The following is a 50,439-nucleotide window of genomic DNA, read 5'->3' as shown; positions in this document are numbered from 1 at the left end:
ACGCCAGCAGCGCGTCGTCCTCGATACCGGAGCCGCGCGCGTGGATGTTCGGGCCGCCGACGAGCTTGCCGGTGGCGCTGTCGACCACGATGAAGACCGAGACGATGCCCTCCTCGCCCAGGATGCGGCGGTCCTTCAGCGACGACTCGGTGATGTCGCCGACCGAGAGACCGTCGACGTAGACATAGCCGGCCTGCACCTTGCCGGCGATTTTGGCGACGCCGTCCACGAGGTCGACGGCCACGCCGTCCTCGGCGATGACGCAGCGGTTCTTCGGGATGCCGGTGAGTTGGCCGAGGTCGGCGTTGGCCCGCAGGTGGCGCCATTCACCGTGGATCGGCATCAGGTTGCGCGGCTTGCAGATGTTGTAGAAGTACAGCAGCTCGCCGGCGGACGCGTGGCCGGAGACGTGCACCTTGGCGTTGCCCTTATGGACGACCTTGGCGCCCCAGCGGGTGAGGCCGTTGATGACCCGGTAGACCGCGTTCTCGTTCCCCGGGATGAGGGAGGAGGCGAGGACGACGGTGTCGCCCTCGACGATGCGGATCTGGTGGTCGCGGTTGGCCATCCGGGAGAGGGCCGCCATGGGTTCGCCCTGCGACCCGGTGCAGACCAGGACGACCTTCTCGTCGGGGAGGTCGTCCAGCACCTTGACGTCCACGACGAGGTTGCCGGGCACCTTGAGGTAGCCGAGTTCGCGGGCGATGCCCATGTTCCTGACCATGGAACGGCCGACGAACGCGACCTTGCGGCCGCGCTGGTGGGCCGCGTCGAGCACCTGCTGGATGCGGTGCACATGGCTGGCGAAGCTGGCGACGATGATGCGCTTCTCGGCTTTGGCGAAGGTCTGCGCCAGGACCTCGGCGATGTCGCGCTCGGGCGGGACGAAGCCGGGGACCTCCGCGTTGGTGGAGTCCGCGAGCAGCAGGTCGATGCCCTCTTCGCCGAGCCGCGCGAAGGCGCGCAGGTCGGTGAGGCGTCCGTCGAGCGGCAGTTGGTCCATCTTGAAGTCGCCGGTGACGACGACCATGCCGGCCGGGGTGCGGATGGCGACGGCCAGCGCGTCCGGGATCGAGTGGTTGACGGCGACGAACTCGCAGTCGAAGGGGCCGATGCGTTCCCGGTCGCCTTCCTTGACTTCGAGGGCGTACGGGCGGATGCGGTGCTCCTGGAGCTTCGCCTCGATCAGCGCGAGGGTCAGCTTGGAGCCGATCAGCGGGATGTCCTCCTTCTCGCGGAGCAGGAAGGGAACGGCGCCGATGTGGTCTTCGTGGCCGTGGGTGAGGATGATGCCGACGACGTCGTCCAGGCGGTCCCGGATGGAGGTGAAGTCCGGCAGGATCAGGTCGATGCCGGGCTGTTCCTCCTCGGGGAAGAGGACGCCGCAGTCCACGATCAGCAGTTTCCCGCCGAATTCGAAGACGGTCATATTGCGGCCGATTTCTCCGAGGCCGCCGAGTGGCGTGATGCGCAGGCCGCCCTCGGGCAGATTCCGCGGGGGGCCGAGTTCAGGGTGCGGATGGCTCAAAAGGTTCTCCCTACCGCGCACACCTCATGGCCCGCTCGGGGCCCGGGAGGTGTGCGAGACGATATTGGCTTGTGTTTCTCTTCGCTTATGCGTTCGGTTCTACGGTCTGTATTCAGTTGTGAAGTCGTTGTCAGAGATGTACCCCGCCTGCGGCGAGATCCTTCCTGAGCTGCTCGGTCTCGGCGGCGCCGAGGGCGAGCAGGGGGAGCCGGAGCGGGCCGGCGGGCAGTCCGCGCAGCGTCAGGGCGGTCTTGGTGGTGATGACCCCCTGGGCGCGGAACATGCCGGTGAAGACGGGAAGCAGCCGCTGGTGGATTTCGGCCGCCTTGGTGACGTCCCCACCGGTGTACGCCTCCAGCATGGCGCTCAGCTCGGGGGTGACGAGGTGGCCGACCACGGAGACGAAGCCGGCCGCGCCGATGGACAGCAGCGGCAGGTTGAGCATGTCGTCGCCGGAGTACCAGGCCAGGCCGCTGCGGCCGAGTGCCCAGCTGGCGGCGGCGAGGTCGCCCTTGGCGTCCTTGTTGGCGACGATGCGGGGGTGCTCGGCGAGCCGGACGATGGTCTCGGTCTCGATGGCGACACCGCTGCGGCCGGGAATGTCGTAGAGCATCACGGGCAGGCCGGTGGCGTCGGCGATGGTGCTGAAGTGCAGGTACAGGCCCTCTTGCGGGGGCTTGCTGTAGTACGGGGTGACGGTGAGCAGACCGTGGGCGCCGCTGCGTTCGGCCTGGCGGGCCAGTTCGACGCTGTGCGCGGTGTCGTTGGTGCCGACACCGGCGATCACGTGGGCGCGGTCACCGACGGCTTCCAGGACGGCGCGGACCAGCTGGTCCTTCTCCGTGTCGCTGGTGGTGGGCGACTCTCCGGTGGTGCCGTTGACGACGAGACCGTCGTTGCCCGCGTCCACGAGGTGGGTGGCGAGCCGCTGGGCGCCGTCGAGATCGAGGGCGCCGTCGGCGGTGAACGGTGTGACCATTGCGGTCAGAACCCGGCCGAAAGGGGCCTTGGGGGTGGAGGTCGCAACCATGGATCCCACGCTACTCGGTGTGTGTACGGGGGCGCAGCCCTGGGACCTGCGAGAAAGGACTCCGGCGCTGTCTGCTCGGGGGTTCAGGCACCGCCGGAGTCCGTTTCTGCAGCCTAGATGAACTTCACGAATGCCTGCAATCCGAACACTTCGGACATTTTTCAGGGGGCGACTCGGCCGTTCGCGTTGAAGGCGGCGTGCGTGAGCGGCATCAGCTCCGCCCAGGCGGCTTCCATCTTCTCGCCGACCATCTCGATCTCCCGCTGCGGGAAGGACGGCACCCGGGCCAGCTCGTGCTGCGTGCGCAGTCCCAGGAAGTGCATCAGCGACCGCGCATTGCAAGTCGCGTACATCGAGGAGAACAACCCGACCGGGAGAGTGGCCCGCGCCACTTCCCGCGCCACCCCGGCCGCCAGCATCTCCTGGTAGGCGGCGTAGGACTGCGCGTAGGACTCCTCCATCGCCCGCACCACCCGCTTGTGCTGCTCGGCTGTCCCGTGCACGAACTCGTACTTCCCCGGCCGCCCCTGCTGGACCAGCTTCCGGTCCTCCCCCGGCACGTAGAACACCGGCTGCAACTCCCGGTAGCGGCCTGACTCCTCGTTGTACGACCAGCCGACGCGGTGGCGCATGAACTCGCGGAAGACGAAGATCGGGGCGCTGATGAAGAAGGTCATCGAGTTGTGCTCGAAAGGGCTGCCGTGGCGGTCGCGCATCAGGTAGTTGAGCAGGCCCTTGGAGCGCTCGGGGTCCTTGGTCAGTTCTTCCAGTGACTGCTCACCCGCGGTGGAGACGCGGGCCGCCCACAGCACGTCGGAGTCCGAGGCGCTGTGCTTGATGAGGTCGACGGTCACGTCGTCACGGAACTTCACGGGAGTCTCGGCCTCTGGTGATAGGTCGTTGGGCACCCTCGTTCCTTCCGTTTGGTACTTGGTCAGCCACCCTTTCACGCTCGAATCGTCGGGTCGACAGCGACCTGCCGAGCCGGGGTTGGTTGTTGCCGCTGGGACGGATAACCTCACCGATCAGAGCCCGTCCGCCCCCTCCGGAAGCCGGAAGAGGATTGTCCGCGTGTCCCTGCCCTACCGCCCCGCCACTGCCGTGAACGACGAGTTCGCCACCGGGCGTGCCCTGCCGCACGCCGTTCTGGACCACTGGACGCGGCCGTACCGGCCGGGACCGTGGCGGGTGGCCGCCGCGGCGCTGGCATTGATGCTGGCCGCGTACCTGCTGCTCGCGGCGCTGATCATGGCACTGGCCGGCGGGGCGTCGGGGGCCGCGACGGTGCTGGTCATCGCGCTGCTGATGATCGCGTGCACGCTGCGGCTGCTGCGGGTCGGGGTGTGGCTGAGCGGCAAGGGCGTGCGTCAGGTGGGGTACTTCGGCACGGTCACGGTGCCGTGGGGCCGGGTGGCGTCGGTGCGGACCGCGCAGCAGCCGGTGAAGGTGATGGGGCTGCCGCGTACGGTGCAGGGGCAGGCGCTGCTGATCACCCGGCGGGGCGGGCAGTCGCTGCGGCCGCTGCTGACCGACCACAACGCGGACTTCCTGGGCCGGATCGAGGCGTTCGACATCGCGGCCGACGCGATCGAGAGCTGGGCCGCCGAGCTCCGCTGAAGCCGCTGCCCGCCGGGCACCGTACGGCCACCCGGAATCACCCGGGTGGCCGGTGGCGTTCCGTGGCACCGTACGGACCGGGCGGCGCCGGCTACTTGCCGTCGTGCAGGGCGATGGCCCGCTGCATCGCCTTGCGGGCCCGCGGGGTGTCCCGGGCGTCGAAGTAGGCGATGGCGAGCCGGAACCAGTTGCGCCAGTCGTCGGGCGCGGCCTCGGTCTCGGCCTGGCGCTTGGCGAACACCTCGTCTGCGGACGCCCGGTCGATCCGGCCGCTGGGGGTACGGGCCAGCTCGTCGACCGGCAGCCCGCCCTCGGCCTCCAGTTCGCGGCCGAGCCGGCCGGCGTGCCGGGCGAACTGGGTGGTGTGCCAGAGGAACCAGGCACCGATCAGCGGCAGCACCAGGACCGCGAGGCCGAAGGCGATGGTGACCGGACGGCCGTCGGCGATCAGCAGCACTCCGCGGTCGCCGGCCAGGACGAAGTAGAAGACCAGGGCGAGCGCGGAGACGGCGTAGCTGAGTTTGGCGCGCATCGCTTGGTTCAGTCCCCTTCGGACCCGGCGGGCTCTTCCGCCAGGAAGTGTTCCAGGCCGAAGGTGAGGCCGGGGACACCGGGTACCGTCCTGGCCGCGAGCAGGACGCCCGGCATGAAGCTGCTGTGGTGCAGGGAGTCGTGCCGGATGGTGAGGGTCTCGCCGGTGCCGCCGAAGAGCACCTCCTGGTGGGCGAGCAGGCCGCGCAGCCGTACCGAGTGCACCGGTACGCCGTCCACGCCGGCGCCGCGGGCGCCCGGCAGGCCGTGGGTGGTGGGGTCCTGCTGGGGAGCCCGGCCCGCCTCGGCCCGGGCGGCGGCGATCAGCTGGGCGGTGCGGGTGGCGGTGCCGCTGGGGGCGTCGGCCTTGTTGTCGTGGTGGAGTTCGATGACCTCGACGGTCTCGAACCACCGGGCGGCCTGCTGGGCGAAGCGCATGGTGAGCACGGCGCCGATGGAGAAGTTCGGGGCGACGAGTGCCCCGGTGCCCGGGGACGCGGCCAGCCAGCTCTCCAGGGTGGCCAGCCGTTCCGGGGTCCAGCCGGTGGTGCCGACCACGGCGTGGATGCCGTGGCCGACGGCGTACTCCAGATTGCCCATCACGGCATCCGGGTGCGTCAGGTCGACGGCGACCTGGGCGCCGGCGTCGGTCAGTGTCTCCAGCCGGTCGCCGCGGCCGATCGCGGCGACCAGCTCCAGGTCGTCGGCGGCTTCGACGGTGCGGGCCGCCTCGGAGCCGATCCGGCCCTTGGCGCCGATGACGGCCACACGGAGCTTGCTCATCGTTCTGCGGTCCTTTGCGTGGTGGGACGTGAGTCGTTACGCGATGGCTTCGTGCAGGCGGGCCGCCTGCTTGTCCTTGACCGGGCCTATGACGGCCAGCGAAGGACGCTGCCCCAGTACGTCGCGGGCGACCGCGCGTACCTCGTCCGGGGTGACCGAGGAGATCTTCGCCAGCAGGTCGTCCACGGAGAGCTGGTCGCCCCAGCACAGCTCGCTCTTGCCGAGCCGGTTCATCAGGGCGCCGGTGTCTTCCAGGCCCAGCACGGTGGAGCCGGACAGCTGTCCGATGGCCCGCTGCAACTCCTCGTCGTTCAGGCCGTGTTCGGCGACCTGGTTGAGCTCGTCCCGGCAGATCTTGAGGACTTCCGGCAGCCGGCGCGGCTGGCAGCCCGCGTACACCCCGAACATGCCGCAGTCGGCGAAGGAGGAGGTGTAGGAGTACACCGAGTAGGCCAGGCCGCGCTTCTCGCGGATCTCCTGGAAGAGCCGGGAGCTCATGCCGCCGCCGAGGGCGGTGGTGAGCACGCCGAGCGCCCAGCGGCGGTCGTCGGTGCGGGACAGGCCGGGCATGCCGAGGACGACATGGGCCTGTTCGGTGCGGCGGTCCAGGATCTCCACCCGGCCGGCCGCGCGGATGGTGCGGGCGCCGTCGCGCGGTGCCCGCGGTACGGCGTCGGGGTCGCGCAGCGCGCCGGCCGCTTCGAAGGCGTCGCGGACCTGGCGTACGACGGTGTCGTGGTCGAGGTTGCCGGCCGCGGCCACCACCAGGTGCGTGGGGTCGTAGTGCTTGCGGTAGAACCGGGCCACCTGGTCGCGGGTGAGCGCGTTGATGGTATCCACGGTGCCCAGCACCGGGCGGCCGAGCGGGGAGTCGCCGAGCAGCGCGGTGGTGAACAGGTCGTGCACCTGGTCGCCGGGGTCGTCCTCGGTCATGGCGATCTCTTCGAGCACCACCCCGCGTTCGGCGTCGAGGTCCTCCTGCCGGATGAGGGAGGAGGTGAGCATGTCGCTGACCACGTCGATGGCCAGCGGCAGGTCGGTGTCGAGCACCCGCGCGTAGTAGCAGGTGTACTCCTTGGCGGTGAAGGCGTTCATCTCGCCGCCGACCATGTCGATGGCCGAGGAGATGGCGAGCGCGCTGCGCCGCGGAGTGCCCTTGAAGAGCAGGTGTTCCAGGTAGTGGGTGGCGCCGTTGAGCGCCGGGGTCTCGTCGCGGGAGCCGACGCCGGCCCAGATGCCGAAGGTCGCCGAGCGCACCGTCGGCAGGGTCTCGGTGACGACCCGCAGGCCGCCGGGGAGCACGCTGCGGCGGACCGTGCCGATGCCGTCGGTGCCGGGCAGGAGGGTCCGCGTGCGGACGGCCCGCCCCTTGGTGGAGGGGCGGGCCGTCACTGCGGTGGAGCGGGTCGTCACTGGGCCGACTCGTCCTTGACGTCGCCGTCTGCGTCGTCCTCGCCGTCGATGACCGGGATCAGCGAGAGCTTGCCGCGCTGGTCGATCTCGGCGATCTCGACCTGCACCTTGGCGCCGACCCCGAGGACGTCCTCGACGTTCTCGACGCGCTTGCCGCCGGCCAGCTTGCGGATCTGCGAGATGTGCAGGAGTCCGTCCTTGCCCGGCATCAGCGACACGAAGGCGCCGAAGGTGGTGGTCTTCACGACCGTGCCCAGGTACCGCTCGCCGACCTCGGGCATGGTCGGGTTGGCGATCTGGTTGATCATCGTGCGCGCGGCTTCGGCCTGGGAGCCCTCGGTCGCGCCGATCAGCACCGTGCCGTCGTCCTCGATGGAGATGTCGGCGCCGGTGTCCTCCTGGATCTGGTTGATCATCTTGCCCTTGGGGCCGATGACCTCACCGATCTTGTCCACCGGGATCTTGATGCTGATGATCCGCGGCGCGTTGGGGGACATCTCGTCCGGGACGTCGATGGCCTCGTTCATGACGTCGAGGATGTGCAGCCGTGCGTCGCGGGCCTGCTTGAGGGCCGCGGCCAGGACCGACGCCGGGATGCCGTCCAGCTTGGTGTCGAGCTGGAGGGCGGTGACGAAGGTCTTGGTGCCGGCGACCTTGAAGTCCATGTCGCCGAACGCGTCCTCGGCGCCGAGGATGTCGGTGAGCGCCACGTAGTGCGTCTCGCCCTCGATCTCCTGGGAGATCAGGCCCATGGCGATACCGGCGACGGGGGCCTTGAGCGGCACACCGGCGTTCAGCAGCGACATGGTGGAGGCGCAGACCGAGCCCATCGAGGTGGAGCCGTTGGAGCCCAGCGCCTCGGAGACCTGCCGGATCGCGTAGGGGAACTCCTCGCGGGTCGGCAGCACCGGGATCAGGGCGCGCTCGGCCAGGGCGCCGTGGCCGATCTCGCGGCGCTTGGGGGAGCCGACGCGGCCGGTCTCGCCGACGGAGTACGGCGGGAAGTTGTAGTTGTGCATGTACCGCTTGCGCGTCTCGGGCGCGAGGGTGTCCAGCTGCTGCTCCATGCGGAGCATGTTGAGCGTGGTGACGCCCAGGATCTGGGTCTCACCGCGCTCGAAGAGCGCCGAGCCGTGCACCCGCGGGATGGCCTCGACCTCGGCGGCCAGGGTGCGGATGTCGGTGACACCGCGGCCGTCGATACGGACCTTGTCGCGGATGACGCGCTGGCGGACCAGCTTCTTGGTCAGCGAGCGGTAGGCCGCGGAGATCTCCTTCTCTCGGCCCTCGAACTGCGGGAGCAGCTTCTCGGCGGCCAGCCCCTTCACCCGGTCGAGCTCGGCCTCGCGGGCCTGCTTGCCGGGGATGGTGAGCGCCTGGGCCAGTTCGTCGGTGACCGCGGACTCGAGCGCCTCGAAGACGTCCTCCTGGTAGTCCAGGAAGATCGGGAACTCGCCGGTGGGCTTGGCGGCCTTGACGGCCAGCTCCGACTGCGCCTTGCAGAGCACCTTGATGAACGGCTTGGCGGCCTCCAGGCCGTTCGCCACGACCTCCTCGGTCGGCGCCTCGGCGCCGCCCGCGACCAGCTGGATGGTCTTGGCGGTGGCCTCGGCCTCCACCATCATGATCGCGACGTCGCCGTCGTCGAGCACGCGGCCGGCGACCACCATGTCGAAGACCGCGTCCTCGAGTTCGGTGTGCGTCGGGAACGCCACCCACTGGCCCTTGACCAGGGCGACGCGGACGCCGCCGATGGGGCCGGAGAACGGCAGGCCGGCCAGCTGCGTGGAGCAGGAGGCGGCGTTGATGGCGACCACGTCGTAGAGGTGGTCGGGGTTGAGCGCCATGACCGTGCAGACGACCTGGATCTCGTTGCGCAGGCCCTTGACGAAGGACGGGCGCAGCGGGCGGTCGATCAGCCGGCAGGTGAGGATGGCGTCCTCGGACGGGCGGCCCTCGCGGCGGAAGAAGGAGCCGGGGATTCGGCCGGCCGCGTACATGCGCTCCTCGACGTCCACCGTGAGGGGGAAGAAGTCGAAGTGCTCCTTGGGCTGCTTCGAGGCGCTGGTGGCCGAGAGCACCATGGTGTCGTCGTCCAGGTAGGCCACGGCGGAACCGGCGGCCTGACGGGCCAGGCGGCCCGTCTCGAAGCGGATGGTACGGGTGCCGAAGGTGCCATTGTCGATGACGGCTTCGGCGTAGTGGGTCTCGTTCTCCACTATGGGGATTCTCCTCGTCTTTGCCCGCGGGGCGTGTCCTCGCGGGCCATCGGTGGAGGGGCGTCCTGCCGGGGGCCGGTCTTCGATCGAAGCCTCCGGGGGTGCGACCACCCGGGGGCCACTACCGAGGACCGGCGTATGCGGCGGATAGGAGGACGCTCCTCCTCATTCGTTGTGAGCCCGTTGCCGGCTCGGTGTCGCTGTTGTTGCTGTTGTCGCTGTCGTGCTGTTTTCACTTGTTCACTGCTGCCAACGGCACCATTGCACCAGACGACGCCGGGATCGTGCACGTCATGTGCGCGTTCCGTGGCCGCGTGCGCACGGCTCCGTGGCATTTCCGGCGCCGCACTTCCGTGGCGTCGTGGACGCGGTGTGTGCCGTCTGTGCCGTCCACGCCGCCTGTGCCGTCTATACGGCAAGGGGGAGCGGCCCCGTACGACGGGAACCGCTCCCCCCTCCGCGACGTCCTAGCGAACGCCCGCCGCGCCGGCACGGATGCCGAGGCGCTCACGGAGCTCACGGAAGCGCGTGATGTCCTTCTTGGCCAGGTACTGCAGCAGACGGCGGCGCTGGCCGACCAGGATCAGCAGACCACGACGCGAGTGGTGGTCGTGCTTGTGGGTCTTGAGGTGCTCGGTCAGGTCCGAGATCCGGCGGCTCAGGAGAGCGACCTGGACCTCGGGGGAGCCGGTGTCGCCCTCCTTGGTGCCGAACTCGGCGATGATCTGCTTCTTCGTCTCGACGTCGAGCGACATACGGACTCCTTGGGTGTCATTGGCCTCCGAGCGCCCCCGGTCTTCATCGCGGGGTGTCTCAGATGACTCGCGAGGCACGGCCACGCGGCGATACCACACGCGTGACCGTCACCCAGAGTACCAGCCCGTACCGAGGTCCCTACCCGCGGGTCATCGGGGCAGGAGGCGGGCGGCAGTCCTGACATCAGGCGGGCGGCGACGATTAGTCTTGCCCTGAACGGGGAGGGGGAATCGGGCCATGGGGTACGTGGGTAAGTGCGCCGCGGGACGGTTGAGAACTGCGGACCAGGAGGCATTGTGAGCAGCGATCGGGACGAGAACCGCGTGGGCGGGCCCGGCCCTGTCGAGGACACGCCGCAGGTGGAGGGGGCGGACAGAACCGGGGATTTCGCCGGTGAGTTCAGCCTCGGGCCGAGGCTGCCCGCCTGGTACATGCAGGACTCCGCGGTGAGCAGCGCGTTCGCGGGTGACGACGAGGACGACTCCGTCGCGGAGACGGAGGAGGCCGGGGCGGCCCGGGGGTCCGGGAGTACGACACGGGAGGCCGGTGCTCCGGCCGCGTCTTCACCGGACGCGCCGGACGCGCCGTCCGCGCCGCCCGAGGGCCCCGTGTCCCCGGTGTCCGAGGCCGGACCCGAGCCTGAACCAGAGCCCGAGCCCGAGAAGCCGTCCTGGTCGGCGACGTCCGTACCGCTGCTGCCGCAGCCCCGGGCCGCTGCTTCCGCCGGCGCACCTGACGCGAGCCGGGAGGCCGGGAGCGAGACCGGTGCGCGTGCCGGGGAGTCATGGAGCGCCGCGCGGCCGGACCGGACGATGCGGTTCTCCGCGGCCGCGCTGGAGCGCGAGACAGCGGAGCGTACCGGCGAGGAACCGGGTGACAAGGTGGAAGACGCCAAGGAAGCCCCGAAGTCCGCGGAGCCGGAGCCGACGGAGCCCGAGCCCGCGTCCGAGCCTGCGTCCGCGTCCGAGCCCGCGGCGGAGGAAGAGAAGCCCGCCAAGCGGGAGTTGGTGTGGACGCCGCTGCCCGCGCCGCCGGCGCCTCCCGAGGCCCAGCCGTGGGCGCCCGCCGCGCCGCACAGCCCGGTGCCGCCGCTGCCGCCTCAGTTCGAGCGGGCGGAGGCGCCGCACCCGGCGCCGGACGCCCCCGACATCCCCACCCCGTACGGCCCGCCGGCCGCGGCGGCTGCGGGGGCTGCGGGGGCTGCGGGGGGCCACCCCTATCCGCCGGTCCCTCCGGCGGACGCACCGCAGCCGCCCCTGCACCCCGGCGGGCACAACCCGCCGGCGCCGGACGCCGGCAGCAGCGCCTTCCCGCCCGTGCCGGACGCACCGCAGCCGCCCCTGCACCCGGGTGGGCACAACCCGCCGGCGCCCCAACGCGGCCTCGACTTCCCGCCGCCGACCGGCCGGCCCCTCGCGGCCCTGCACCCGGGCGGCCCCAATCCGCCCGCGCCGGGCGGCGGCACCGGCTTCCCGCCGCCCACCGGCGAACCGCTCGCTCCCCCGCCGGCGCAGCCCGGGCAGCGGGGCGTGGACTTCCCGCCGCCCACCGGCAGCCCGGGGCCCGCGGGCGGTTACGGCTTCCCGCAGCAGCAGCCCGCGCCCGCGGTCCCGGCCGCCGAGGCCGCACCGCAGCCGCCGCAGCCCGCCCAGCCCGCGCAGCCCCAGCAGCCCGCGCCCGGCCCGTACGGACCGCCGCGGCCCGCCGACCGTCTGCCCGCGCCCAGCAGTTACGGGTTCCCGCCGGCCATACCGGAGCAGCCCGCACCCGAGCCGCCGCCGGCCGGCCACGGCATTTCGCCGGGCGCCCCGGGACCGTACGGAGCGAGCCCGAGCCCGGTGCCCACCGGACTGCCGCACGAACAGCCGCCGCAGGCAGCCGCGTTCGCGGAGCAGCCGCCCGCGCCCGCGGGCCCCGGGCCCGTACCGGCCGCGCAGCAGCCCCCGTCCGGCGAGCACCTTCCGGCGACCACCGGCCCCCAGGCAGCGCCCGCGGCCCCCGCGCCCGGGCAGCCCCAGGGGCCGCAGGACGGCGGTTACGGCTTCCCGCCGAGCGGGCAGCCGCAGCCCGCGCCGCACGCCGAGCCGGGGCCGCTGCCGCCGCTGCCCGCGCAGGGCGGTTACGGCTTCCCGCAGCAGCCCCACGCACCGCAGGCCCCACAAGCACCCCAGGCCGCCGCGCAGGCTCCCCAGGGGCCGGTCGACCCGCGGGCCGGTGGCTGGCCCACCGTGACCCCGGACCAGCGGCAGCGCACCACGCAGGGGGGCGCGCCGCTCGGCTACACCGCGGCGGTGGAGCTCTCCTCCGACCGGCTGCTGCGCAACCAGCCGAAGCCGAAGCGGCCGGGGGCCAACGCCCAGCCGTCACGGTTCAAGATCGGCGGCAAGAAGGAGGAGGCGGAGCGGCAGCGGAAGCTGGAGCTGATCCGCACCCCCGTGCTCTCCTGCTACCGGATCGCGGTGATCAGCCTCAAGGGCGGCGTCGGCAAGACGACGACCACCACCGCGCTGGGCGCGACGCTCGCCAGCGAGCGGCAGGACAAGATCCTGGCGATCGACGCGAACCCGGACGCCGGCACGCTGGGCCGCCGGGTGCGGCGCGAGACCGGGGCGACGATCCGCGACCTGGTGCAGGCGATCCCCTATCTGCACAGCTACATGGACATCCGGCGGTTCACCTCGCAGGCGCCGTCGGGCCTGGAGATCATCGCCAACGACGTGGACCCGGCGGTGTCGACCGCGTTCAACGACGAGGACTACCGGCGCGCGATAGACGTCCTGGGCCGGCAGTACCCGGTGATCCTCACCGACTCCGGCACCGGTCTGCTCTACAGCGCGATGCGCGGCGTGCTGGACCTGGCCGATCAGCTGATCATCGTCTCGACGCCCTCGGTGGACGGCGCGTCCAGCGCCAGCACCACGCTGGACTGGCTCTCCGCGCACGGCTACACGGAGCTGGTGTCGCGGAGCATCACGGTGATCTCCGGGGTCCGCGAGACCGGCAAGATGATCAAGGTCGACGACATCGTGGCGCACTTCAGGACGCGGTGCCGCGGGGTGCAGGTCGTGCCCTTCGACGAGCATCTGGCGGCGGGCGCCGAGGTGGACCTCGACATGATGCGGCCCAAGACCCGGGAGGCGTACTTCAACCTCTCCGCGATGGTCGCCGAGGACTTCATCCGGGCCCAGCAGGCGCAGGGGCTGTGGACGGCGGACGGTCTGAACCCGCCGCCGGTGCAGGCCCCGCCGCTGCCGGGTGCGGGACCCGCGCAGGCTCCCGGCCCGTACGGGGGCGCGCCCGCCGGGTACCCGGCCCAGCCCGGCTATCCGGCCCAGCCGCCCGGGCAGCCCGGGCCTTACGGGCAGCCGGTGCAGCCTGTGCAGCCCGGCCAGGTGCCGCCCGGTCAGTACGGTGTGCCGCCGCAGGGCGCGCAGCCGTATCCGCCGGCCCAACAAGGCGCCGCCCCGCAGCAGTTCCAGCCCCAGTCGCCGCAGCCGCAGGCTCCCCAGCCGCAGCAGGGCTGGCCGCAGCAGGAGTTCCCGGCCCCCTTCCCGGCTCCGGATCCGGCCCCGAATCCGGCCCCGGAGCAGCAGGGCTACGGCTACCCGCCGCCCCCGCGGCAGTAGTCCCGCACGACGGTCACCGGGCCGCCGCCGTACCGCCTCGACGGTCACGGCGGCGGCCCTCGCCGGTTGCGGCCGTACGACGCGGGTCGTACGGGCCGGCGCGCGGAATCCGCCTGCGGGCCGTCGCCGGGGCGGTGGCGGGCGGCGAGGATGAGGGGAGACGCGCACCGGACCGGCGCTGGAGGAGGCAGGGATGGGGCTCAGCGAGCCGGCGGTGTACCGGGCCCCGGTCGCCGCCGGGCGAGGTGCCCGCGGCCTCGCCCGGGCATGGCGGGCGGGCCGGGCGGGTGCCCGGCGGCGGCTGACCGGCCCGTGGGCGGTGGACGCCGCCTTCGCGCTGGGGCTGTTCATGGTGTTCTGGGCCGTGTCCTGGCGGCCGGTGCACGACCAGCCGGTGCGGCTGCTGCTGGTCCAGGCCGCGCTGGTGGCGCCGCTGGCGGCCCGGCGGCGGGCCCCGGAGGTGGCGTTCGGGTGCGTGGCCGCGGCGGCGTTCGCGCAGTGGGCGATGGACGTACGGACGCCCGCGGACGCGGCCCTGCTGGTGGCGCTCTACACGGTGGCGGCGTACCGGGACCGGCGGTTGACGCTCGCCGCGTTCCTGGTGCTGGAGGCGGGGATCGCGCTGGCCACCGTGCGCTGGTCGCTGCACGAGCGGGGTATCGCGACCTTCGTCTCGCTGTCGGGGATGGCGGTGGCCGCCGCGGTGATAGGGACGAGCATGCGGGGCCGGCGGCAGCAGATGGCGTTCCTGGAGGACCGGGCGGTCCGGCTGGAGCGGGAGCGGGACCAGCAGGCGCAGCTCGCGGTGGCCGGTGAACGGGCCCGGATCGCCCGGGAGATGCACGACATCGTGACGCACAACCTGTCGGTGATGGTCGCCCTCGCCGACGGCGCGGCCTTCGCGCAGCAACGCAGCCCGGAGCGGGCGGCGGTGGCCATGCGGCAGGTGTCGGTGACCGGGCGGCAGGCCATAACGGACATGCGGCGCTTCCTCGGGGTGCTGCGGGCGGACGAGCCGGACGCGCTGCGGCACCCGATGCCGGGTATCTCCCAACTGAACGCGCTGGCCGAGCAGGTGCGGGCGGCCGGGTTGCCGACCCGGCTCGACGTGTCCGGCGAGGCGGCGGCGGTGCCGGCTGCGGCGCAGCTCACCGTCTACCGGCTGGTGCAGGAAGCGCTGACCAACACCCTCAAGCACGCCCCGGCCGGGGCCCGCGCCGAGGTCAGGGTCGACTGTGCGGGCGACGCGGTACGGATCACGGTCGCCGACGACGGCGCGGGCACCGTGCCGCCGGAACCGGGCCCCGACCGGGCCGCCGGGCACGGCCTGCCCGGGATGCGGGAGCGGGCCGCCGCCTATGCCGGCCGGCTGACCGCGGGCCCGCTGCCCGGCGGCGGCTGGCAGGTCGCCGCGCTGCTCGACCTCACCGCACCGGAGGAGACACCGTGACCGCTCCGACCCCCGCTTCCCCTGCCACCGACGCGCCGGCCCGCCCGGCCGGCGGCGTGGCCCCGATCCGGGTGCTGCTGGTGGACGACGAACCACTGCTGCGGATGGCGTTCACCATGGTGCTGGACGCGCAGACCGACATGCAGCCGGTCGGCGAGGCCGGGAACGGCGCTGAGGCGGTTCGGATGACGCGGGCACTGCGGCCGGACCTGGTGCTGATGGACGTGCGGATGCCCGGCACCGACGGCATCGAGGCGACCGCCCGGATCATCGCGGAGTGCCCGCACTCCCGGGTGCTGATCCTGACCACTTTCGACCTGGACGAGTACGCCTTCGCCGGGCTGAAGGCGGGCGCCTCCGGCTTTCTGCTGAAGAACGCGCTGCCCGAGGAGCTGCTGGCCGCGATCCGCTCGGTGGCCGCAGGGGACGCGGTGGTGGCGCCGCGGATCACCCGCCGGCTGCTGGAGCACTTCGCCCACCAGTTGCCGTCGCCGGGCGGCGACGCGGACGCGGCCGGAAGCGAGGCACGGCTGGCCCGGCTGACGGCCCGTGAGCGCGAGGTGCTGACCGCGGTGGGCCGGGGTCTGTCCAACACCGAGATCGCCGCGGGGCTGCACCTGGCCGAGGCCACGGTGAAGACACACCTGGGCCGGATCCTGGTCAAGCTGGAACTGCGTGACCGGGTGCAGGCGGTGGTCTTCGCCTACGAGACCCGGTTGGTCCGCCCGGCCTGAACAACGGCCCCGCCCGCGGCCCGCGCTCGGTCCCGGGCTCCGGTGGGGGCGGGCGGTGCGGTCCGGGCCGCGGCGAGTGGGCTGATTCGGGTGCCGGCTAGGCCGGTTCGGCTGATTCCACCAGTTCGCGGGCGCGCTTCACGTCGTCGGCCATCCGTTCCAGGAGGGCGTCGATGGTGTCGAACTTCTCCATGCCGCGCAGGTAGGCGAGGAAGTCGACGGCCACGTGCAGCCCGTACAGGTCGAGGTCGACCCGGTCGATGGCGTACGCCTCCACGGTGCGGGCGGTGCCGTCGAAGGTCGGGTTGGTGCCGACCGAGATCGCCGCGGGCATCGCCTCGCCGTTCACGTGCAGCCAGCCCGCGTACACGCCGTCGGCGGGGATCGCGGTGTGCGGCAGCGTCTCGACGTTGGCCGTCGGGTACCCGAGGTCACGGCCGCGCTGGGCGCCGCGGACCACCACGCCCTCGACGCGGTGCGGGCGGCCCAGGATCTCCGCGGCGCCCTCGATGTCGCCCTCGGCGATGAGCCGTCGGGTGAGGGTGGAGGAGAAGGGTTCGCCGCCGCCGGCCTCACCGCGGACGAAGAGGTCCACGACCTCCAGCTCGTAGTCGTACTTCAGGCCGAGCGCGGAGAGGAACTCGACGTCGCCCGCGGCCTTGTGGCCGAAGCGGAAGTTGGGTCCCTCGACCACCAGCCTGGCGTGCAGGCCGTCGACCAGCACGGTGCGGATGAAGGCACTCGGCGACAGATTGGAGAACTCCCGGGTGAACGGCAGGATCAGCAGCGCGTCGACGCCCATCTCCTCGAACAGTTCGGCCCTGCGGTGGTGGGCGGCGAGCAGCGGCGGGTGGGTGCCGGGGCGCACCACCTCGCTGGGGTGCGGGTCGAAGGTGACGACCACTGACGTCAGCCCGAGTTCGCGGGCCCGCTGCACCGCCCGGCCGATGATCAGCTGGTGGCCGCGGTGCACACCGTCGTACGAGCCGATGGTGACGACGCTGCGCCCCCAGTCACCGGGCACGTCCTCCAAGCCCCGCCAGCGCTGCACCTTGACGCTCCGCTTCTGCTCTGCCGCCGATATGGCTCATGCCGTCCTTGCAGGGTCAAGCCTGCCATGCCGGTGCGTCACGGCACCCATCGGCACGGGTCACCGGCCCCGCCGCTACAGGGACGCCTTGATCCGCCGGGGTGCGTCGAACAGCCTGCTGATGCCGCGGATCAGCGCGGGCGGCTGGTCGCTGTCGCCGGGTGAGACGTTGAGCACGTAGTAGACCTGCTCGATGGAGGGCGGCCCGACCGCGACGGTACGGACCGCGGCCTGCCGGGCGGTGGCCTGCCCGGTGCGCACCAGATAGGCGGCGGTCATCGAGCCGGTCCTGCCGACACCGGCGCCGCAGTGCACGTAGACCGGGCCCGGGGACCGCTGGACGATCCGGATGAAGTCGTCCACCTGCTGCTCGGTGGGGGTCTGGCCGTCGCGGATCGGCAGCCGTACCGCCGTGAGGCCGGCCTGGGCGGGCCGGTCGAGTTCCGGTGCCGACAGGTCCTCGGCGCGCAGGTCGACGACGGTGCGGATGCCCTGGTGGGCGAGTTCGCGGTAACCGGCAGCGGTGGGGGCGGAGCCGCGCCACAGCTTGCCGTCGACGCGCAGGAAGTGGTTGATGCCGGCCGTGGTGCGCTCGCCGCCGGAGGCGTCGTGGCGGGCCAGCGCGGAGAGCGCGAGCATGCCGCCGGCCGAACCGGCCCACAGCACGCCGTAGCCGAGCAGGCAGCACAGCAGGCCCTTGGTGATCCGGCGCAGTACGGCCCGGCCGGCCGGGGTGAGGCCGGGCAGGCCGGGAAAGCCGCCGGTGGCGGCCACGTCCACCGTGGCCGCAGCGGTGGCCAGGGCGGGTACGGGAACGGTCAGGGGGGCGGTCATGGGGGGAGGCGGGGACTGGGACAAGCGCTCTTCACCACCAGAACGAGGGGCGGGGACGGGGGCGCCGCCGCCCTCCCCGGGCGTGGCGTCCGTCCCAGCAGGCTACCTGTCCCGCCGGGCGGGCCAAGGCCGCGGCGGGGTTCCCGTGGGGGTACGGGGGCCGCGCCACGGCGGTGACCTGATGTTCTTCCCGTTCTGCGGGAGTTGTGTGCCGCGCGAACCGGTACCGCGGGATGGTCAGTGGGAGCGGGCGGCCTGCCCGTCCCCGAGTACGGTCGCGGTCGCCCGGTTGGCCATCGCGTCGGAGATGCAGCCGCGCAGCCGCAGCATGTCGTGGGAGCTGAGCGCGGGGCGGATGACGCCCGCGTAGACGCCGGTGGACAGGCGGCTCAGGCTCGCCGTGGGGTTGGCGGCGGCCGTCGAGCGGCGGCAGCTCTGCCAGAGGTCCTCGGCGGCCAGTTCGCGGGCGGAGTCGGTGTTGCCGCCGTGCACCTGGATCTGGAAGACGACCGTGCTGGCCGCCGCGTCCGGCCGGGCCTCCTCGCGGGTCTCGGTGGCGTCGGAGAGCGCGTAGACCCCGAAGATGATCAACGCCACGGCGGCGACCGAGCCGGCGACGGCGGCCAGGGTGCGCCAGGGGCGGGCGCGGGGCACGGCGGGGCGGTCCTCCAGCTGGGGCAGTGGCCCGTGCACGCCGCCGGAGGGGGCGGCGAGCGGGGCGAGCCGGCCGGCCAGCCGGCGTTCGGCGCCGGGACGGGCGGTGACGGCGGCCACCCGCTGGATCACCCAGGCCAGGCCGGACAGCGCCGCTCCGGTCACCATCAGCATGGGGACGAAGACGAACGTCCGGGTGGTGCCGTCGAGTCCGTCCCGCCGCGGGTCGCTGCCGAGCCAGCGGAAGGCGTTCACCGACTGGTCTTCGCGGGAGTGCTCCAGGCGCCGCTTGATCTCCTCGACGCGGGTGTCGGCGTCCATGATGCGGCGCTCCAGGCGGCTCATCCGGCCGAGCATGATCACCAGGACCAGGAAGCCCTCCACGGCGAGCAGCAGTACACCGCAGATGACCGCGCGCTGCCACTCCCAGCGGTAGAGGTAGATGACCAGGTAGACGGCGGCGGCGACGGTGCACAGGCCGCCGAAGAGATAGCTGATGTACTTCATGCCACGGCCCCCTTGCCCGGTCCGGCGACCGGTGCTCCCTCGTTCTCCGGCTCGCTGTCGCCGGCTGTCCCCGCTTGCTGCGGGAGTCGCTCGACGGCTCCGCTGCCGCCGTCGACCCGCAAGGGGGTGCCGGGCGGGAAGCGGTCCACGGCGCCTGCCACGCCGACGGCGGTGGGGACCTGGTACTCGCGGGCCAGTACCGCGAGGTGGGAGAGCACGCTGCCGGTCTCGGCCACCAGCCCGGCGAGCTCCGGCAGGAGCGGTGCCAGCGCCGGGTCGAGGGAGCGTACGACCAGGACCGCGTCGGCCGGCCGCTCGCCGTCGCCGTGCCAGGCGGTGCCGGTGCCCTGGCCGCCGCCGGCGCCCTGTCCTTCGTGGCCGTCCTTGCGGCGGCGGCCGAGCACGACGGCCTGCGGCCGGCCGCCGGCCAGCCGGAAGGCGGTGGGCAGCGGCGGGGTGTCGGGGCGCGGGACCCGCTCGGCGAGATCGATGGGGCGGGTGCCGCCGTCGGCGGCGCCGAGCAGTTCCCGCCAGCGCAGCAGCGCGATCTTGCGGCGCTCGCCGACCAGGCAGTGGGAGTCCATCCGGGTGCCGAGTTCGCGGACCATCGCGGTCTGCATCTCCTGCACCCAGCGGACCCGCAGCCGCAGCCCCTCCCGGACGGAGAGGAAGCCGACACCGCGCGGCACGCCGTGCCGGCCGGTGTGGCCGGGCAGCGGATCGCGTTCGCCGAGCGTCGGGGGCAGCAGGGTCAGCAGGACGGGGTGCCTGCTGATCAGTTCCTCGTCGCCGAGTCCGCCGGCCCGGCCCTCGCCGAGTACGGCCAGTGCCTCGCCGGCGGCGGTGTTGCCGGTGTCGGTGTCGAGCAGCGCGCCGGCCAGTGACTCCTGGGCGTGCAGGGAGGCCAGGACGGTACGGCCCCAGGCGATGGCGTCGAGCAGTTCGCCGCTGAGGAGCTGCCGGGGCGCCGCGAGGTCGTGCAGTTGGCGGTCGACGTCGGCCATCAGGTCGCGGGCGAGCAGTGGCAGGGCGCTGCGCAGCCGGCCGACCCGCCAGGCCGCGGCGGCGCGGCGGGCGCCGGGGGCGGGGTTGATGAAGTTGAGCACCGGGTGGGCGGCCGGGGCGGCGCCGAGCAGCAGCAGGTCGGCGGCGGCCCGGCCGTCGACGCTGGTGGCTATCGGCAGCCGGCGCAGCATCCGGCGGGGGGCGGCGCCCGCGATGTCCAGGGCGAGGGTGAGTCCCTGGTTCATCGGGGCGAGCCAGAGGTCCTCCTCCAGCGGCTGCAGGACGTTCGGCAGCGTCTCGGCGACCGGGCCCGGGCCGAGCAGCCGGGCCCCGCGCTCCGGACGGGCGGCCATCGCGGTGATCGGCCGGGCCTGGAAGAGCCAGAGCCGGCCGTCCGCGTCGAAGCCGAACTCGATGTCCTGCGGGCCGCCGTAGACCCGTTCGGTGCGGCGGGCCAGCCGGACCAGCTGAGCGAGGGCGCGGCGGCCGAGCGGGCCGGTGCCGCGCGGGACCTCGGGTTCTGTGTGCCGCAGGTGGCCGTGGCGGGTGAGCTGGTAGCGCACGCCCTGGGTGCTGCCGTCCACGAGCTGGTCGGGGCCGCCGGTGACCGCGCTGACCAGGATCCGGTCGAAGCGGCCCTCGACCGGGTCGGCGCCGAACATCACGCCGCCCGCGGCGGCTTTGAGCATGGGCTGGACCAGGACCGACATCCCGGAGTCCGGCTCGGGACCGGCGGCGGGGCGGGGGCCCGCGCCGGCGGCGACCAGGCCGCCGACGCGGGCGGCGGACTCCTGGACCCGGCGGACGGCGGCGGTGAAGGCGTCCCAGCCGCGGACGTCGAGCACGGATTCGAAGCGGCCGGCCATCGAGGAGTCCTCGGTGTCCTCGTGGACGGAGGAGGAACGGACCACCAGCGGGCGGCCGTCGGCGCCGCCGAGTTCCCGCCAGGCGGCCCGCAGCGCGTCGGGGCCGCCGGCGATACCGGGGGCGCGGGCCGCCGGGACGATCACGAAGCCGGGGAGTACCGGCAGGCCCTCGGTGGCGGCACGTGCCAGGTTGGCCGCCTTCGCACCGGACAGGCCCGGGTCGCGGGCGGCGGCGGTGTCCAGCGGGGCCACCGCGAGCGAATCGGCGTCGATCTCCATCTGGGCGCTCCTTCCCAGGCACCGCCGGTGGGCGGTGTCTCCGGCCGGGCGGCCGGCCGGCGGGTCGGGCCGGCCGCGTACTCCGGGCGGACACTTCTTGCGGCTACAACGTCTCTTCACCCGCAAGACCTTCCGCATCCTCCCGGCGGACTTCTTTTCGGTTGCTGCGGGCCACCTCTTTGCACCGGAGGGGAATGTTTTGCCCTGCCCGGCAGCGGAGTTGGCGCCTTGCGCCACCTTGCTTCGGACCGGTGCCGGCGCCTGCCGCGGGGGCACCGGCGCCTCATGCCACGGACAGGGCCGGCGCCCGGCCCGGGGTCCCCCGCCGCCTCACGCCACGGTGTCGAGACGCCGCCTGGCGCTCGGGCCGACCACCGCGTCCCAGTGGCCGCCGTCGGTCAGCCAGGTGCGCAGCAGCCGGGCGAAGTCGGGCTGCCCGGCGGCGAGTTCGACCACCCGGCGGTCGAAGTGGGTGGCGCCTTCCGGGGTACGGCACAGCAGCAGTCCGAGACGGTGCACGAGGTCGCGGGTGAGCAGCGGGTGCCGGCGGGGGCAGCCGTCGGCGGCGGCGGTGAGCAGGGCGTCGAGCACGGCGGGATCGCGTTCGGTGGCGATGGCCAGGTCCAGCAGCTCCTGGCGCAGGGGCCGGGAGAGGTGGCTGCCGGGGTCGGCGAAGACCGGCACCAGGGCGCGGCGCACCTCCGGGGGATGGTCGCGGAGCAGTGCGGTGGCCATCGGCAGCAGCACCGGCCGGACGGCCGGGCCCTCCTCCAGCCGGGTGTCGAGGAACCGGGCCACGGCGGGCGCGGCGGCCGGGTCGTGGCGCAGGTGGTCCTCGACGAGGGCGGCGGCGCGACGGGCCAGGGCGGTGCCGCCGACGGCGGCCAGGGCGGCGAGGACGCCCGCGGTGTCGTCGGCCGCGGCGGGCGCCCGCAGCCGGTTCCGGAAGGCGGTGAGCACCGCTTCGGGGTGCGTGCCCAGCGCCGCGCCCAGCACGGCGGGGGTCAGGTGGGCGTCCCCGGCGGCGAAGTGCCGTAGCGCGGCGGGCAGATGGCGGTCCCGGGTGGCGGGGTCCCGGACCAGCATCCCGAGCGCCGCCCCGTGCAGTCCGCGGTCCGCGGGCCGGGCCAGGATCACCAGGGCCGCGTACCGCAGCAGTTCGCGGTCAGGACCGGACCGGACATGGGGTGCCGCGCGCAGTCCGTAGTCGGCCGCCGCCACATGCCGGTCCTGGCGTTCGTCGTGTGCCCAGCGGTCCACCGCCCGGCACACCGCCGAGGGTTCGTCCTCGACGAGCGCGCCGAGCAGTTCGTCGGCGGCGGGCTGTCCTGCCACCACCAGCGCCTCCATCAGGTCGTCCACGGCGACCCGCCGGTGGGTGTGCAGCAGCGCCTGCGCGGCACCGGCCACGGTGAGGCGGATCCCGGCGGGCGGCAGCGGACCGGTCCCCAGCGGGCGGTCGTCGGTGAACCAGCCGCACAGCGCGGGGAGCGCCTCGGCGGGGTGCGCGCGCAGAAGGGCGGCGGCCTCGTCCAGGAAGCGGGGCCGCTCGCCCCGCGCCGGGGGGCCGTCGGCGGGCAGCAGGACCCGGAGGAGTTCGAGACGGTCGGGGACGGGAAGCGGCAGCGCGCTCCAGAAGGACGGTCCGAAGCGGCCGAGCGGCCCCATCCCGTCGGCCGTGAAGCCGCCGCGCTCCACCGCCCGGACGGCCACCCGCCCGGCCAGCTCCCGCGGGAGTTCCGGGCCGGGTGCCCGCAGGAGCACTTCCTGGACGAGATGGCCGGCCCACCACAGGGCGTCGGCCTGGCGCTCGGGGCGCGGCGGGGTCACGGTGGGGGGCGGCTCCGCGGGGCGCCGGGCGCCGTCGGCGGGCGGGCGGGTCCTGGCCGGGTGCGGGGTCGGGACGGTGTCCGCTTCGCGGTCGACCGCCGCGGGCGGTACCGGCGCCAGGCGGGTGGGGTGCGGGGTCCGCCGGTCGAGGACTTGCAGGAGCGCGTGCAGATGGACCGCGCGGGCTGTCGGCGGGGCCGCGAGAAGGGCCTGCAGGACCGGGCCCGCGCGGTGGCGGGGCACCGGCAGGCTGCGCGGATGGGCGGGTGCGATGGGTGGCGCCGGGGGTACCGGTGGCGGGTGGCCGGCCCGGGTCGCGGCCCGCGAGGGGAGGCGTACCGGCGCTTCCGGCAGCGCGCCCGGGGGCGCGAACCAGCGGTGGACCAGGGCGTGCAGCGCCGCGTCCAGGTCGAGGTGGAGCGCCTGCAGCCAGTCGGCCGGCTCCCCGTGCGCGAAGCGGTAGCCCGCCCCTGCCGGGACCAGCAGCCCTTCGGCGAGCACCGCGGACGCCCACCCGCTGCGCCACGGGAACAGCTCCTCGAACGCCTCCCGGTCCAGCTCGCCCTGCCCGGGCCCCAGACACCGCCTGGCCGCTTCGTGCACCTGCCCCGCCACCCGCGCCGCGAGCCGGCGCAGGCCGGTCGCCCGCACCGGCGGCAGGGCAGCGGCGGCGAGCCGTTCCGCGATCCGCAGGCACACCAGGTCCAGGTACGCGGAGAAGATCTCGTCCCGTGCCGGAGGCGGCCCCGGTTCCCCGCCGCCGGGCAGTGCCGCGCGCACCTCGGAGAGCAGCCGCAGCGCCAGCGGGTGCGCCGCGTCGCCCGCCGCCAGGGCGCCGTCGGGGAGCCCGAAGCGGGCCCTGGCCCGTACCGCCTGTTCCTCGGTCAGCGGCCCCACCGGCAGCCGGCGCACCGCATCGGCCGGCAGCGACTCGGCTGTCTGCTCCAAGAGTTCCGGTCCGCAGCCGAGGATCAGCCGGGTGCCGGTGGCCCGCAGCCAGCCGGCCGTGGCGGTGGTCCAGTCGGCGAGCGCGTGGGCCAGGACCGGCGGCATCTCCTCGGGGGCGTCGAGGACGACCAGCAGGGGGCGTGCCGCACGCCGGGCCAGGCCGGCGACGGCTTCCGCGGTGGCGTAGAGCGGATCGGCCGAGGGCTCCCCGGAGGCGGCGTGGACGCTGCGGGCCGCGGTGCGCAGTGAGCGCTCCACCGCGTCCTTGACGCTGCCGTCGCCGGGCCGCAGTTCCGCGCCGCGCAGCCACAGGGTGGGAGCCGGGTGCGAGCCCCGGACGCGGCCGGCGGCGAGCCGGGCCAGTTCGGTGCTACGGCCGGTGCCGGGGGCGCCGACCAGTCCGAGCAGCAGCGGCGCGCCTTCGCTCCGGTCGGCCAGGAACTCCGCGAGTTCCCCGGCGACTTCGGGTCGTGGCACGGGTTCGTAGCGGCCGCCGGAACCGGCCGCGGCGGCCACCGAAGCGGCGGTGAGCTGCAGCGCCCCTGCGAGGTTGAGGTGCGGGCCGTGGGCGGGCACGGTGGCCGCGTTACGGCCCAGCAGCCTGGCCAGTGGCTCGGGCGCGTCCACGGCCCGCAAGGGGACGGCGAAGCCGCTCGCCCGGTGCCCGGCGTGCAGGGCGGTGACCACCACGGCGAGCACCGCGCCGGTGACCGCGTCGATCAGCGGCGCCCCGGACGCCCAGGCCGCCGTCCGGTGCAGGTCGGCGCCGTCCAGGGCGAGTTCGTATACCTCGTCGAGGAGGTGGAAGCGGTCGGTCGCGGTGTAGGTGACCGCGGTGGTGCCGACCACCGAGCCTTCGGCCCGGTGCGGCAGCCGCAGCCGTATCCGCTGCCCGGGGTGGGCCGGGCCGGCGCCGGCGACGGGCAGCGGCGGCACCGCGAGCCCCTCGGTGGCGACCAGCGCGAGGCCGCACTCGGGGAGCGAGGTGATCGCCCCGGCCTCGGCCAGGCAGACCTGACCGCCGGGCCCGTGCAGGACCAGCCGGGCGAGGCCGTCGACCGCCTCATGGCTGGTGATCATCGTGCCGTCGGCGTCGGCGAGGAAGCCGCTGCCGCGGTGGCGCCCGGCCAGGTCGCAGACCCGGATCAGAGCACTGTCCCGTTCACTTCCGCGTGCCCCCATGCGGGCCGCCCTCCCCCACCGCCCGGGCGGGACCAGTTTCTCTGGAGTCCCGTTTCGTCCCGCTTCGACGGTAGGCGCCGGATGATCGTCCGCACTAGATCATGGACCGAAAGCGCCCCCTTGCGCCCCCTCGCTTCACTCCGAGCGCCTAGCCATTGGGGTGATTTCCGGGTTGCGGATGGACAGGGACACCCAGGGGGGGTTGGAGGGGGTCGTGGAGCGGGGCCGTTCAGGGGACAGGCGGCCTCGCTGCACGGTGAACGGCGGCCCGTGCCGCGCTGTCCGGCCGGACGTCGGGACGGCCGAAGCGGGCTCCCCTGCCGCCCCTCGCCCGCGGCCCACGGGCGAGGGGCGGCAGGGAACGCCGGGGCCGGGCGCGGTGCGGGAGGCCCGGGGCGAGGAATGGCGCGAGAGGCCGGGGCGCAGGGCGGCGAGGGAGACCGGGGGTGGCCTACTGCCCGAAGCCCGCCACGATCTTCGCCTGCCCCTTGCTCTCCTCGACCAGCGCCAGGAACCTGCCGTCGGGGCCGAAGACCGCGTTCGGCCCGGCCGCCAGCACCGGTGCCTCGATCCGTACGCCGTGGCCCAGCAGCCGGGCCTGGTCCGCGTCCACGTCCCAGCGGGGGAAGGCCGCGGCGGCCGCCTGCTCGATGGGCAGCACCTCGAAGGTCTCTTCCAGCTGCTCCAGGGTGCGGGCACCGTCCAGCCGGTAGGGGCCGACCCGGGTGCGGCGCAGCGCGGTGAGGTGACCGCCGACGCCGAGTCCTGCGCCCAGATCACGGGCGAGCGCCCTGATGTAGGTGCCGGAGGAGCAGACCACGGTCACGTCCAGGTCGAGCACGTCCGGCTGGTCGCCGGGGGTGCGGAGGTCCTGGACGGTGAAGGAGGAGACGGTCACCGGCCGGGCGGGCAGGTCGAAGTCCTCGCCCTCCCGGACCCTGGTGTAGGACCGGACACCGTTCACCTTGATCGCGCTGACCTTCGACGGGACCTGCTGGATCGGCCCGGTGAGGGCGGCGATCCCGGAGTCCACGGCTTCCCGGGTGACACCGGTGGCCGGCGCCTCGGCGATGACCTCGCCCTCCGCGTCGTCGGTCACCGTGCTCTGGCCGAGCCGGATGGTCGCGACGTACTCCTTCTCGGTGAGCGCGAGGTGGCCGAGCAGCCGGGTGGCCTTCTCCACGCCGAGAACGAGCACTCCGGTCGCCATCGGGTCGAGGGTGCCGGCGTGCCCGACCCGCCGGGTCCCGGCCAGCCGCCGCATCCGGGAGACCACCCCGTGCGAGGTGAGCCCCCCGGGCTTGTCGACGATCACAAGCCCGGAAGGGCTGCCTTTCCGGGCGCGGCCCGCCTGCGGGCGGGCGGACCCGGTGTCGTGTCCTGAGGTCATGCGGGCGACGGACCGTCCTCGTCCTTGGCGCCGCCGGCAGGCCGGCCGGACCCCTCGGCGGCACCGGTGCCGGTGGCTGCCTGGCTGCCGGTGCCGGTCTCGGTGCCGGTCCCGTCGTCGGTCCCGTCGTCGTCGAACTCGTCGTCCTCGGCCGGCTTGCGGTACGGGTCCGCGTCGCCGGCGTACTGGGCGTCGGTGGCGGTCTTGCGGACCTCCTCGTCGGCCGCTCGGGCCTTGGAGAGCAGGTCCTCGATGGTGCGGGCGTTGTCCGGGAGGGCGTCGGCGACAAAGGCCAGGCTCGGCGTGAACCGCACCCCGGTCTGCCGGCCGACCTCGGAGCGCAGCACACCCTTGGCGCTCTCCAGGGCCGCCGCGGACGCGGCGCGCTCCTCGTCGTCGCCGTAGACCGTGTAGAAGACGGTCGCCTCCCGCAGGTCACCGGTGACCCGGGTGTCGGTGATCGTCACATAACCCAGCCGCGGGTCCTTGATCCGCCGCTGAAGGGTCTCGGCGACCACGACCCGGATGCGGTCCGCCAGCTTTCGCGCCCGCGCGGTGTCGGTCATCGTCTGTCTTCTCTCTTCTTCGGTTCAGTCGTCTCAGTCGTCGTCTCAGTCGTCGCCGCCGTGGACGCGCTGCCGTGCCGACAGCAGTTCCACCTCCGGCCGGCCGGCCATCCAGCGTTCGCAGCGATCGAGTACGTCCTTGATGTGCGTCAAATCCCCCGAGACCACCGCGAGACCTATCTCGCTGCGGCGGTAGAGCTCCTGTTCCCCGGTCTCGGCCACGCTGACCCCGAACTTGCGGTGCAGCTCGGCGACGATCGGACGGATGACGGACCTCTTCTCCTTCAGCGACCGTACGTCACCGAGCAGCAGGTCGAAGCAGAGCGTGCCTACATACATGGAAGGGACGCTACAGGCGAAGGCCGGGGCCGATCGACGGAATATCCCGCCGATCGGCCCCGGCTCACCCGCTCACGGAATCAGCCGCGCGGCTTCTCCCGCATCTCGTACGTCGCGATGACGTCATCGATCTTGATGTCGTTGTAGTTGCCGAGGTTGATACCACCCTCGTAACCCTCACGAATATCGGTGACGTCGTCCTTGAAGCGGCGCAGCCCCTCGATGTTGAGGTTCTCCGCGATGACCTTGCCGTCGCGCAGCAGCCGCGCCTTGGTGTTGCGGCGCACCTCGCCGGAGCGGACCAGCACACCGGCGATGTTGCCGAGCTTGGAGGAGCGGAAGACCTCGCGGATCTCGGCGGTGCCGAGCTCCACCTCCTCGTACTCGGGCTTGAGCATGCCCTTGAGCGCTGCTTCGATCTCCTCGATGGCCTGGTAGATCACCGAGTAGTAGCGCACATCGACGCCTTCGCGCTCCGCCATCTGGGCGGCCCGGCCGGCCGCACGGACGTTGAAGCCGATGACGATGGCGTCGGAGCCGGTCGCCAGGTCGATGTCCGACTCGGTGACCGCACCCACACCGCGGTGCAGGACCCGGATGTCGACCTCGTCGCCGACGTCGAGCTGGAGCAGCGAGGACTCGAGAGCCTCCACCGAACCGGACGCGTCGCCCTTGATGATGAGGTTGAGTTCCTGGACCAGACCGGCCTTGAGCGCCTCGTCCAGGTTCTCCAGGGAGAACCGGACACCCTTGCGGGCGAAGCGGACGTTGCGCTCGCGCGCCGCGCGCTTCTCGGCGATCTGCCGGGCGGTGCGGTCCTCGTCGACCACGATGAAGTTGTCGCCGGCACCCGGGACGTTGGTCAGACCCAGCACCTGGACCGGTGTGGACGGACCCGCCTCTTCCAGGGTGTTGCCCTGGTCGTCGAGCATGGCGCGGACGCGGCCGTAGGCGTCACCCACCACCATCGTCTCGCCGACCCGCAGGGTGCCGCGCTGCACCAGGACGGTCGCGGTGGCGCCGCGGCCCTTGTCCAGGTGCGCTTCGATCGCGATGCCCTGCGCGTCCTGCTCCGGGTTGGCCCGCAGGTCGAGCGAGGCGTCGGCGGTCAGGATGACCGCTTCCAGCAGGGAGTCGATGTGCAGACCCTGCTTGGCCGAGATGTCGACGAACATGGTGTCGCCGCCGTACTCCTCCGCCACCAGGCCGAACTCGGTGAGCTGACCGCGCACCTTGGTCGGGTCGGCGCCCTCGACGTCGATCTTGTTGACCGCGACGACGATCGGCACCTCGGCCGCCTTCGCGTGGTTGAGCGCCTCGACCGTCTGCGGCATGACGCCGTCGTTGGCCGCGACGACCAGGATCGCGATGTCGGTCGACTTCGCACCACGGGCACGCATGGCGGTGAACGCCTCGTGGCCCGGGGTGTCGATGAAGGTGATCCGGCGCTCTTCGCCGTTGACCTCGGTCGCGACCTGGTAGGCACCGATGTGCTGGGTGATGCCGCCGGCCTCGCCCGCGACCACGTTGGTCTTGCGGATCGCGTCCAGCAGGCGGGTCTTGCCGTGGTCGACGTGACCCATGACGGTGACCACCGGCGGCCTGGAGACCAGCGCCTCCTCGCCGCCTTCGTCCTCGCCGAACTCGATGTCGAAGGACTCGAGCAGCTCGCGGTCCTCCTCCTCCGGGCTGACGATCTCCAGCACGTAGTTCATCTCGCCGGCGAGCAGCTCCAGGGTGGAGTCGGACACCGACTGCGTGGCGGTGACCATCTCACCGAGGTTGAGCATCACCTGGACGAGCGACGCCGGGTTGGCGTTGATCTTCTCGGCGAAGTCGGTCAGCGAGGCACCGCGGGAGAGCCGTACGGTCTGGCCGTTGCCGCGGGGCAGCAGCACGCCGCCCACGGACGGGGCCTGCATGGCCTCGTACTCCTGGCGCCGCTGACGCTTGCTCTTACGGCCGCGGGCCGGACGACCGCCGGGGCCGCGACCGAACGCGCCCTGCGTGCCGCCACGGCCACCCGGGCCACCGGGACGCCCGCCGAAACCGCCGGGACGGGGGCCGAAGCCGCCGCCACCGCCGGGCGCGCCGCCACCGGGACGGGGACCGCCGAAGCCGCCACCGCCACCGCCGGGACGACCGCCGCCGCCGGGACCTGCCGGACGGCCGGCGAAACCGCCGCCGCCACCGCCGGGACGACCGCCGGGACCACCCGGACGGCTACCGGGGCCACCACCGGGACGGCCACCGGGGCCACCGCCGGGACGACCGCCGGGAGAAGGCGCCGGACGCTGGGGCATCATGCCCGGGTTCGGGCGCGGGCCCGAGGACTGCGGACGGGGCATGCCACCGGGGGACGGACGCGAACCACCAGGTCCCGCCTGACCGCCGGGCGCGCCGGGACGCGGGGCACCACCGGGGCGCGGGGCGCCGCCGCCGGGACCCGCCGGACGCGGGGCACCGCCCTGACCGCCACCGGGACGGCCCGCGCCACCGGGGCGCGGCATACCGGTGGAGCCGGACGTGAAGGGGTTGTTGCCGGGACGCGGACCCGCGGGACGCGCGCCGCCGGGGCGGGCACCGCCCTGGCCCTGTCCGGCCGGACGGGCACCGGGACGCGCACCGCCGTCACGCTGGCCGCCGTCGCGCTGGCCGTCACGGGGACCGCCGTCACGCTGGCCGGGGCCGGCCGGACGGGCCGGGCGCGGGCCGGGAGTGGCGCCGGAGCGCGGACCGGCCGCGGCCGGGGGCGCGGACGGCGGCGCCTGGAACTCGGCCGCGGGCACCGGAGCCGCCGGAGCGGGCTTGGCGGCCGGAGCCGGGGTGGGCGCCGGAGCCGGAGCCGGCCGGGGGCCGGGACGCGGACCGCCGGCGGCCGGGGTGCTCCCGTTGCTGGGGGCGGCCGGAGCCGCGGGCGTCACAGGACCGCCCGGGCGGGGCGCCCCGGAGGCAGCGGGACGAGCCGGCGCACCCGGGGTGGGGGCCGGCGAAGAGCCGGCGCCCGGACGGGCGGCGGCGGGGGAAGGCGTCGCCTTGCGCGGCGCCGCGGGCTTCGCAGCGGACTTGCCGGCGTTGCCACCGGGTCCCTGAAAAGCATCGGTCAACTTGCGGACAACCGGCGCCTCGATCGTCGAGGACGCCGAACGGACGAATTCACCGAGTTCTTGGAGCTTGGCCATGACGACCTTGCTCTCGACTCCCATCTCCTTGGCGAGTTCGTATACCCGGACCTTAGCCACTTCGCTCCTTTTAGGTCCGGGGTGATCGTCCGCCGGACCGTCGCTACTTCATGGGCGTACTCATCGCGTACTCATCGAGTGCTCATCGCAATCTCGACCTACTTCCATCTCGCGAGGTACCTGACCGCACGGTGTCCCGTGCCGTACTTCTTTCTTCTTACGGTGCTGCCTGCTCGACGTACCGGCGCAGTTCCGCGGTATCGGGCGTCACCGGTCCCCTGAAGGACCGGGCGAACGCCCGGCGGCGGACCGCCAGGTCAAGACAGGCAAGGCCGGGATGCAGATACGCACCCCGACCGGGCAGCGTACCGCGAAGATCGGGAACGCATACGCCCCCGCTCACCGCCACACGCAGCAGGTCGGTCTTGGCCGCTCGCTGACGGCAGCCGATGCAGGTTCGCTCCGGGCATGCTGGATGCAGCGTCCGACCAGACACTCTTTAGTCTACCTCCCCGCGCCGAGCTCACTCCTTCGAGTAAGCGGACGCACGGTTGTTCGTGTTTCGTCAGCTTTCGGGCTGCTCGGTGTCGGGGCGGATGTCGATCCGCCAGCCGGTCAGCCGGGCGGCCAGCCGGGCGTTCTGCCCTTCCTTGCCGATCGCCAGCGACAGCTGGTAGTCCGGCACGGTGACGCGGGCGCTGCGGGCCATCGCGTCCACCACCTCGACCTTGGAGACCCGGGCCGGTGAGAGGGCGTTCGCCACCATCTCGGCCGGGTCGTCCGACCAGTCCACGATGTCGATCTTCTCGCCGTTCAGCTCGGCCATCACCGCGCGCACCCGGGCGCCCATCGGGCCGATGCAGGCGCCCTTGGCGTTCAGCCCGGAGCGGCCGGAGCGGACCGCGATCTTGCTGCGGTGCCCCGCCTCACGGGCGATCGCCTCGATCACCACCGAGCCGTCGGCGATCTCCGGGACCTCCAGCGCGAAGAGCTTCTTCACCAGGTTGGGGTGAGTGCGCGACAAGGTCACCGAAGGGCCGCGCACGCCCTTGACGACCCGCACCACATAGCTGCGCAGCCGGGTGCCGTGGGCGTAGTCCTCGCCGGGCACCTGCTCCTGCACCGGCAGGATGGCCTCCAGCTTGCCGATGTCGACCAGCACGTTCTTGGGGTCCTTGCCCTGCTGGACGACACCGGTCACGATGTCGCCCTCGCGGCCGGCGTACTCCCCGAAGGTCACGTCGTCCTCGGCGTCACGCAGCCGCTGCAGAATCACCTGTTTGGCGGTGGAGGCGGCGATCCGGCCGAAGCCGCTGGGCGTGTCGTCGAACTCGCGCGGTTCGGCGCCCTCGCCCGCCTCCTCCGGCTCCTCGGTGGCCCATACGGTCACGTGCCCGGTCTGCCGGTCGAGCTCCACCCGCGCCCGGCGGTGACTGCCGGGTTCGCGGTGGTACGCGATGAGGAGCGCCGATTCGATGGCCCCGACCAGCAGGTCGAACGAGATCTGCCTCTCCTGCACCAAACCCCGCAGGGCCTTCATGTCGATGTCCACGGCTACGCCTCCTCAGTGTTCTCGTCGTTCTCGTCGTTCTCGTCGTCTTCGTCGCCGTCGGCTTCCACGGCGCCCTCGTCCTTGCGGTTGAACTCGACCTCGACCCGCGCCCTGCTGATCTCGGCGAAGTCCGCCCGGGCCGGCTTGGGCTTGCGGCCCTTCACGCCCGGCACCTCCAGATCGAGACCGGTGTCGTCCACCGTCATGATCCGTGCGATCAGCTCGCCGCGCTCCTTGAGCTGGAGCTTCACCAGGCGTCCGGTGTTACGCCGGAAGTGGCGCGGTTCGGTGAGGGGGCGGTCGGTGCCGGGGGAGCCGACCTCGAGCACGTACTCCGATTCGCCCATCACGTCGGAGGCGTCCAGCGCCTCCGAGAAGGCGCGGCTCACATCGGCGACCGCGTCCAGCGAGACGCCGGCGTCGGCGTCCACCACGACCAGCAGCTGCCGCCGCTTCCCGGCGGCGGTCACCTTGACGTCTTCCAGCTCCAGGCCCGTCTCCGCAGCCAGCGGCTCCAGCAGTTTGCGCAGCCTCTCGCTCTGGGTCGTGCTCATCCGGGTGACTCCTCGGCCGCGTCTGCTGTTGTCATGGAAGGGGTTGCGTGTAGGGACCCTAGGTTACCGGAGTCCGGCACCCCACTTCTCCACGGTCACACGCCGTGCGGCACGTCCTCGGAGTGCGGCACCCAGGGTCCCTGACGAAGCGCGGCGCCGTCGTGGCTTGTCGCGCAGTTCCTCGCGCCCCTTCGGGGCCCGACCCGTCGCTGGTCAAGCGTCCGCCGGTGACCGGTTGCTCGCGCAGTTCCTCCCCCAGACTTCGTCCGGGGGTGCCCCCAGCGCCCCTGACGGGGCGGGGTGCCCCCTTGGACGTTGGGGGTTACGCCGGTAGCCAGCGAGCCAAAGGGCGCGCCGGTGTCGAAAGGGAGAACGCGCGCAGGGAGCGAGGAACGAGCGAGCGAGCACGATCGACCGTCGACACCGGATTTAAGCGCCCGGAGGCGAGAAGGCGGCAAAAAAGGGGGAAAGGGCGGTGCCTACACGGACAACGGCACCGTGGACCAGGGCACCCTCACTTCCGACCCGCACCCTCTTCCGGCACCCACACCCCCGACCCGCACCCCCCTACGGCACCGTCACTTCCGGCACCCACCCCGATACGGCACCCTCACCCTTCACCCCCACCCCCACTCCCCGCACCTCACCCCCAACCCCCACCCGATAGGGCACCGCCATACCGCACCCCCACCCCGTACCCACCCCCGCCCACCCCCGTCTCCACCGTCCCCCGTCTCCACCGTCCCCCGTCCCCGTACACTCACCGCCATGATCGGGGCTGGGGCTCGGGTGAGCCGGCGGGGTTTGGTGGTGGCGGCGGCCGTTGGGGTCGTCGGTGGATGCTCCGGGGGTGAGGGGTCGGCCAAGAAGAAGAACGCGCCGGCGAGGCCCGTACCAGGGGTGGCCGAGAGGGCGCAGGCCGCACGGGACAGCGGGGGCCTGGTGACGCGGTACGACGCCGCGATCGCCGCGCATCCGACGCTGGCCGGCCGGCTGGCGCCGCTGCGGGCCGAGGTGGCACAGCACGTGCAGGCGTTCGGCGGAAAGGTCGCCGCGCCCCCCACAGGGTCGACACCAACGCCGACACCCACGCCGCCCCCCACCACCCCGCCGGACTCCCCCGCGCAGACGCTCACCGCGCTCGCCGCCGCCGAGCGGGAGCTGGCCGACCGCAGGGCGAAGGTGCTGCTGACCGTGCCGGGCGACCTCGCGCGGCTGCTGGCGTCCGCCGCGGCAGCCGGCGCCGGCCACGTCGTCCTGCTGAACGCGAAGCCCAAACCCGCGTGAGCACCCCACCCCCACCGTCGCCGCACCCCACCCCAAAGCCAGAGCCCAGGACCGCATGAGCACCCCGTTCCCACCCCCCGGCCACCCCCACAACCACCGCACCCCCACCACCCCCACCGTCGCCGCACCCCACCCCAAAGCCAGAGCCCAGGACCGCATGAGCACCCCACCCCCAAGACACCCCACCCCCACCCCCCTCACCCCGAAAGCGACGGCCCCATGACCACCGAGCTGGATGCCGCGCAGGCGGCGCTCGCCGCGGAGCACGCCGCGGTGTACGGGTACGGCGTGGTGGGCGGGCGGGTCGGGGGTGCGCGGGAGGCGGAGGCGCGGCAGGCGTATGACGCGCACCGGGCCCGGCGGGACGCGCTCAGCCGTACGGTCACGGATCTGGGCGGGAAGCCGGTCGCCGCGGCGGCGGGGTACGAGTTGCCGTTCGCGGTGACGGACGCGGCCGGTGCGGTGCGGCTGGCCGCCTTCCTGGAAGACCGGGTGGCGGGCGCGTACGGCGATCTGGTGCGTGCGGCGACCGGCGCCGTACGCGGTGACGCCGCCGCCGGGCTGCGGGAGGCGGCGGTGCGCGCGGTGCGCTGGAGCGGCGGGAGCGTACCCTTCCCGGGATTGGCGGAACGCGACTGATCGCCTTGTCGACATAAGCGTCACAGGCGTTCCGCCGCGGCCACGGACGACGTCACCACGGAGGGAACGCAGACCTATGGGTTCAGCGGGGCACCACGGGGGGCCTGACCACCTGGACCTGGAACCGCCGGAGCGGCTGGCCCGCACCATCGGCGTCTGGGAGGGCGAGGCGGGCCGGGCGTGGCTGGCGCGGCTGCCGGGCCTGGTGACGGAGTACCTGACGCGGTGGGAACTGACCCCGGAGCGGGTCTTCGCCGCGGGCGGCCAGATCAGCATGATCGTGCTGGTCAGGACCGCGGACGGCACGCCGGCCGTGCTCAAGGTGGGCATGGTCAACCGGGAGACCGCCCAGGAGCACGCGGCGCTCGCGCAGTGGGACGGGCGGGGTGCGGTCCGCCTGCTGCGGGCCGACCCGGAGCAGGGGGCGCTGCTGCTGGAACGGCTCCAGGCGGACGTGTCCTTGCGGTCGCTGGCCGAGCCGAAGGCGATGCTGGAGGCGGTCGAGGTGCTGCGCCGGCTGTGGGTACCGGTGCCCGGCGGCCACCCCTTCGCGACGGTGGCCGGGTACACCGGTGAGCTGGTCCCGCTGCTCCGGCAGCGCGCCGAGGAGCCCTGGGCGGCCGATGCCCGTCCGCTGGTCGACGAGGCGCTGGCGGTGCGTGAGGCGCTGCTGGCGGACGCCCCCGCGCCGGTCCTGCTGCACGGGGACTTCCACCACGGCAATGTGCTGGCCGGCGACCGCCTGGCGTGGCTCGCGATCGACCCCAAGCCCCTGGTCGGCGACCCCGCCTACGACGTGGCCTGGCTGGCCAGGGACCGCCTGTCCACCCTGGCCGCCCAGCCGGGTTCCCGCGCCGCGGCACGCCGCCGGCTGGCCCAGCTCTCCTCGGCGCTGGAGATCGACCCCGAGCACCTGCGCGGCTGGTCTCTCTTCCGTGCGGTCGAGGCGGGCATCTGGTCGATGACGATGGGCGCCCGGGAGGACGGCGAACTCCTCCTGGAGTTCGCCGACTGGCTCTGACCCCGCGTCACCCGGCGGCCCAAAGTCACCCGCCGCCCCCGCCCCGCCCCCGCGTCACCCGCCCAGCCGCGCCAGCGCCTCCGCAAGCGGCAGTTCCTCGCGGACGCCGGTGCGGCGGTCCTTGAGCTCCACGACGCCTTCGGCGGCGCGGCGGCCCGCGGTCAGCAGCACCGGTACGCCGATCAGGTCGGCGTCGGCGAACTTGACGCCCGGGGAGAGGCCGGTGCGGTCGTCCAGCAGGACGCGGCGGCCCGCGGTGTGCAGCGCGTCCGCGGCCCGGGCGGCGAGTTCGCGCTGCGCGGCCTTGCCGGCGGGGACGATGTGGACGTCGGCGGGGGCGACTTCGGCGGGCCAGCACAGGCCGTGGGCGTCGGCGGTCTGCTCGGCCAGGGCGGCGACCGCGCGGGAGATGCCGATGCCGTAGGAGCCCATGGTGACGCGGACGGGCCTGCCGTCGGGGCCGAGGACGTCGAGCCGGAAGACGTCGGTGTACTTGTGGCCGATCCGGAAGATGTGGCCGATCTCGATCGCCCGGTCGAGGCGCAGCCCGGCGCCGCAGCGGGGGCAGGGGTCGCCGGGTTCGACGGTGGCCACGTCGAGGGAGCGGTCGACCTGGAAGTCACGCCCGCACACGACGTTGGCGGCGTGCCGGCCGGGCTTGTTCGCGCCGGTGATCCAGGCGGTGCCGGGCGCGACCCGGGGGTCGGCGAGGTAGCGGATACCGAGGCCCTGGGGGCCGACGTAGCCGCGTACCAGCTCGGGCCGGGCGGCGAAGTCCTCGGCGGTGGCGAGTTCCACTGTCGCGGGCGCGAGGTGCTCCGCGAGCTTGCCGAGGTCCACCTCGCGGTCGCCGGGGACCCCGACCGCGGTGATCTCCCCGTCCACGGTGACGAGCAGGTTCTTCAAGGTGGCGGCGGCGGGCACGCCGAGGTGCGCGGCGAGCGCGTCGATGGTGGGGGTGCCGGGGGTGTCCAGTTCCTCGACAGGTCCGGCAGGTCCGCTGCCGGCGGCGGCCGGCACCGTGGCGGTGAAGGTGACCGCTTCGGTATTGGCGGCGTAGTCGCACCGGGGGCAGTCCGCGTAGGTGTCCTCGCCGGCCGCGGCGGGCGCCAGGAACTCCTCGGAGTCGGAGCCGCCCATAGCGCCCGACACCGCCGAGACGATCCGGAAGTCCAGGCCGAGCCGGCGGAAGATCCTGGTGTACGCCTCCCGGTGCAGCCGGTACGCCTCGGCGAGGCCCTCCTCGGTGGTGTCGAAGGAGTACGCGTCCTTCATCTGGAACTCGCGCCCGCGCAGCACCCCGGAGCGGGGCCTGGCCTCGTCCCGGTACTTCGTCTGGATCTGGTAGAGGATCACCGGCAGCTCCTTGTAGGAGCTGACCTGGTCCTTCACCAGCTGGGTGAAGATCTCCTCATGGGTGGGCCCGAGGATGTAATCGCTGCCCTTGCGGTCGGTGAGCCGGAAGAGCAGGTCGCCGTACTCCGCGGCACGGCCGGTGGCCTCGTACGCCTCGCGGGGCAGCAGCGCGGGCAGCAGCACTTCCTGGCCGCCGATCGCCTCCATCTCTTCGCGGACGATCCGGCCGACGTTGTCCAGGACGCGTTTGCCCAGCGGCAGCCAGCTCCACATGCCGGCTGAGGAGCGACGGACGTAGCCGGCCCTGACCAGCAGCTTGTGGCTGGCGGTCTCGGCGTCGGCCGGGTCGTCGCGCAGCGTCTTGAGCAGCAGCCGGGACATGCGCAGGACCATGGCGGGCCTCCTGTGGTTCGGGAAGTCCGGGGAGGATATCCAGCGCGGGGCCCTGGTCCGTACTGGTTATCCGGCCGCCGCGGGGTGCCGCCTGAGCAGCGGGAGGGGTGCGCCCATAACGGCGTACGGCCGGCCGGCGCTCGGGAAGTGCACCGGGCGGGCGAGATCGCGGTAGCCCAGCGAACGGTAGAGGTGGCGGGCGGGGCTGTCGCCGTCGATGGCGGACAGGATGCTGCGCGGTTCGGTCGCGGTGTCGGTGATGCCGGTGATCAGGCGGCGGCCGATGCCCTGGTTCTGGAAGCCGGGCAGCACGTGCAGTTCGGTGATGACGAAGGAGTCGTCGAGCCAGTCGTCGTTGCCCTGCTCGCGCAGGTACGGCTGCACGACGCTGGACCACCAGTGGGCGCGGTCGTTGGGCAGGCCGTAGACGAAGCCGACCAGCCGCCCGTCGGGGGTGCACGCGCCGAGTGCGCGGGCTCCGGGGCTCCCCAGGTGCCGCAGCACAATCTGCCGCCGGATGGCCACCTCGTCCGGCCCGAGCCCGAAGGCCACCGCTTGTACGGCCAGCGCCTCATCGACCCGCGCCACGAGGTCACAGGGCCCGACCACCACGTTCTCCATGAGCCGGGACCCTATCGGTCCGTCAGAACAGGACCGACATGAAGGCGCCGACTTCGGTGAAGCCCACACGGCGGTAGGTGGCGCGGGCGGGGGCGTTGAAGTCGTTGACGTAGAGGCTGGCGACCGGGGCGACGTCCCGCAGGGCGTAGTGCAGGACGGCGGCCATACCGGTCTCCGACAGGCCGCGGCCGCGGTAGGCGGGGGCCACCCAGACGCCCTGGATCTGGCAGGTGTGCCGGGTGACGGCGCCGATCTCCGCCTTGAAGACCACCTCGCCGTTCTCTATCCGGGCGAACGCCCGTCCGGTGGTGACGAGTTCGGCGACCCGGGCCTGGTAGAGCAGGCCGCCGTCGCCGGCCAGCGGGGAGACGCCGACCTCCTCGGTGAACATCGCCACGCAGGCCGGCAGCAGCACCTCCATCTCGTCGCGGCGGACCCGGCGGACCAGCGGGTCGGGGGCGATGTCCTGGGGCAGGGCGCGGGTGGTCATCAGCGGCTGGTGGGTGCGGACCTCGCGGGCCGGTCCCCAGTGGGGTTCGAGCCGGCTCCACAGGTCGGCGGTGGCCTCGGCAGGACCGACGATGGACGAACAGCGCCGGCCGGACCTGCGGGCCCGCTCGGCGAACGCGGCGACCGCCTCGGGGGTCGCGCAGATCGGTACGAGGTTGGCGCCCGCGTAACACATCGAGGTGAGCTTGCCGCCGCTGTACCAGCCCCACATCTCGCCGCCGAGCCGCCAGGGGTCGAGCCCGGCGACATTGACCCGGGAGGTGACGAAGGCGTTGGCCACCGGGTCGCGGCCGAGTACGGCCAGGGCGGCGTCGAGGTCGCCCGGGTCGAGGACTCGGGCAGTCGAGTGGGTCAACATGGCAGCGCCTCACCGTGCGGGCCGCGGACGACGGCGGGGAGTGACCCCGAGACTTTACCGCGCAGCGGCAGGCCCTGCCCCGCGCCCGGTGAACGGTACGCGCGGCAGGGCCCGAACCACGCGGTCAGGAGACGCTCACCTGCGGTTCACCGGAGGCGGCACCGGCCGCTTCCATCTGCTCCGCGAGCTTCATGGCCTCATCGATCAGGGTCTCGACGATCTGCGACTCGGGGACGGTCTTGATGACCTCACCCTTGACGAAGATTTGGCCCTTGCCGTTGCCGGAGGCGACGCCGAGGTCGGCTTCGCGGGCTTCACCGGGGCCGTTGACGACGCAGCCCATGACGGCGACGCGCAGCGGCACTTCCATGCCTTCCAGGCCGGCCGAGACCTGGTCGGCGAGCTTGTAGACGTCGACCTGGGCGCGGCCGCAGGACGGGCAGGAGACGATCTCCAGCCGGCGCTGGCGCAGGTTCAGCGACTCCAGGATCTGGATGCCGACCTTGACCTCCTCGGCCGGCGGCGCGGAGAGCGAGACCCGGATGGTGTCGCCGATGCCCTCGGCGAGCAGCGCCCCGAAGGCGACCGCGGACTTGATGGTGCCCTGGAAGGCGGGTCCTGCCTCGGTGACGCCGAGGTGCAGCGGGTAGTCGCACTGCTGGGCGAGCAGGCGGTAGGCGTTGACCATGATCACCGGGTCGTTGTGCTTGACCGAGATCTTGATGTCGCGGAAGTCGTGCTCCTCGAAGAGGGACGCCTCCCACAGCGCGGACTCGGCGAGCGCCTCGGGAGTGGCCTTGCCGTACTTCTCCAGCAGACGGCGGTCGAGCGAACCGGCGTTGACACCGATCCGGATCGGGACGCCCGCCGCGGAGGCCGCCTTGGCGATCTCCTTGACCTTGTCGTCGAACTGCTTGATGTTGCCCGGGTTGACCCGGACCGCGGCGCAGCCGGCGTCGATCGCGGCGAAGACGTACTTCGGCTGGAAGTGGATGTCGGCGATGACCGGGATCTGGGACTTCCTGGCGATGGTGGCGAGCGCGTCGGCGTCGTCCTGGGTCGGGCAGGCGACCCGGACGATCTGGCAGCCGGACGCGGTCAGCTCGGCGATCTGCTGCAGCGTCGCACCGATGTCGGAGGTCCTGGTGGTGGTCATCGACTGAACGGAGACCGGTGCGTCGCCGCCCACAGCAACGCTTCCGACCTGGATCTGGCGGCTTTTGCGGCGGTCGGCGAGTCTGGTCGGAACATCCGGCATACCGAGCGAAATCGCGGTCATCTGCGTGGCATCCCCAAGGTTGGTACGAGGTCCCGTCGTGGGCGGGTGCGTGCTTCGAGGTTACGGCACCACACCCACGACTCTCACCCGGCCCGAGCCATTACGTACTGAGTTTGACCGGGTTCACCACGTCGGCGATCAGGACCAGCAGCGTGAAGGACACGAAGATTCCGGCCACGACATAAGCGACCGGCATCAGCTTGGCGACGTCGAAGGGTCCGGGGTCCGGCTTGCGGAAGACCCGGGCGGTGTGCCGGCGGACCGCCTCCCACAGGGCGCCGGCGATGTGCCCGCCGTCCAGCGGCAGCAGCGGCAGCATGTTGAAGAGGAAGAGCGACAGGTTGAAGCCGGCCACCAGCATCACCATGGTGGCGATCCGGTCGATCGCCGGTTCCTGCAGCGAGAAGACCTCGCCGCCGACGCGGGCCGCACCGACCACGCCCATCGGGGAGTCGGCCTTGCGCGGGGCCCCGTTGAAGGCCGCGTTCCACAGGTCGGGGATGCGCTGCGGCAGCCGGAGCAGCGAGTCGACGCCCTGCCGGGCCATGTCGCCCATGTGGCTCACCGAGCTGGTGAAGGTGAGCGGCTGGATGTGGCTGGCCGGGCTGAAGCCGAGGAAGCCGGCCGTCACGGTGCCGCCGTCGGGGAGCGGATTGCCGTCGCCGTCGGTCTTGGCGACGACGTTCGTGGTGATCGTCGGGTGCAGGGTGACGCGCTTGCCGTCACGCTCGACCACGATGACGGCCTTGCCCGCGCCCTTGCGGATGTCCTTGGAGAGCCCGGCCCAGTCGTGCACCGGCTGACCGTTGAACTCAAGGAACTTGTCGCCGGGCTTGAAACCGGCCGACTTGGCGGGTGCGACCGGGTCGCTGGGCAGGCACGGGTTGGCGGCGTCCCGCTTGGCGGTGTCGGCCTGGGAGATCACGCAGTCGCTGACCTGGCCGACCACGGTGGTCTGCTTGCTGATGCCGATGCCCATGAAGACCGAGATGGCCAGCGCGAAGGCCAGGATCAGGTTCATGAACGGTCCGGCGAACATCACGATGACGCGCTTCCACGGCTTGCGCGTGTAGAAGAGCCGGCTCTCGTCGCCGGGCTGGAGCTCCTCGAAGGCGGCCGAGCGGGCGTCCTCGATCATGCTGCGCCACGGTGAGGTGGAGCGGGCGGTGATCCGGCCGTCGTCGCCGGGCGGGAACATGCCGATCATCCGGATGTAGCCGCCGAGCGGGATGGCCTTGAAGCCGTACTCGGTGTCGCCCTTCTTCCGGGACCAGATGGTGGGCCCGAAGCCGACCATGTACTGGGGCACGCGGATCTTGAAGAGCTTGGCGGTGGAGAGGTGGCCCAGCTCGTGCCAGGCGATGGAGACCATCAGGCCCACGGCGAAGACGACTATGCCGAGGACCGTCATGAGAGCCGTCATACGCCTGCTGCCTCCGATGCCTGTGCCAGTTCCGCCGCCCGGGCGCGGGCCCAGACCTCCGCTTCGAGGACGTCCGGGACGGTCATCCGGGTTCCCGGCACAGGGGTGCCGTGCTCCTCGACGACGCGGGCGACGGTGTCCACGATCCCGGTGAACGACAGCCGACCGGCGCGGAAGGCTTCGACGCATTCCTCGTTGGCGGCGTTGAACACCGCGGGTGCGGTCCCCCCGAGGCTACCCACATGGCGGGCCAGCGCGACGGACGGAAAAGCGTCGTTGTCGAGCGGGAAGAACTCCCAGCTCGATGCTTTCGACCAGTCGAAGGCGGGGGCCGCGTCCGGTACCCGCTCAGGCCAGCCCAGGCCCAGGGCGATCGGCATCCGCATGTCGGGGGGGCTGGCCTGGGCCAGCGTGGAGCCGTCGGTGAATTCCACCATCGAGTGAACGGCGGACTGCGGATGGACCACCACCTCGATGCGTTCGAAGGGAATGTCGTACAGCAGATGGGCCTCGATGACCTCCAGGCCCTTGTTGACGAGGTTCGCCGAGTTGATGGTGACGACCGGGCCCATGTCCCAGGTGGGGTGGGCCAGGGCCTGCTCGACGGTGACGCCGGCCAGCTCGGCGCGGCTGCGGCCGCGGAACGGGCCGCCGGAGGCGGTGACGATCAGCTTGCGGACCTCGCCGCGGCTGCCGCCGAGCAGCGCCTGGAAGAGGGCGGAGTGCTCGGAGTCCACCGGGACCACCTGGCCGGGCCTGGCGGCGGCCTTCACCAGCGGGCCGCCGGCGATCAGCGACTCCTTGTTGGCGAGGATCAGCACCCGGCCGGCCTCCAGGGCGGCCAGGGTGGGCCGCAGGCCGATGGAACCGGTGACGCCGTTGAGTACGGAGTGGCACGGCAGGGCCGCGGCCTGGGTGGCGGCGTCGGGTCCGGCCAGGATCTCCGGCAGCCGGCCGGTGCCGTACCGCCGGCCCAGCGCGTCCTTGAGCGGTCCCACCGCGGCGGGGTCGGCGACCGCGACGGTGTGCACGCCGAGGGCGTGGGCCTGCTCGGCCAGCAGCTCGACCCGGCCGCCCGCGGCGGAGACCGCGACCACCCGGAAGCGGTCGGGGTTGCGGCGCACCACGTCGATCGCCTGGGTGCCGATCGATCCGGTCGAACCGAGAATCACGATGTCCCGGGGCCCGCCGCCGGGTTCCGGCGTGACGTGGGGGCGGTAGTGGGGGTCTGCGAGAGCGTCCGTCATGGGGTCATTGTGTCGTGCCGGGGCCGGATCCCACGCCCGGGTGGCCCCAGCGGCCCCATGGCGGAGTTCCGGCCCCTCCGGCCGCTGCTCAGTGCACCGGCCGGTGCACGTTCTCCTTCGTGGACGGGCCGGGCGTGGCGTCGGCGATCCACGGGCCTTCGCGGCTGGGGTCGACGATGCCGGCCTCCAGCCACCCCATCGAGCCGCTCAGCACCGCCTTGGCGAGCTGGTGGTCAGGGCCGTCGGTGTTGGTCCACAGCCGGGTGAAGAGCTCGTCGGTACGGACCCGGGACTGCCGGCAGAAGACGTCGGCGAGCTGCCGTGCCTCGCGGCCGTGGTCACCGGTGGCCGCCAGGTGCTCGGCCCGTACGCAGACGGCGCTCATCGCGAAGAGTTCCGCGCCGATGTCCACGATCCGGGCCAGGAAGTTCTGCTTGGTCTCCATCCGGCCCTGCCAGCGGGACATGGCGTAGAAGGTGCTGCGGGCGAGCTTGCGGGCGGTGCGTTCGACGTACCGCAGATGCCCGGCGAGCGGGCCGAACTCGGCGTAGGAGGTGGGCAGCTGGCCGGGTCCCGCGACGAGCTTGGGCAGCCAGCGGGCGTAGAAGCCGCCGGCCTTGGCGCCCGCCCTTGCCTTGTCGCCCAGCGTGGCGTCGGGGTCGATGAGGTCGCCGGCCACCGACAGGTGGGCGTCCACCGCCTCGCGGGCGATCAGCAGGTGCATGATCTCGGTGGAGCCCTCGAAGATCCGGTTGATCCGCAGGTCGCGCAGCAACTGCTCGGCCGGCACCCCGCGCTCGCCGCGTGCGGCCAGCGAGTCGGCGGTCTCGAAGCCGCGGCCGCCGCGGATCTGCACCAGTTCGTCGGCCATCAGCCAGGACGCCTCGGAGCCGAAGAGCTTGGCCAGCGCGGCCTCGATCCGGATGTCGTTGCGGTCCTCGTCGGCCATCTGCGAGGAGAGGTCCACCACCGCTTCGAGGGCGAAGGTGGTGGCCGCCATGTAGGCGATCTTGGAGCCGACGGCCTCGTGCTCGCCGACCGGGCGGCCCCACTGCTCGCGGGCCACCGACCACTCGCGGGCGATCTTCAGGCACCACTTGGCGGCGCCGACACAGGCCGCGGGGAGCGAGAGGCGGCCGGTGTTGAGGGTGGTCAGGGCGATCTTCAGTCCGGCGCCCTCGGCGCCGATCCGGTTCGCCGCGGGGACACGGACCTGGTGGAAGCGGGTGACGCCGTTCTCGATGCCGCGCAGGCCCATGAAGGCGTTGCGGTTCTCCACCGTGATGCCGTCGGAGTTCGCCTCGACGACGAAGGCGGTGATGCCGCCCTTGTGCCCTTCGGACTCCGGCACCCGGGCCATCACCACCAGCAGATCGGCGATGACGCCGTTGGTGGTCCACAGCTTGACGCCGTCCAGCAGGTAGTCGTCGCCGTCCGGCACCGCGCTGGTGGCCAGCCGGGCCGGGTCGGAGCCGACATCGGGCTCGGTGAGCAGGAAGGCGCTGATGTCGGTACGGGCGCAGCGCGGCAGGAACGTGCGCTTCTGCTCCTCGGTGCCGAACATCTTCAGCGGCTGCGGCACACCGATCGACTGGTGGGCGGAGAGCAGCGCGCCGATCGCGGCGCTGGCGGTGCCGACCAGTGCGAGCGCCTTGTTGTAGTACACCTGGGTGAGGCCGAGGCCCCCGTACGCCTCGGGGATCTTCATCCCGAAGGCGCCGAGTTCCTTCAGACCCTCGATGGTCTCCTCCGGGATGCGGGCCTCGCGCTCGATGTGCGCCCCGTCGATCCGCTGTTCGCAGAAGTCGCGGAGCTTGTCGAGGAACGCCTCGCCCTTGGCGACGGCGTCGGGTGCGGGCAGCGGGTGCGGGTGGATGAGGTCGAGGCGGAAGCGGCCGAGGAAGAGTTCCTTGGCGAAACTGGGCTTGTGCCAGTCCTGCTCCCGGGCGGCCTCGGCCACTTGCCGGGCTTCACGCTCCGAGACGTTACGTACTGCGGCGGGTGCGGACACGGGTGCGTCACCTCCGGGTAGCCGGTTACCAACCGGTGCTACTTGTCCGTACTACCCGAATATCCACGGTGCAGCCAGGCCGGAGGCGCCGGGTGGCTGAACGGACGTCAGCCACCCGGCGATTGAGGGTGTGTACGGTCCCGGCGCACCCCCCGGCGCACCCCCCGGCGGCTCCCGGTGCCGCCGACGGGCTCAGAGGTCCAGGCCGGTGAGGACGAGCACCCGCTCGTAGGTGTAGTCGTCCATCGCGTACTTCACGCCCTCGCGTCCGTTGCCGGAGTCCTTCACCCCGCCGTACGGCATCTGGTCGGCGCGGTACGACGGCGCGTCGCCGATGATCACGCCGCCGACCTCCAGTTCCCGGTGCGCCCGGAAGGCCAGCCGCAGGTCGTGGGTGAAGACACCGGCCTGCAGCCCGTACCGGGAGTCGTTCACCGCGGCGAACGCCTCGTCGGCGCCGTTCACCCGGTGCAGCGAGAGCACCGGGCCGAACGCCTCCGCGCCCGCCAGGATCGCGTCGCCCGGCAGGTCGGCCAGCACGGTCGGCGCGTAGCTCGCGCCGTCCCGCTCGCCCCCGGTCAGCAGCTTGGCGCCCTTGGCGACGGCGTCGTCCACCCAGGAGGCGACCCGCTCGGCGGCGGCCTCGTTCACCAGCGGGCCCACGTCGGTGGCGTCGTCGCCCGGGTCACCGGTGACCTGCGCGCGTACCTTCGTGACGACCTTCTCCACCAGCGCGTCGTACACCGAGGCGTCGGCTATCACCCGCTGCACCGAGATGCAGGACTGGCCGCCCTGGTAGTTGGCGAAGGTAGCGATCCGGCCGGCCGCCCACTCCAGGTCCTCCTCGGACGACCAGTCGGCGAGCACCACGGCCGCCGCGTTGCCGCCGAGTTCCAGCGTGACGTGCTTGCGGGGCACCGCGTCCCTGATGGCGTAACCGACCGCGTCCGAGCCGGTGAAGGAGATGACCGGCAGCCGCGGGTCCTGGACCAGCGCGGGCATCCGGTCGTTGGGCACCGGCAGGACGCTCCACGCCCCGGCGGGCAGCCCGGTGGTCTCGGCCAGCAGTTCGCCGAGCAGCAGGGCCGACAGCGGGGTGGCCGGGGCAGGCTTGAGAATGATCGGGGCGCCGACCGCGAGCGCGGGGGCGACCTTGTGGGCGACCAGGTTCAGCGGGAAGTTGAAGGGGGCGATGCCGAGCACCGCGCCGCGGCCGAACCGGCGGGTCAGCGCGAGCCGGCCCACGCCGCCCGGGTCGGTGTCCAGCCGCTGCGCCTCGCCGCTGTTGAAGCGGCGGGCCTCCTCGGCGGCCCACCGGAACACCGACACCGCGCGCCCGACCTCGCCGCGCGACCACTTGACCGGCTTGCCGTTCTCGGCGGTGATCAGCCGGGCGATCTCCTCGGCCCGCTCCGCGAGGCACTTGGCGACATGGTCCAGCGCGGCGGCCCTGATGTGCGCGGGCGTCGCCTCGAAGGCGTGCCGCACGGCGGCGGCCGCGGCCACCGCCTCCTCGACCTGCGCCTCGTCGGGCACGCTGACCCGGGCGACGGGCGAACCGTCCCACGGGCTGGTCACCTCGAAGCTGTCGGCGCCGGTGGCCGGGCGCCCCGCCAGCCAGAACGGGCTCGGGGCTGCGGCTGAGGTTGTCACGGTTTCCGCCCTTTCCTGCACAACGGGATTGCCTGCCCTCACGGTAGGCGGCGGCCCCGGGGCGGTCCGTTGTCCATCACGGAGTACGGACCGCCCCGCCCGCTACGGATTGGCCAGCCCCACCACGCGGTTGCGCCGCCCTGCCGATCCAACTGACCCACGCCGCCGGACGGGGAAGCGAACGCGGTGCCGCAGATGGTGACGATCGCACCGGACGAGGCTTCCACCGCGCGGGCCGAGGTGGTCGGCGAGGCGCCGTCCTGCGCCGGAGGCGACGGGCCAGCTCAGAACGCGAGGCGGCGCGGGCAGCGCTGACGCGAAGCGGCGCGGGCCCCCCGACGTCGGCCGGCGCCGGGGCTCGGGACGGTCCCGGCACGGCGGCGGGGGCGGGCCGGGCGGGAGTCGCCCGGCGCCGGCCTAGGGGCTCTGCTCCCCCGCCTTCAGTGCCAGCCACAGCTCCATCCGGACGTCCGGGTCGTCCAGTGAGCGCCCGAGGATCTCCTCCACCCGCCGCATGCGGTAGCGCAGCGTGTGCCGGTGGACGCCGAGGTCCGCAGCGGCGGCGTCCCACTGGCCGTGGTGGGAGAGCCAGGCCGCCAGCGAGGCGACGAGGTCACCGCGTGAGGTGGAGTCGTGCTCGCGCAGCGGCCTGAGCAGACCCTCCGCGAAGGCCCGCACCGCGTCGTCGGCCAGCAGCGGCAGCACGGAGCCGGCGCCCACCTCGCCGTGCTCCACGAGGTTGAGCCCGCGGCGCAGCGCGACCGCGAGGGCGTTCTCGGCCTGGCGGTGGGCCTCGGGGACCTCTTCCGGCGGGACCGGTCCTGACAGGCCCGCCGCGAGGGCGTCCTCGGCCTCCGCGAGGTCCACCGCGGTGGCCAGCGACGTGGCGTCCTCGGCGGCCAGCACGAGGAGCCGGGGGCCTTCGCGTACCGCCAGCAGCGGCTCGGCGGCCCGGGCGGCTGCCGCCTCGGTGCGTTCGGCGAGCAGCGCCACGGCGTCCAGGCCGCTGTGTGCCCCCGCGGGTTCGGCGATCAGGAGCCGCAGCCGCTGATCCAGCAGCGTGCCGTAGAGGCGGCCCGCGACGCTGCGGGCGTGCTCGGCCTGCCCGGCCAGCAGCATCCTGAGCAGGGCCGCGGCCAGCCGGCCCTGGGCGTCCTGGAGGGTCCGGGACTGCTCCAGGGAGAGGGACAGCAGGGCGACGGCGGCGTTGACGACGTAGCGGGCGGCGGTGTCGAGGCGCTCCTCGGTGCCGACGGCGAGGAAGCCGCGCGGGCGGCGGCCGGTACCCAGCGACTGGAGTTCGACCCGGTCCTCGGTGCCGGCCGGCCCGGCGACGGCGGCGCTGGCCGGCGCCGGTGTGTCGCGGAGCCGGTCGATCTCGCCGGCCAGCCGGGCGGCCCGGCGGCCCGCCCAGTCGGGCGCGGCGGCGAGCACGGCGCCGGAGGAGTCGTACAGGGCGGCCCAGCCGTCGAGGTGGGCGGCGAGCCGGGCGAGCAGCGCTCCGGTGCCGTCGGGGGCGAGCGCGGCCCTGGTGAGTTCGCGCTGAGCCTCGAACCCGGCGGTCACCGCCTGGTACTGGTCGGCGGCGACGGCCGCGGACACCGCCTTGCTGATGGCGATGAAGGGCGTGGCGCGCGGGACCTCCAGCAGCGGAAGACCGGCCCCGGCGGCGGCGCCCACCAGCGCCTGCGGCACCTCGTCATGGCCGACGCCGACCCCGAAACCAAGACCCACCACACCGGCCGCGGCGAGCCGTGTGACGTAGGCGCGCAGGAAGTCCGCGTCCTGGACGTCGAGCTTGAGGCCGGTGGTGAGCAGCAACTCGCCGCCCTCCAGATACGGTCCCGGATCGTCCAGCTCACTGGTGTGGACCCAGCGGACCTCGGCGTCGAGCCGGTCCGCACCGGCGAGTACGGAGAGCTTCAGCGCCGAGTGGTGGGCGAGGGACGCGAGAGTGAGCGGCATACGGTCCTGGCGTGCGGTGGGTGTGCGGCGGGCGGTACGGGCGGTGCGGTCAGGGCGGTCGGCCTGTTCCGGCCGGTCACGGCCGACCGGTCCCCTTGATTGTGCCGCACCCCGGGGCACCCTCACGCCCGCAGGTCGAGCAGCACCGGCGGGGCGTGCTCCCCCGCGGTGGTGGTCAGCGAGAGCACGGCGTGCCCGGCCGGGACGCTGTGCGCCAGTTCCGAGGCGGACCAGCGCTCGCGTTCCACCTTGCGCACGGTGACGGACTCGGTGGTCGCGGCCTCGCCGGTGAAGAGCCGCCGCACCCCCCGTGAGGTGCGGCGCAGCAGGCCGCCCGACTGGTCGGGGGTGCGGGTGATGTCCCGGGTCTCGACCCAGGTGGTCCCCCATGCCTCGGCGAACCGCCTGCCGTCCCAGGTGGTGACCCCGGACAGCGCCATCCGGCAGCCGACCGCGCCGAGCAGCGCGCTGCGCAGTGCTTCGGGGACGTCGTCGAGGGTGCGCAGGGTGAGCAGCGCCCCGGCGTTCGCGGACCGCAGCCTGGCCAGACCGCGTACGGCGTCGGCGGTGAGGGTGTGCGAGGCGTCGTCCAGCACCAGGCAGGCGAAGAGCGAGCGGTCCCGGCGGGCGGTGACGGCGGCGGTGAACTGGGCGAGCACCAGCCGGGCCAGTATCCGGGAGGCCTCGGCGTGGCCGCGCTCGGGCAGGTCGATCCGTACCCGCAGCGGGTGCTCCAGCGCGTACATCGAGAACGGACGGGAGCGCCCGGTGACGTCGAAGAAGCCGGCGAAGGCGGGCCGGTCGAGCAGCGCCACCCGGTCGGCGAGCAGCGGGCCGATGTCGCCGGGGCGGCCCACTTGCCGTTCCCGGGCGTCGAGCTCGCGGACCATGCCGGGCGCCCCGGCCGCATCGAGGGCTTCGCGCAGGGCGGCGAAGGTGTGCGGGATGCCGTCGAGGAGTTCCCGGAGTTCGGTGACGGACGGGAAGTGGCCGTGGGCGGCGGCGTACGGGCCGAGCAGCTGGCTGAGCGCCGTGCCGGCCCGGCGCAGGTCGCCCTCCTCGGTGGAGTGCGCGTCCAGCAGTGCCTCGGCGAGGGTGCCGGCGGCGGCGTCCGGGTCGGTGCTGCCGCCGTACAGGTCCAGGTCGTAGCGGGAGGCGGGGTCGGCGAGCGAGATCACCACGTCGTAGGCGGCGGCCGGGCCGAGGTCCGCGCCCGCCGGGGCGACCGCGACGACCGCGGCCTGCCCGGCGAGGGCCTGCAGGCACAGCGACTCGATGACCGGCCGGACCACCTGCCGGGTCTTCCCGGAACCGGGCGGACCGACCGCGAGCAGCCCGGTGCCGAGCAGCGTCGGGTCGAGCGCGATGCCGGAGCCGCGGTGCTGGTACGGGTTGCGGTCGTCGTCGGCGCCGAGGCCGATCCGCACCTGCCGGTTGAGCAGGTCGTGGGGGGCGCCGCGGTGCGGCAGGTCGCGGTCGCCCGAGGGGTGGCCGCAGGCCGCGGCGCCCAGTCGCAGCACCGCGTCGCTGAAGGCGCCGAGCCGGCCAGGGTCGGACCGTACGCCGGTCCAGGCGCGCTGGATCCGGGTGTAGTCCACGTCGTTCATCCGCCCGGTGCGGACCTCGGCGGTCAGCCGGTCGGCGAGGGCGTACTGGCGGGCCTCGCGCAGTTCGGGCCATTCCACCAGGTCCACCGCCCCCGCCTCCGGCGCGGCCCCGGGCGCGGGCTCGTCCCACATGCCGCTGAGGGTGGGGCGGATGTAGCGGCGCCAGACCTCGGCCCAGTTCCCGAGCCTGCCGAAGATCCAGGCGAGCAGCAGCGCGAAGAGCACGTAGTAGATGTCGGAGGCGACCGCGAAGGCGTGCGCGTCTCCGGTGCCGCTGCGCCAGTCGTCGGGGGTGACCCAGATCAGCGGCCAGATCCAGAACGGCAGATAACCGTTCCAGCACAGGGACCAGACCAGGAGGCCGGAGAGCAGCGCGAGCACGGCGCCGCCGAGCAGCCGGCGGCCGCCGGGGCGGTCCGGGTCCGGCGCGGGACGCGGCGTGTGTCCGTACCCCCACACCCCCGGCGCGTCCACCGCCCGCGGCGTCCGCAGCCACACCTCCAGCGCCGACGCCGGAGGCGCCTGCGCGGGCATCGGCGGCGGGGCGGACGGCCGCGGCACGGGTGCGCCGGCCGGCTTGCCCGGGACACGCTGTCCGCCGCCC

General features: G+C 73.3%; 37 protein-coding genes (2 of these 37 only partly in view). 7 read left to right on the top strand and 30 right to left on the bottom strand.

The features are described from left to right. The 3 genes from OG552_RS26970 to thyX form a co-directional block, all read right to left on the bottom strand. Positions 1–1,528 carry the 5' portion of a ribonuclease J gene (locus OG552_RS26970; RefSeq protein ID WP_329137222.1) on the bottom strand. 158 nt of this gene lie to the left of the window's left edge, so only the first 1,528 of its 1,686 coding nucleotides appear in the window; the start codon lies at positions 1,526–1,528; its stop codon lies beyond the left edge, outside the window. A 130-nt stretch (positions 1,529–1,658) separates the two neighbouring features. Continuing rightward, a complete protein-coding gene (gene dapA / locus OG552_RS26965) occupies positions 1,659–2,558 on the bottom strand; it encodes a 4-hydroxy-tetrahydrodipicolinate synthase (protein WP_329137220.1) in 900 nt (299 codons plus the stop codon). A gap of 161 nt (positions 2,559–2,719) precedes the next feature. Beyond that, entirely contained in the window at positions 2,720–3,466 is a 747-nt protein-coding gene (gene thyX, locus OG552_RS26960) for an FAD-dependent thymidylate synthase (protein WP_329137218.1), read from the bottom strand. A gap of 163 nt (positions 3,467–3,629) precedes the next feature. Here thyX and OG552_RS26955 point away from each other — a divergent pair, with 163 nt between their 5' ends. Continuing rightward, complete coding sequence (locus tag OG552_RS26955; RefSeq protein ID WP_443071040.1) at positions 3,630–4,175, top strand: hypothetical protein; 546 nt, start codon at positions 3,630–3,632, stop codon at positions 4,173–4,175. A gap of 91 nt (positions 4,176–4,266) precedes the next feature. Here OG552_RS26955 and OG552_RS26950 read toward each other — a convergent pair whose 3' ends face one another. The 5 genes from OG552_RS26950 to rpsO all read right to left on the bottom strand — a co-directional run bounded on the left by OG552_RS26950 (position 4,267) and on the right by rpsO (position 9,876). Further along, positions 4,267–4,707 (bottom strand): hypothetical protein, encoded by a 441-nt coding sequence (locus OG552_RS26950; protein WP_329137216.1) that lies wholly within the window; start codon positions 4,705–4,707, stop codon positions 4,267–4,269. A gap of 8 nt (positions 4,708–4,715) precedes the next feature. Further along, on the bottom strand, positions 4,716–5,489 hold the full coding sequence (dapB, locus tag OG552_RS26945; RefSeq protein WP_329137214.1) for a 4-hydroxy-tetrahydrodipicolinate reductase: 774 nt from the start codon (positions 5,487–5,489) through the stop codon (positions 4,716–4,718). Positions 5,490–5,525: 36 nt separating this feature from the next. Beyond that, positions 5,526–6,902, bottom strand: coding sequence for a M16 family metallopeptidase (locus OG552_RS26940; protein ID WP_329137212.1), 1,377 nt, complete (start codon positions 6,900–6,902; stop codon positions 5,526–5,528). Beyond that, positions 6,899–9,121 (bottom strand): polyribonucleotide nucleotidyltransferase, encoded by a 2,223-nt coding sequence (locus OG552_RS26935; RefSeq protein WP_329137210.1) that lies wholly within the window; start codon positions 9,119–9,121, stop codon positions 6,899–6,901. The genes OG552_RS26940 and OG552_RS26935 overlap by 4 nt, the downstream gene beginning before the upstream one ends. Before the next feature lie 467 nt (positions 9,122–9,588). After that, positions 9,589–9,876, bottom strand: a complete 288-nt coding sequence (gene rpsO, locus OG552_RS26930; protein WP_033173003.1) for a 30S ribosomal protein S15 — start codon at positions 9,874–9,876, stop codon at positions 9,589–9,591. A gap of 297 nt (positions 9,877–10,173) precedes the next feature. On the opposite strand from rpsO, the gene OG552_RS26925 reads away from it, so the two are divergent. The 3 genes from OG552_RS26925 to OG552_RS26915 all read left to right on the top strand — a co-directional run bounded on the left by OG552_RS26925 (position 10,174) and on the right by OG552_RS26915 (position 15,687). Then, a complete protein-coding gene (locus OG552_RS26925; RefSeq protein ID WP_329137208.1) occupies positions 10,174–13,503 on the top strand; it encodes an AAA family ATPase in 3,330 nt (1,109 codons plus the stop codon). Positions 13,504–13,696: 193 nt separating this feature from the next. Next, positions 13,697–14,953, top strand: a complete 1,257-nt coding sequence (locus tag OG552_RS26920; protein WP_329137206.1) for a sensor histidine kinase — start codon at positions 13,697–13,699, stop codon at positions 14,951–14,953. A gap of 56 nt (positions 14,954–15,009) precedes the next feature. Further along, positions 15,010–15,687, top strand: coding sequence for a response regulator transcription factor (locus tag OG552_RS26915; RefSeq protein WP_329141162.1), 678 nt, complete (start codon positions 15,010–15,012; stop codon positions 15,685–15,687). A gap of 97 nt (positions 15,688–15,784) precedes the next feature. On the opposite strand, the gene OG552_RS26910 is transcribed toward OG552_RS26915, so the two are convergent. The 12 genes from OG552_RS26910 to rimP all read right to left on the bottom strand — a co-directional run bounded on the left by OG552_RS26910 (position 15,785) and on the right by rimP (position 32,465). Further along, entirely contained in the window at positions 15,785–16,738 is a 954-nt protein-coding gene (locus OG552_RS26910; protein WP_329137204.1) for a bifunctional riboflavin kinase/FAD synthetase, read from the bottom strand. A gap of 114 nt (positions 16,739–16,852) precedes the next feature. Next, the gene (locus tag OG552_RS26905; RefSeq protein WP_329137201.1) at positions 16,853–17,611 is read right to left on the bottom strand and encodes a phosphatase domain-containing putative toxin; all 759 of its coding nucleotides are present in this window, start codon (positions 17,609–17,611) and stop codon (positions 16,853–16,855) included. Between the two features lie 237 nt (positions 17,612–17,848). Then, on the bottom strand, positions 17,849–18,772 hold the full coding sequence (locus OG552_RS26900) for a hypothetical protein (RefSeq protein ID WP_329137199.1): 924 nt from the start codon (positions 18,770–18,772) through the stop codon (positions 17,849–17,851). Further along, positions 18,769–20,922 carry a PEP/pyruvate-binding domain-containing protein gene (locus OG552_RS26895; protein ID WP_329137197.1) on the bottom strand — a complete coding sequence of 718 codons (2,154 nt, stop codon included), beginning with the start codon at positions 20,920–20,922 and terminating at the stop codon, positions 18,769–18,771. Before OG552_RS26895 ends, OG552_RS26900 begins: the two co-directional genes overlap by 4 nt. A gap of 330 nt (positions 20,923–21,252) precedes the next feature. Then, on the bottom strand, positions 21,253–24,882 hold the full coding sequence (locus tag OG552_RS26890; RefSeq protein ID WP_329137195.1) for a trypsin-like peptidase domain-containing protein: 3,630 nt from the start codon (positions 24,880–24,882) through the stop codon (positions 21,253–21,255). A 451-nt stretch (positions 24,883–25,333) separates the two neighbouring features. Continuing rightward, on the bottom strand, positions 25,334–26,272 hold the full coding sequence (gene truB / locus OG552_RS26885; RefSeq protein WP_329137193.1) for a tRNA pseudouridine(55) synthase TruB: 939 nt from the start codon (positions 26,270–26,272) through the stop codon (positions 25,334–25,336). Then, positions 26,269–26,838, bottom strand: coding sequence for a 30S ribosome-binding factor RbfA (gene rbfA, locus OG552_RS26880; protein WP_329137191.1), 570 nt, complete (start codon positions 26,836–26,838; stop codon positions 26,269–26,271). Before rbfA ends, truB begins: the two co-directional genes overlap by 4 nt. 45 nt (positions 26,839–26,883) lie before the next feature. After that, positions 26,884–27,177 (bottom strand): DUF503 domain-containing protein, encoded by a 294-nt coding sequence (locus OG552_RS26875; RefSeq protein ID WP_329137189.1) that lies wholly within the window; start codon positions 27,175–27,177, stop codon positions 26,884–26,886. A gap of 80 nt (positions 27,178–27,257) precedes the next feature. Further along, on the bottom strand, positions 27,258–30,419 hold the full coding sequence (gene infB / locus OG552_RS26870) for a translation initiation factor IF-2 (protein WP_329137187.1): 3,162 nt from the start codon (positions 30,417–30,419) through the stop codon (positions 27,258–27,260). Positions 30,420–30,576: 157 nt separating this feature from the next. Next, positions 30,577–30,855 (bottom strand): YlxR family protein, encoded by a 279-nt coding sequence (locus OG552_RS26865; RefSeq protein WP_329137185.1) that lies wholly within the window; start codon positions 30,853–30,855, stop codon positions 30,577–30,579. A gap of 69 nt (positions 30,856–30,924) precedes the next feature. After that, positions 30,925–31,911: a transcription termination factor NusA gene (gene nusA / locus OG552_RS26860; RefSeq protein ID WP_329137183.1), complete on the bottom strand. Its 987-nt coding sequence runs from the start codon at positions 31,909–31,911 to the stop codon at positions 30,925–30,927. A 2-nt stretch (positions 31,912–31,913) separates the two neighbouring features. Beyond that, a complete protein-coding gene (gene rimP / locus OG552_RS26855) occupies positions 31,914–32,465 on the bottom strand; it encodes a ribosome maturation factor RimP (RefSeq protein WP_329137181.1) in 552 nt (183 codons plus the stop codon). Between the two features lie 900 nt (positions 32,466–33,365). On the opposite strand from rimP, the gene OG552_RS26850 reads away from it, so the two are divergent. The 3 genes from OG552_RS26850 (at position 33,366) to OG552_RS26840 (ending at position 35,412) form a co-directional block, all read left to right on the top strand. After that, positions 33,366–33,752, top strand: a complete 387-nt coding sequence (locus tag OG552_RS26850) for a hypothetical protein (RefSeq protein ID WP_329137179.1) — start codon at positions 33,366–33,368, stop codon at positions 33,750–33,752. 219 nt (positions 33,753–33,971) lie between these two features. Then, positions 33,972–34,391 carry a ferritin-like domain-containing protein gene (locus OG552_RS26845; protein WP_329137177.1) on the top strand — a complete coding sequence of 140 codons (420 nt, stop codon included), beginning with the start codon at positions 33,972–33,974 and terminating at the stop codon, positions 34,389–34,391. 76 nt (positions 34,392–34,467) lie between these two features. Continuing rightward, complete coding sequence (locus OG552_RS26840; RefSeq protein ID WP_329137176.1) at positions 34,468–35,412, top strand: aminoglycoside phosphotransferase family protein; 945 nt, start codon at positions 34,468–34,470, stop codon at positions 35,410–35,412. A gap of 54 nt (positions 35,413–35,466) precedes the next feature. Here OG552_RS26840 and OG552_RS26835 read toward each other — a convergent pair whose 3' ends face one another. From OG552_RS26835 to OG552_RS26790, 10 genes are all read right to left on the bottom strand, one after another. Next, on the bottom strand, positions 35,467–37,161 hold the full coding sequence (locus OG552_RS26835) for a proline--tRNA ligase (RefSeq protein ID WP_329137174.1): 1,695 nt from the start codon (positions 37,159–37,161) through the stop codon (positions 35,467–35,469). Positions 37,162–37,227: 66 nt separating this feature from the next. Beyond that, positions 37,228–37,782, bottom strand: coding sequence for a GNAT family N-acetyltransferase (locus OG552_RS26830; protein ID WP_329137173.1), 555 nt, complete (start codon positions 37,780–37,782; stop codon positions 37,228–37,230). Between the two features lie 22 nt (positions 37,783–37,804). After that, positions 37,805–38,650, bottom strand: coding sequence for a GNAT family N-acetyltransferase (locus OG552_RS26825; protein ID WP_329137171.1), 846 nt, complete (start codon positions 38,648–38,650; stop codon positions 37,805–37,807). 124 nt (positions 38,651–38,774) lie between these two features. After that, positions 38,775–39,929 carry a flavodoxin-dependent (E)-4-hydroxy-3-methylbut-2-enyl-diphosphate synthase gene (ispG, locus tag OG552_RS26820; RefSeq protein ID WP_329137169.1) on the bottom strand — a complete coding sequence of 385 codons (1,155 nt, stop codon included), beginning with the start codon at positions 39,927–39,929 and terminating at the stop codon, positions 38,775–38,777. 100 nt (positions 39,930–40,029) lie between these two features. Further along, entirely contained in the window at positions 40,030–41,352 is a 1,323-nt protein-coding gene (locus OG552_RS26815; RefSeq protein ID WP_329137167.1) for a M50 family metallopeptidase, read from the bottom strand. Then, positions 41,349–42,599, bottom strand: coding sequence for a 1-deoxy-D-xylulose-5-phosphate reductoisomerase (gene dxr, locus OG552_RS26810; protein WP_329137165.1), 1,251 nt, complete (start codon positions 42,597–42,599; stop codon positions 41,349–41,351). Before dxr ends, OG552_RS26815 begins: the two co-directional genes overlap by 4 nt. 88 nt (positions 42,600–42,687) lie before the next feature. Further along, positions 42,688–44,610, bottom strand: a complete 1,923-nt coding sequence (locus OG552_RS26805; protein WP_329137163.1) for an acyl-CoA dehydrogenase family protein — start codon at positions 44,608–44,610, stop codon at positions 42,688–42,690. Positions 44,611–44,802: 192 nt separating this feature from the next. After that, the gene (locus OG552_RS26800; protein ID WP_329137161.1) at positions 44,803–46,263 is read right to left on the bottom strand and encodes an aldehyde dehydrogenase family protein; all 1,461 of its coding nucleotides are present in this window, start codon (positions 46,261–46,263) and stop codon (positions 44,803–44,805) included. Between the two features lie 417 nt (positions 46,264–46,680). Next, positions 46,681–48,228 (bottom strand): PucR family transcriptional regulator ligand-binding domain-containing protein, encoded by a 1,548-nt coding sequence (locus tag OG552_RS26795; protein WP_329137159.1) that lies wholly within the window; start codon positions 48,226–48,228, stop codon positions 46,681–46,683. A gap of 122 nt (positions 48,229–48,350) precedes the next feature. Further along, on the bottom strand, positions 48,351–50,439 hold the 3' portion of the coding sequence (locus OG552_RS26790; RefSeq protein WP_329141160.1) for an ATP-binding protein. 41 nt of this gene lie beyond the right edge of the window; the window shows 2,089 of its 2,130 coding nt (coding positions 42–2,130); its start codon lies beyond the right edge, outside the window; the stop codon is at positions 48,351–48,353.

The organism is Streptomyces sp. NBC_01476, assembly GCF_036227265.1.
In the GTDB taxonomy this organism is placed as follows: Bacteria; Actinomycetota; Actinomycetes; order Streptomycetales; family Streptomycetaceae; genus Actinacidiphila.
The sequence above is the reverse complement of the archived record's forward strand: the minus strand, read 5'-3'. Positions and strand labels throughout refer to the sequence as shown.

Coding starts and splice junctions, on each gene's coding strand:
- OG552_RS26845 (WP_329137177.1), top strand. CDS start 33,972: ATGACCACCGAGCTGGATGCCGCGCAGGCGGCGCTCGCCGCGGAGCAC.
- truB (WP_329137193.1), bottom strand. CDS start 26,272: ATGACCTCAGGACACGACACCGGGTCCGCCCGCCCGCAGGCGGGCCGC.
- dxr (WP_329137165.1), bottom strand. CDS start 42,599: ATGACGGACGCTCTCGCAGACCCCCACTACCGCCCCCACGTCACGCCG.
- OG552_RS26950 (WP_329137216.1), bottom strand. CDS start 4,707: ATGCGCGCCAAACTCAGCTACGCCGTCTCCGCGCTCGCCCTGGTCTTC.
- ispG (WP_329137169.1), bottom strand. CDS start 39,929: ATGACCGCGATTTCGCTCGGTATGCCGGATGTTCCGACCAGACTCGCC.
- OG552_RS26830 (WP_329137173.1), bottom strand. CDS start 37,782: ATGGAGAACGTGGTGGTCGGGCCCTGTGACCTCGTGGCGCGGGTCGAT.
- OG552_RS26825 (WP_329137171.1), bottom strand. CDS start 38,650: ATGTTGACCCACTCGACTGCCCGAGTCCTCGACCCGGGCGACCTCGAC.
- rbfA (WP_329137191.1), bottom strand. CDS start 26,838: ATGACCGACACCGCGCGGGCGCGAAAGCTGGCGGACCGCATCCGGGTC.
- OG552_RS26835 (WP_329137174.1), bottom strand. CDS start 37,161: ATGGTCCTGCGCATGTCCCGGCTGCTGCTCAAGACGCTGCGCGACGAC.
- OG552_RS26920 (WP_329137206.1), top strand. CDS start 13,697: ATGGGGCTCAGCGAGCCGGCGGTGTACCGGGCCCCGGTCGCCGCCGGG.
- OG552_RS26900 (WP_329137199.1), bottom strand. CDS start 18,772: ATGAAGTACATCAGCTATCTCTTCGGCGGCCTGTGCACCGTCGCCGCC.
- dapB (WP_329137214.1), bottom strand. CDS start 5,489: ATGAGCAAGCTCCGTGTGGCCGTCATCGGCGCCAAGGGCCGGATCGGC.
- rimP (WP_329137181.1), bottom strand. CDS start 32,465: ATGAGCACGACCCAGAGCGAGAGGCTGCGCAAACTGCTGGAGCCGCTG.
- OG552_RS26895 (WP_329137197.1), bottom strand. CDS start 20,922: ATGGAGATCGACGCCGATTCGCTCGCGGTGGCCCCGCTGGACACCGCC.
- OG552_RS26905 (WP_329137201.1), bottom strand. CDS start 17,611: ATGACCGCCCCCCTGACCGTTCCCGTACCCGCCCTGGCCACCGCTGCG.
- OG552_RS26795 (WP_329137159.1), bottom strand. CDS start 48,228: ATGCCGCTCACTCTCGCGTCCCTCGCCCACCACTCGGCGCTGAAGCTC.
- OG552_RS26875 (WP_329137189.1), bottom strand. CDS start 27,177: ATGTATGTAGGCACGCTCTGCTTCGACCTGCTGCTCGGTGACGTACGG.
- OG552_RS26840 (WP_329137176.1), top strand. CDS start 34,468: ATGGGTTCAGCGGGGCACCACGGGGGGCCTGACCACCTGGACCTGGAA.
- dapA (WP_329137220.1), bottom strand. CDS start 2,558: ATGGTTGCGACCTCCACCCCCAAGGCCCCTTTCGGCCGGGTTCTGACC.
- OG552_RS26890 (WP_329137195.1), bottom strand. CDS start 24,882: ATGGGGGCACGCGGAAGTGAACGGGACAGTGCTCTGATCCGGGTCTGC.
- rpsO (WP_033173003.1), bottom strand. CDS start 9,876: ATGTCGCTCGACGTCGAGACGAAGAAGCAGATCATCGCCGAGTTCGGC.
- OG552_RS26815 (WP_329137167.1), bottom strand. CDS start 41,352: ATGACGGCTCTCATGACGGTCCTCGGCATAGTCGTCTTCGCCGTGGGC.